Raw genomic sequence first — 56,301 nt, 5'->3', positions numbered from 1 at the left:
AAGGAACGGACGCTTCCTTTGTACTCACCCTCTCGGGCTTTCCTCCGGGCTTTCCCTTCGGTCTTGCGTTTCCGACTCTATCAGACTCTTTCGTGCCTGATTCCCGGTCAGCGGGTTTCGTCTTCCCGGCCGTTGGGCCGTTCCGACGTCCCAAACTTTAGCGGATTTTCCCGGCCATTCATAATCGAACCTTCGAAATGAATTCCGGCATGCCGAAATCATCCCGGACGGGACATCGCGCAGAGTTTGATTGCCGCATTCGCGGCGAGATCGGCTGCCGCAGAACCGTTCCGGCCCCGTGACAACTCGAAGGACCTTACGGGTCGGGTAGGGGCGTGTCAACTCCGCCAGGTCAAGCCGTTTTCCGGCGTGTCCTCTGCCCTGCGTGTCCCCGTCGGGTGCGGGTCAGTCCAGGTCCGTGAGGCGGCCGCCGGCGTCCGGTTGGGTGTGCTCGACCCTGCGCAGGAGGCGGATCAGCATCTCGCCGAGGGCCCCGCGCTCCTCGCCCGAGAGGTCCTGGAGCAGGTCCTCCTCGAAGGCGGTTGCCATGCGCATCGCCTCCAGCCACTTCGTACGCCCCTCATCGGTCAGTTCGACGATGACGCGAACGCGGTTGCTCTCGTCCCTGTCCCGCGTGACCAGCCCCTCGTTCGCCATGCGGTCGATGCGGTGGGTCATCGCTGCCGGGGTGAGGCCGAGGCGCTTGGCCAGCTCCCCCGGGCCCAGCCGGTAAGGGGAGCCCGCCACAACGAGGGTCTTGAGGACCTCCCACTCGGCGTTGCTGATGCCGAGGTCGGCCAGCTGGCGTCCGTACCCGACGTTCATCCGGCGGTTCAGCCGGCCGAGGGCCGAGACGACCTGCTCGACCTGGGGATCCAGATCGCGGAACTCGCGCTGATAGGCAGCGATCTGTTCGTCGAGGCTCGGCTCCTGGAGGCCGGAGGGCTCGGTGGTGTCAGACATGGCGGGCAGTATGGCACGCCTTTCATTGGCGTCGAAGTCCTTCGGCCTGTATTGTTCAGGTTCTAACTTTACTGTTGAAGTCTTTGGACGTGAGTCCTTCGTGAGCTTGAGGTAGGTGAGTGTGACCAGGGAAATGGGCGCAGCGCTGCGGCGGATCCAGCTGGGGAGCGCGCTGAGCGCGTTCGGTTTGGGGTTCACCGTTCCGTATCTGTACGTCTATGTGGCACAGGTGCGGGATCTGGGCGCCGGCACGGCGGGAGTCGTGCTGGCCGTCTTCGCCATGGCAGCGCTGGCAGTCCTGCCGTTCACCGGGCGGGCCATCGACCGACGCGGTCCGATCCCGGTACTGATCGTCGCCGCCGTGGTGGCGTCTGTGGGCGCCGCGGCCCTCGGAATTTCGTCGAACGTGTCGACCGCTGTGCTGTCGGCCGCCGTCCTCGGTGCGGGCACGGCCGTCATGGCGCCGGCGCTCGCCACGATGCTCGTCCAGTGCTCCGGCGCCGCCACCCGTACGCGCGCCTTCGCGATGCAGTTCTTTCTGCAGAACCTGGGGCTCGGTATCGGTGGTCTGGTCGGCGGGCAGATCGTCGACACGAGCCGGCCGGAGACCTTCACGCTGCTGTTCCTGATCGAGGCGGCGATGTTCATCGTGCTCGGCGTCGTCGCGGCGACGGTGCGGATGCCTCGTTCCCCCGCGCTCACGGACGCCAGGCCCACCGACGGGTCCGCCGCGAAGGGCGGGTTGCGGGTGCTGCTCTCGCACCGGGCGATGGTGCAGCTGTGTGTGCTGGGCTTCGTGTTGTTCTTCGCCTGCTACGGACAGTTCGAGTCCGGTCTTGCGGCGTACGGCACCGAGGCTGCCGGGATCGAGCCGTCGACGCTGGGCATCGCGCTGGCCGCCAACACCGCGGTCATCGTCGCGGCGCAGTTCGTCGTGCTGCGGCTGGTGGAGCGCCGCAAGCGCAGCCGGGTCATTGCCGCGGTCGGGCTGATCTGGGCGCTCGCCTGGATCGTGGCGGGGTTCGCGGGGCTCGGGCACGGCAGCCAGACCATGGCGACGGCCGCGTTCATCTCCACGTACGCCCTGTTCGGACTCGGTGAGTCGATGCTGTCGCCGACGGTCGCGCCGCTGGTCGCCGATCTGGCGCCGGAGTCGATGGTCGGTCAGTACAACTCGGCCTTCGCCCTGGTCAAGCAGCTCGCGCTGGCGGTCGGTCCGGCCGTGGGCGGGCCGATGGGGGCCTCGCTGCACGGGCCGTACATCGTGACGTTCGTGCTGTTCTCACTGGGCATCACGGTGCTCGCACTGCGGCTGGGGCGCCGGCTCACCCCCGTACAGGATCAGCCTTCGCTCGCGGTGGTGCCGTCGCGGGTGGTGGCCGCGTCGGTGCCGGACGCCGAAGCGGCGGCCGGGCCGGCGACCGCCCCCGTTGCGGCCCCTGCGGTTTCAGCCGCGGCTTCTGCTGCCGCTCACTGAGGCAGCGCGAACTCGCACCAGACCGCTTTGCCGCCGCCGGGTGTGCGGCGGCTGCCCCAGGACGAGGCGATCGTCGCGACGATCGAGATGCCGCGGCCCGCTTCGTCCACCGGCTCGGCGCGGCGGCGGCGCGGCAGGTGATCGTCGCCGTCGGTCACCTCGATGATCAGGCGGCGGTCGGTGCGGCGCAGGCCCAGGCGCATCGGCGGGGTGCCGTGCTGGAGGGAGTTCGCCACCAGTTCGCTGGCGGCAAGGACGCCCAGGTCGCACAGTTCCACCGGGAACCGCCACGACGTCAGGACGCCGGTGGCGAAGGCGCGGGCGCGCGGGGCCGCTTCGATGCCGCCGAGGAGATCGAGCGAGGCGTTGTGGAACAGCTCCGCGTTCGCCCCGGTGCGGGCCGGGTGCTGGACCACCAGCACCGCCACGTCGTCGTCGTGTTCGGCGGTGACGCCGAGGGAGCGGATGAGACGGTCGCAGACCACCTGCGGTGATCCCTTGGCTCCGGAGAGGGCGCGCTCCAGGGCAGCGACCCCCTCGTCGATGTCCTCGCTGCGGCGTTCCACGAGACCGTCCGTGTAGAGGACGGCGGTGGAGCCGGGCGGCAGCGCGATCGTGCCCGACGTGTGGATCCAGCCCCCGGTGCCGAGCGGCGGTCCGGTCGGGTCCTCGGCGCGGCGCACCGAACCGTCCTCGTCGCGTACAAGGATCGGGAGATGGCCGGCGGAGGCGTAGACGAGCCGGCCCTCGTTCGGATCGTGGACCGCGTAGGCGCAGGTGGCGATCTGGCTGGCGTCGATCTCGGCGGCGAGACCGTCGAGCAGCTGCAGCACCTCGTGCGGCGGGAGGTCGAGGCGGGCGTAGGCGCGGACGGCGGTGCGGAGCTGGCCCATCACCGCGGCAGCACGCACCCCGCGGCCCATCACGTCCCCGATGACGAGCGCGGTACGGCCCGCGCCGAGGGTGATGACGTCGTACCAGTCGCCGCCGACCGCCGCGTCCGTGCCGCCCGGCTGGTACGTGGCGGCGATCCGCAGGTCGTCGGGGTGCTCCAGCTCCTGCGGGAGGAGGGAGCGCTGGAGGGTGACGGCTGTCTCGCGGTGGCGGCGCTCGCTGGTGCGGAGGCGCTCGGCCGCTTCGGCGTGGTCGGTGACGTCGGCCGCGTAGACGAGAACACCGCCCTCGCTTCCCTTGCCGCTTGTGCTGCCGTCCTTCTTGCCGTGGGCGGCGGGCGTGGCGACCGGGGTGCAGGTCACGGTGTACGAGCTGCCGTTGCGGACCTTGCGGGACTTGACCGTACGGGGCGTGCCGCTGCGCAGGACCTGGTCCATGAGGGGCAGCAGGCTGAGCTCGTCGAGCTCCGGCATCGCGTCGGCCGCCGTGGCGCCAATGGGGCGGGGGCCGAAGGCTGTGGCGTAGGCGTCATTGACGTACGCGATGCGGTGATCGGGGCCGTACACCAGGGCGACCGGGGCGGGCAGCCGGCCGAGGAGCTCGCGGGCGGAGAGGTCCTCCAGCGCGGGTCCGGGGGCCGGTTCGGAGACCTCTCCGAAGGCCTTGGGGGTGTTTCCGTCCGGTGCGGCGGACCCTGGCCCGGCCCCGGCGTACTCGCCGCGGGCCGCGGGCACCGAACTGCGGGCCTCCCGGGCGGCGGCGCGACGCTGCGTTCCTGGTAGGCAAACGCTCCAACGCGTGAAGTTCACGGAAATTCTGGCCTCGTGTGTCGGTCTGGTCCGCGCGGGCGGGCCGCTTCCTCTGCCGGTTCTGCTACCGGCTCGCTTCCACCGGGGTCGGGGGCACGGGGGGCCGGACCCCCGGTGTGGTGAGGCGCTGCCGGGCCTCGTCGTACTGGTCACTGCTGGTCACGGTCGGCCGGGTCACTCTGTACAGGTGTGGACCAACCTATGGTCACACGTCCAGTGTGACGGACCGTACTGACAGTCAGCCATCCTGCTTGGGCGGACCGTCGTCCCCGGTGCATCTGCCCCCGGCGGCGAGTTCGAATTCGGCGCGCGGGTGTTCCAGCGAACCGAGTGAGACGATCTCGCGTTTGAAGAGTCCGGCGAGGGTCCATTCAGCAAGGACGCGGGCCTTCCGGTTGACGGTCGGGACCCTGCTCAGGTGGTACGTACGGTGCATCAGCCAGGCCGGGCGGCCCTTGAGTTTGCGTCCGTAGACATGGGCGACGCCCTTGTGGAGGCCGAGCGAGGCGACGGAGCCCGCGTAGCTGTGCCGGTACTCCTTGAGCGGTTCGCCGCTGATCGCCGCGAGGATGTTCTCGGCGAGGACTTTGGCCTGGCGCACCGCGTGCTGGGCGTTGGGCGCGGTCTCCTTGCCCGCTTCACCGGCCGTCAGATCGGGAACGGCCGCGGCGTCCCCGGCGGCCCAGGCGTGTTCGGCCCCCTCGACAGCGAGCTGCGCGGTGCAGCGAAGCCTGCCGCGTTCGGTGAGGGGCAGATCGGTGGCGGCGAGGATCGGGGCGGGCTTGACGCCTGCGGTCCACACGAGCGTGCGGGTCGGGAAGCGCGAGCCGTCGCTGAGGACGGCGACCCGGTCCTCGCAGGAGTCCAGCCGGGTGCCGAGGCGTACGTCGATATTGCGGCCGCGCAGCTCCCGTACGGCGTACTTGCCCATCACGTCGCCGACCTCCGGCAGGATCCGGTCGGACGCCTCGACGAGGATCCATTTCAGGTCTTCGGCCTTGATGTTGTGGTAGTACCGCGAGGTGTAGCGGGCCATGTCCTCGAGTTCGGCGAGCGCTTCCACGCCCGCGTAGCCGCCGCCGACGAAGACGAACGTGAGGGCGGCGTCGCGGATGGCCGGGTCGCGGGTGGCGGAGGCGATGTCCATCTGCTCGATGACGTGGTTGCGCAGGCCGATGGCCTCCTCGATGGTCTTGAAGCCGATGCCGTGGTCGGCGAGGCCGGGGATCGGGAGGGTGCGCGAGACGGAGCCGGGGGCGATGACGATCTCGTCGTACGGGATCTCCAGGGCGCCGGTGCCGTCCTCGCCGGTGGCGAGCGTGGTGACGGTCGCGGTGCGCTTGGCGTGGTCGATGCGCTGCGCCTCACCGATGACGATCGTGCACTGCGCCAGCACGCGGCGGAGCGGTACGACGACATGGCGCGGCGAGATCGAGCCTGCGGCCGCCTCGGGCAGGAACGGCTGATACGTCATGTAGGGCTCGGGCGTGACGACGACGATCTCGGCCTCGCCGGACTTGAGTTTCTGCTTCAGCTTCCGCTGGAGACGCAGCGCTGTGTACATCCCGACGTAGCCGCCGCCGATGACGAGGATGCGCACACCCGGCGGCGGGCCGGGGGGTGTCCCCCGGGAATCTGAAGCCATCACCTCCCCATGACGCAACGTGCTCAGGTATTTGTCCACAGCCCCGGCAGACTGTGTGACCGGAGGTTCTGGATGGGCTGCTGGGGACGGCCATCGGGGCAATACGGAAGCTGCGCAGGTCAGACGTTGCAGTGGGGATGGCGGAGAGGGGCAAAATCAGGAATCAACCGGTCCTTGCTCCGATCGGGGGGCCTACCGTGCGGAACTGCCCTCTTCTGAATTGACCCGGGCTCAACTATGTTCGTATGTCGTCGGGGTGTCGGGCTGGGATGTTGATCCACTCCCCGACCGACACGGCGGGAAGTCTCCGGGGGGAGACGTCATAACCGGGGGAAAGTTATGCACATTCAGGATTCGCATTGGCCGACTGCTGCTGTCTCGTCCGACGGAAACGGACACATCGGCACAGTCGGTACGGTGAGCACGGTGGGAGCGACGGTCGGCTCCAGCTCCACCGCCGGTCGCTCGGCGCCGCTGCGCGTGGACGCGCAGCGGAATCTGGAGCATGTACTGCGAGCCGCACGCGAGGTGTTCGGCGAGCTGGGGTACGGGGCTCCGATGGAGGACGTGGCACGCCGCGCCCGGGTCGGGGTCGGCACGGTGTACCGGCGTTTCCCGAGCAAGGACGTGCTGGTGCGCCGGATAGCCGAGGAGGAGACCGCTCGGCTGACCGACCAGGCGCGGGCCGCGCTGGGGCAGGAGGACGAGCCGTGGTCGGCGCTCTCGCGCTTCCTGCGGACCTCCGTGGCCTCGGGCGCGGGGCGGCTGCTGCCGCCGCAGGTGCTGCGGGTCGGAGTCGATGCCGACGACTCGACAGTGGTCGGGGACACGGGAGTTGCGCAGGACGTGGGCGCGGCCTCGGCTGCGGGCACCGGTGATGTCCGGGATGTCCTGGATGAGGCGCGGGTTCCTCATCAGCGACAAGGGGCTGGGCAAGCCGACCTCCGGGGCGTCGGACGGCACCCGGCCGCCGGCGACGGGCTCTCGGACGAGGGCGCGGGCACGGCCGAGCTGCTGGAGGTCGTGGGTCGGCTGGTCGACCGTGCGCGGGCGGCGGGCGAGCTGCGGCGTGATGTGACGGTGGCCGACGTGCTGCTGGTCATCGCGACGGCGGCGCCCGTCCTGCCGGATGCGGCTCAACAGGCTGCCGCTTCGACCCGACTGCTGGACATCCTGCTGGAGGGGCTGCGCTCGCGCCTTGCGTGAGCGGGACCGCAGGAGCGGGACCGCAGGAGCGGGAATGCATGACGGGTGGGCTCGGGTGTGCGTGTGCCCGGGCCTGGCGGGTGGGCTCGGGCTTGCGGGCAGCTCGGCGGACCTTCGGCCGGCAGGGCCGTGGCCGGACCGGCCGTGGCTGGATCCGCCGGGAGAGCCGCCTGGCGGCGCGGGTCGGCCAGGCGGCGTCGGGCTTGTGCGCGGGGACACCGGGTCCGTGACGGTGGCGTGAGGGGTTGGCGTGGTCCTCGTACAGCGGGGGCACGTTCGGCAACTCGGCTGCGCCGAAGGCTCGTTGATTCTTCCCCATTCGAGTGCCCGCCGGTGACCACTTTCCGGAAAACGCCCCGGATGAGTGGTTGCCGGGATTGAACGTTCACCGTGATTGCGCCGTGTGGCACTCTGGCCCGGTGTTCGGGTCCGAAAGCGCATACGGGGGCTTCCGCGATGAGCGGTGACGGGCAGCAGGAAGAACCGCCCGACGGCGTCTCGGTCGTGGGTGAGGGCGCGGAGGCCGGTGAGCCGGCCTCGCGGCGGGTCCCGGGCCAGGCCGGCCCCGGGCGGTCGGGCGGTGACACCGAGGGCGGAACCGTGCTGCCCGGCCCATGGCCGTCCGCGCCGGCGGGCCGCGATGCCGGCGTCGGCGCCGACTCCCCGGTCGGGGCCGAGGTCGCCGTACCGATGCAGCGGGACGGCGGAAGCAGTGCCGCACCCGCCGGACTCGTTTTCTCCGACGCACAGTTGATCCAGCGCATGCGGTCCGGGGACGATCTCGCGTACGGGGAGTTGTTCCGGCGGCACTCGGGCAGTGTGCGGCGCTACGCCCGGAGCTGCTGCCGGGACGCCCACACCGCTGACGACCTGACGGCCGAGGTCTTCGCCCGCACTCTGCAGGCGGTACGGGGTGGCAAGGGACCGGAGGAGGCCGTGCGGGCGTACCTCATGACGGCCGTACGGCATGTCGCCGCCACCTGGACGAAAACGGCTAAGCGGGAGCAACTGGTCGATGACTTCGCGGTGTTCGCCGTGCAGGCGTCCCGCTCCTTCGGGGTACCGGACGCGGGCGGGCTGGATCTGGGCGCGGACGTCATGGCGATGCACGAGGCCGAACAGTCGATGGCCATGCGGGCGTTCCGCAGTCTGCCGGAGCGCTGGCAGGCGGTGCTGTGGCACACCACCGTCGAGGAGGAGTCGCCGAGCGAGATCGCGCCGCTGTTCGGGCTGACCGCCAACGCCACGGCGGTGCTGGCCGGCCGGGCCCGTGAGGGGCTCAAGCAGGCGTATCTGCAGGCGCATGTGAGCCAGTCGCTCACCTCGGGCGGCGACTGTGCGCGCTATGCCGACCGGCTCGGCGCCTACGCCCGGGGCGGCCTGCGGATGCGGGCCGAACGCGGGCTCCGCAAGCATCTGGACGAGTGCGCGAAGTGCCGGGTCGCCGCGGGCGAGCTGGCGCATGTCAACGCCGGGATTCCGGCGCTGCTCCCGGTCGCGGTCGTCGGATGGTTCGCCGCCGGGTACGCACTCAAGGCCGCCGGGATCGTGGCGGGCGGTGCGGCGGGTGCGGGTGCCGCCGCGGCGACGGGCGGGAGTTCGTCCGGCGGTACAACCGGTAACACCATGGCCTCGGAGGGGCTGGGCGCTCCGGTCAAGGCCGGTATCGCGGCGGCGGTGGCCGTCGCTGCCGCGGCCGGTCTGGTCTGGGCGCTGGTCGGTGACGAGCAGCCGAAGCCGGAGGCCGAGCCGATGGCCAAACCGCCGGTGGTGGCGCCCGCGGTGCCGTCGCCACCACCCCCGAGGCCGGCACCGGAGCCCGAACCTCCGAGCGCGCCCGCACCACCCGGCGCCCAGACCGGACCGCCCGCGCCCGCGCCGACTCCGCCGCCGAAGGCGAAACCGACACCCACACCCACACCCACGCCCACGCCCACACCTGCACCCAAGCCACCGGCCCCTGCACCGCCGAAGCCCACGCCGACACCGGCGCCCACACCTCCGCCACCCGCACCGCCGACCGTCGTCTACCAGGTCAGCAAGTTGCGCTACTCCTTCCTCGGCGACCACACGGAGCCGGAGCTGTCGATGGATGAGAGCAGCTGGGTCTGGCGGCGCTCAGGTCTGTCGATCGGCGGCACGCGATACGCGCACGGGGTGACCGTGCACGGCCATTCGTCGGTCACCATCCAGCTGAACCGGGCATGCACCCGCTACGAGGCGATGGTCGGGGTCGACGATCTGACGGCGGGGATCGGCTCGGTGCGCTTCTCCGTGTTCACCGGTGCCGGGGTGCAACTGTGGCAGTCCCCGTTGATGAACGGCACCGATCCGGCCATACCCATGGGAATCAGCATCGCGGGGCAGCAGCGGATCCGGCTCGTCGTGGAACCGGCGGCCCCGTTCGGCAGGGTGGCGCTGGCCGACTGGGCGGAGTCGCGGATCAGCTGCCGCTGATCCGCGGTCCAGGGCCGTTCCCGTCGGAACCGATGCGGCGATCCGAGCCGCTCCCCTCAGCGCCGGGGAGCTCCGCAGTGATGCGGGTCAGGAGTTCGAGGACGTCGTCGACGGTCAGCGGGGTGCCCGCGGCGAGCTCGGACTCGTACAGCTGCCGGCCCAGTTCTTCGCACGCCTGACGTCGGAGCTCCTCCGCTTCCGCCCGTTCCCTCCAGGTCAGGGAGCCGGGGAGCCGCCACGTCCCGGCGGCGGCCAGGACGCGTACGCCGGCGGCAGTGAAGCCGACCGCCGGGAGCAGGAGCGCCGCGCTCTGCGCCAGGAACCCGGTGACGCCCTCGGCGCACTGGGCGTCCCACGCCATGCGGAGGGCGCCGGTCAGTCCGCGTACGCCGACGGCCGGGCCTCCGCCCCTGGACTCCGGCTCGCGTGCGGCGATCCGGGCGGACAGTCCGTCGATCACCGCCAGGAAGTGCACGGGAGGGTTGCCGCGGCCGACCGAGCGCTGCGCCTCGGTGACCTGCCGTCGGGCCTCCGGGATCTCGCCGCGGTCCAGGGCGATGATGCCGCGCAGGCACTGGACGTAGGCGCGGGCGTCGTGCACCTGGTAGCGCTCCGCCTCCGCCGCGGACTCGTCCAGGCCGCGCTCGGCGGCTGCCGTGTCACCGGTCCGGTAGGCGAGATCGGCGAGGCGGGCCAGCAGGAACGGTGCCTCGGCGTGGGCCCCGACCTCGCGGGCGAGCAGCAGCGCCTCCTCGTAGGCCGCGCGCGCCTCCTCGTACCGTCCGCGCATCATGCCCGCCTCCGCGGCGGCGCTGGCGGACTGGGCGCGCATCCATCGGTCGCCGTTGCTGCGGGCCAGCACCCGCAGTTCGGCGAGGTCTTCGTCGACTCCGGGCATGCCGCCGGGCATGTCGACGATCAGGTGGGTGCGGAACATCAGCATGACGCCGTACTCCCAGGCGCCTCCATGCAGCCGGGTGTTGGCGAGCGCCGCATCGAACATGTTCCGGATGTCGCCCGGTTCACGGCTCAGATACGAGGTCATGGGCCAGAGCAGCCCGGGAAAGCGGGCGGAATGCGGGCCTGGCGCGCTGAACGCGTCCCGCACCGTGCGGACAAGCTCCTGGAAGCGGTCGTCGTCAGAGACGTCGTCGGGCGCCCGGCTCTCCACGGCGAGGAAGAACTGCAGCATGCGCAGCTCCATCCGGGGCCAGTAGCGGGGATCGGTGGGGTCGGTGGGGTCGTTGCCGAGCGAGAGGGCCCGTTCGGTCCAGGCGAGGCCCTCGCTGCGAAGATTGCGCAGCCACCAGAACCAGCCTGTGCGGAGCACCAGACGTGTCGCGTCCGCTTCGCAGACGTGGGCGACGGTGGTGCGGGTGAGGGCGGCGCGGATGTTGTCGAGGTCCGTCTCCATGCGCTGGATCCAGGGGAGCTGTTCGCCGGAGCGCAGCCGGGGTTCGGCCTCCTCGACGAGCGCGGTGACGTATGCGGTGTGCGCGCTCTCGGCGGCAGCCAGGGTCTCGGGGGTCTCGGCGGCGCGCTCGGTGGCGTACTCGTGGATGGTTTCCAGGAGGCGGTAGCGCATCTCGCCGGTGGGGGTCGGGGCGGCCACGACGAGGGACTTGTCGACGAGGGCGCCGATGAGGTCGGCGACGGTGGCCTCGAGGCTCGCGGTGATGACGGCTTCGGCCGCGGTCAGGTCCCATCCGCCCGCGAAGACGGAGACCTGACGCAGAGCGGTTCGTTCTGCGTCGTCGAGGAGGTCCCAGGACCAGTCGACGACCGCGCGGAGGGTCTGCTGGCGAGGCAGCACGGTTCGGCTGCCGCCCGTCAGCAGGCGGAAACGGTCGTCGAGGCGGTCCGCGATCTGGCGCGGGCCGAGCATCCGGAGTCGGGCCGCGGCGAGTTCGATGGCCAGCGGCAGTCCGTCGAGGCGGCGGCAGATCTCGGCGACGGCGTCCCGTTGGCTGCCGGGCTCGGGGTCGAAGTCGGGGCGTACGGCGCGGGCGCGCTCGGCGAAGAGGCGGTGGGCGCGGTCCGCCGGGAGCGGGCCGACGGGGCGAACCGATTCGCCGGGGACGCCCAGGGGTTCGCGGCTGGTGGCGAGGATGCGCAGGTGCGGGCAGCGGGTGAGCAGGGTCTCGGCGAGGGCGGCGGCCGCGTCGATGACGTGCTCGCAGTTGTCGAGGATGAGCAGGAAGGGGCGGGAGCCGGGGCGGGTCCGGTGCGCGAGGTACTCGACGAGGAGCTCGGTCGGGTCGGAGCGCAGGGGCTGGCCGTCGCGGCCGCTGTCCAGGAGGAGGTTCGTCTCGCGGAGGCCGAGAGCGGTGAGTACGGCTCCCGGGACACCGGCGGGGTCCTCGACGGGGGCGAGTTCGGCGATCCAGGCGTCGGTGCCGGGGACGGGCACGGTGGCGCGCACAGCGTGGGCGGACTCCTCCGCCAGGCGGGTCTTGCCCGAACCACCGGGGCCGGTGAGGGTCACCAGCCGGGAGCCCGCCAGATCGGCCCGGATGGCCCGGAGTTCGGGTTCGCGGCCGACGAACGAGGTGAGGCGGGGGCGGAGGTTGCCGCGCGGCGGCGCGGGCTCCGGGGGATGCGGATGACCGTTGGCGGGGGCGCCCACGACACCCCGAACCGCAGCCGCCGTCGGCTCAGTTGCTGCCAGCAGCTCCTGGTGGAGTGCCCGCAGCTCGCTCCCCGGGTCCGCGCCCAGGCCGTCCGCCAGCGCCCGGCGCGCCTCCTCGTACGCGGTCAGCGCGTCCGCCTGACGGCCCTCCGCGCAAAGGGCCCGGATCAGCTGCGCACGGAAGCGTTCGTCGTACGGATGGGCGGTGGTGAGCTCCGTGAGTTCCGGCACGAGGGCGACGGGGGTGAGGGCTCCTCCGCGCCGCAGGTCGGCCTCGATGCGGCGTTCGAGGGTGGTCAGGCGGTGGGCCTCCGGGCGTCTGCCGTGGTCGCGTTCGGGCAGGTCGGCCAGGGCGGGTCCGCGCCAGAGGGCGAGTGCCGTACGGAGCGTCGCGGCGGCCGCCTCGGGGTCCCCGGACTCCAGTTCGGCCGCTCCCCGCTGGGACAGCTGCTCGAACACATGCAAGTCGATGTCGTCGGGGGCGGCTGCCAGGCGGTAGCCGCCGGGAGTGCTGGTGACGGCGCCCCGGTCCAGGGCGCGGCGCAGCCGGCCGACCAGCGCCTGGAGTGCGGCGGACGCGTCGTACGGAGGATCGCCCGCCCATACGTCGTCGACCAGATCGGCGACCGGGACCGGGCGGCCCTTGCGCAGGGCGAGCGCGGCAAGGAGGGCGCGCAGCCGTGTGCCCCCGACGGGCAGCATGCCGCCGTGCTCGTCTCGCGCCTCGGTGACGCCCAGGATCAGGTACCGCACCCGGTCATTGTGGCCTGCGGCACCGGCCGCGTGCGCCGGGATTCCGGCGGCCGGGAGCGGCGTCGGGTATCGGGTTGCGGTCAGCGCTGCAGGGTGCGGCGGGCCGGGACCACTCCGCCCGCCACCGCGCGCCGGCGGGGCGCCGCCGTGCCCGTCCAGCAGGTGCCGCGGCGGGAGACGAGACGGCGGAGCCAGAGCTCCGTGGCGGCCAGGTCGGCGAGGCCGTCCAGGGGCAGCGGTTCGCCCTCGGATGCCGCGCGCAGGGCCTTCCGCACGACCCGGGCCTCGATCAGGCCCGCGTCGGCGAGCAGCGGTGCGTCGAAGAGGGCGATCAGGTCGGGGAGCGCGGTGCGCAGACCGGTGCGGCTGACCGCGGTCGAGGTCGCCTGGGAGGGGGTACCCCAGCCCGCCGGCAGTTCGTGGATGCCCGCGCCCGCGAGAACGCGGCGCAGGACGGCGGCGCGGGCGCCCGGCTGGACGCGGAGCGATTCGGGCAGGGCGCGAGCGGCGCGTACCACCTGGTTGTCGAGGAACGGGGCGTGCAGCCGCTGGTTGCGGATCTCGGCGGCCTGCTCCAGGATCCGGTGGTCGGCGGCGTGCCGGGCGAGCGCGGCGCGGGCCCGGGCCTCGCCGGGACGCTGGACCGACGTGGGGCGGATCGCCGCCTCCTGGAGGCGCACCGACACTTCCGCGAGCGCCTCCCCGGTCAGCCAGCGGGCGGCGGGCCCCGGCCGCGACCAGGTGAGCGCGGCGAGCGAGGCGTCGGCGGGGGTGTCGAGGTCGGGCGTGCGGCGGTTGGCGTCCGGGAGCCGGTCGGCTGCCGTCTCGAGACCCGTCCGGTAGGACGTACGGGCCAGCCGGCGGGCCGCGCGGTAGACGGCCAGCGGCACGAACAGCGAGTGCGCGGACGGTCCTTCGGCTCTGGCGAGGGCGGCGACCGGGCGCAGCAGGTGCCGGCGGCGGCGGTCCATCAGGAGGTCGGCGAGGCGGGCCGGGTGGGCGTCGAGGACCTGCCGGGCGCCGTCGCCGACGAAGTGGTCGGCGCTGCCCGCCACGAGGCGTCTGCGGTGGCGTTCGGCGACGACGAGGGACGGTGCCGGTTCGTCGGTGAGCGGGCCGCTGCCCAGGTCGGCGTAGGGCAGCGCCTCCTCGCCCGCGGCGACGACGACGTGATGCAGCCGCGGGTTGGCGGCGATGTCCGCGGCGCGTTCGAGTTCGTCCTCGTGGTCGCGGGTGGTGAGGTCGTTGAAGGTGACGGCGAGCAGCCGCTCGCCCGCGCCGGTGCCGTGGCCGAGGAGGGTGCCGGGCAGTCCGGGCAGGCCCGCGGCGAGCAGGGCGAGGGTGGCGGAGGCGCTGCCTCCGGAGAGGTCGGCTCCGATGCCGGGAACGGGCGCGCCGCGGGCGGCGCGGCGTTCGGCGGGCCCCATGCCGGGGACCGGTCCGGGGTCGGGCGGCAGGGTCTCGGGCGCGTGGCGGGGGGCCATGAGCCTGGCGCGTACCGCTTCGAGCAGCGCGTCGCGCACCCCGTCCACTGCGCTCACCGGGTCGAGCTGGGGGGCGGCGACGGCGAGGGAGGCGACCGGCTCGTACCCGGTGATCTCGCGGGAGCCCTCGCGGAGGATGAGCGCGTGCCCCGGCGGGATGCGCTTCACACCCACGTACGGAGTGCCGTCGCGCAGCGCCTCCGGCGTCTCGGGGCAGGCGAGCAGCGCGGCCAGGTGGCCGATGTCCAGCTGCGCCTCGATGAGGTCGGCGAGCGGGAGTGCGGCGGTCGCGTACGCCGTACCGCTCGCCCAGGGCGTGTAGAAGACCGGGCGGGCTCCGGCGAGGTCCCCGACGACGGTGATCCTCCGGCCGATCCGGACGACGGCCGTGTAGCTGCCCGGCCAGGCGGTGAGATGGCGCAGGGCGCCGCCGCGGGCGGCGAGGAGGCCGCGCCGGAGCTGCTCGTCGGTGGCGCCGCAGCAGCCGAGGACCGCGAGGCGGGCGGTGGGTGCGCCTTCGGCGGTCTCGACCGAGGCGATCCGGATCTCGTCGGGGCGCCAGTCTCCGACCGCCCAGAGCGGATCGGGATCGCCCCACAGGAGTTGGGAGCCCACAGGGTGCACCGTGCGCCCCTCGCCGGCTGCGCCGACCGCGCCGACCGTGCCGAAGCTCGCGGCGATACTGCTCCACCCCACCAACCAACGCATCGCCGCCTCCACAGGCTGTGGACAAAACGGCGCACCCGGTTCGTACCGGGAGAACTGCGAGAACACGCAGCGCCGTTGCGGAACATGCTGCCACGACAACGGCGCGCAGGAGTGGCTACGGAGGGCGCACGTCGCAAGCGCATGCGCCCCTGGCAAAAGCCGGAGGGCGGGCCGGGGTACCCGATCCCCGCACACTGCGGGACGCCACAACGGACTTAAAGATTCCGCTTGTTGCCTTCCCCGTCACCCCGGGGCATACCGGCCGAAATCCGGCCGCCTCCCGAACCGCCCGTCGACCGCGGGCCGGCAGTCCGCCGGTGTCCGCGAATCACCCCGCCCCACCACCGCCGACCGACGTCATCCGGCCATTCTCGAAAAGCACGGCGAGCACCGGAACCGATTCCTGTGCGCAGGATTTCCCGTTCCGTCCCGCTTTGCCACGAGGTCGCCCGACCGGCTCCGCGACGCCCCTGACGCTCCCGCACCGGCCCCTCTCACGCCGGCCCCGGTCCGCTCCGGCGGCCCGCCGAACGCACAGTCCGGGAGACGTGGTTCGCCTCCCGGACCGGTCCGCCGCCTGCGGGGAATGAGGCGGCAGTGTCCCCCAGCCCACTGAGTCCAGTGCAGTGGGCCGACCCACGCAGCACCCATGCAAGCGCTGCCCCCGCCGGCCGGGCCAGAGCGCACAGCCGGGCGCACGGCCACACGACAGGAGCACGTGGAGGGCCCGCCCGGCGGGGCCGGGCGGCGTCCGGGCAGGGTCCGGCCGGGCGACCGGATCGCCGCGGCGGTACCGCCCCGATCGTCCGCCCGCCGTCCGTACGGACAACAATCCCGCCATACGGACGTCTGCCCCTTAACGGTAGGGATGCGACGAACTACGCTGGGTTTACTGAGGTTCTCGCCAGGAGGCATATTCCTCGGGGCTCGGCCACATGCGTGTGCGGCTGGAGTGCCGGGGCCCGTCCCTGGGGAGAACACGGTACGAATGCCGCGCGCCTCCCCGGTGACGCGGCTGCCGTCTGTGTGTCGAGGGGTGGCGCATGTCCAGGGAGCAACGCGGGCCGAACGAGAAGCTCGGAACCGTTCTCGCCCTCGCGGGAATCAGCAACGCCGGGCTCGCCCGGCGGGTCAACGACCTCGGGGCGCAGCGCGGGCTGACACTTCGCTACGACAAGACCTCGGTGGCGAGATGGGTCTCGAAGGGCATGGTGCCGCAGGGTTCCGCGCCCCATCTCATCGCCGCGGCGATCGGCGCCAAGCTCGGCCGGCCGGTCCCGCTGCACGAGATCGGGCTCGCGGACGCGGATCCGGCGCCCGAGGTGGGTCTGGCCTTCCCGCGCGACGTGGGCGAGGCGGTGCGTTCGGCGACCGAGCTCTACCGGCTGGATCTGGCCGGGCGGCGGGCAGGCAGCGGTGGGATCTGGCAGTCGCTGGCGGGCTCGTTCTCGGTGAGCGCGTACGCGACGCCCGCGTCGCGCTGGCTGATAACCCCCGCCGACCCGTCGGTGGCACGCGACTCGTCGGCGGCCGAGGCGGCGATCCTCGGCATGCAGGGCGCGCACGGTGCACAGCCATCGCCGGGTGCGCCGGGCGGCGCGCCGGGCATTCCCGTACAGCCGGGACCGGACTCCGTGAACGACATCTCGCCGCTGCGCGTCGGCCACAGCGATGTGACCAAACTCCGCGAGGCGGCCCAGGACGCGCGCCGCTGGGACTCCAAGTACGGCGGCGGCGACTGGCGCTCCTCCATGGTCCCGGAGTGTTTACGGGTGGACGCGGCGCCGCTGCTCCTCGGCTCGTACAGCGACGAGGTGGGCCGGGCGCTCTTCGGTGCCGCCTCCGAGCTGACCAGACTCGCCGGGTGGATGGCGTTCGACACCGGGCAGCAGGAGGCCGCCCAGCGCTACTACATCCAGGCGCTGCGGCTCGCGCGGGCGGCGGCCGACGTGCCGCTCGGCGGCTATGTCCTCGCGTCGATGTCGCTTCAGGCGACCTACCGCGGCTTCGCCGACGAGGGGGTCGACCTCGCGCAGGCGGCCGTCGAACGCAACCGCGGGCTCGCCACCGCCCGCACCATGAGTTTCTTCCGGCTGGTGGAGGCGCGGGCCCATGCGAAGGCGGGCGACGCCGCGGCTGCGGGGGCCGCGCTGAAGGCCGCCGAGAGCTGGCTGGAGCGTTCCCGGGACGGCGACGCGGACCCGTCGTGGCTGGGCTTCTACTCGTACGACAGGTTCGCCGCCGACGCCGCCGAGTGCTACCGCGATCTGAAGGCCCCGCGGCAGGTGCGGCGCTTCACCGAACAGGCGCTGTCCCGGCCGACTGAGGAGTTCGTGCGCTCGCACGGGCTGCGGCTGGTGGTCTCGGCCGTCGCCGAGCTGGAGTCCGGCAACCTGGACGCGGCCTGCGCGGCGGGCACCCGGGCGGTCGAGGTGGCCGGCCGCATCTCGTCGGCACGGACCACGGAGTACGTACGGGACCTGCTGCACCGCCTCGAACCGTACGGGGACGAGCCACGCGTCGCCGAGCTGCGCGAGCGGGCACGGCCGCTGCTGGTGGCGCCGGTCTAGGGTGTTCCGAAAGTCCCGCCTGCCTGGCGACGCCTGGCACGCCCTACGGGCGGACGACGCTCCTTTCGAAACACGCCCTGATGCTGTGAGCGGCAGGCTTTGCCGGTCACAGCACCAGCGGCCTCCCCGGGGACGCCCGCACCTCCCGGATGCCCGCGCGGAGTCCTCCGGGCGACGCGCAGGCATCCGGAGGCGGAATTCCGCGCGCCACGCTGGCCTCCGCTGGTTTGAGTGCGATGTCAGTGGGTCAGTGCACTATCGGGGTGGGAGGTGGCGCAATGATGACTCACGCGGCGTACGACTGCGATGTGCTGGTGATCGGCGGCGGGATCGTCGGCCTGTCGACGGCGTATGCCCTCACGCGGACCGCTCCGGGCACGCGGGTGACCGTGCTGGAGAAGGAGTGGGGCCCGGCGCGCCACCAGACGGGGCGCAACAGCGGGGTGATCCACAGTGGCATCTACTACCGCCCCGGTTCGCTCAAGGCCCGCTATGCGGTGCGCGGCGCCGCCGAAATGGTCGACTTCTGCGCGGAGCACGGCATTCCGCACGCGGTGACCGGCAAGCTGATCGTCGCGACCGGGCGGTCAGAGCTTCCCCGGCTGCACGCCCTGGTGCAGCGCGGCCGGCAGCACGGGCTGCCGGTGCGGGAGCTGGGGCCCGCGGGGATCGCGGAGTACGAGCCGCAGGTGCGCGGGCTCGCGGCGATCCGGGTCGGGACGACCGGTGTGTGCGACTTCAAGGCGGTTGCCGAGCGGTTCGCGGCCGAGGTGCGCGGCGCGGGCGGGCTGATCAGGTTCGGGGCGGAGGTCACGGCGATCGACCGCCGCCCGTGGGGTGTGGCGGTGCGGACGGCGGACGGCCGCGTCGTACGGGCCCGGGTCCTGGTCAACTGCGCGGGGCTGCACTGCGACCGGGTGGCCCGGCTCGCGGGCGACGAGCCGGGCATGCGGATCGTGCCCTTCCGTGGGGAGTACTACGAGCTGGCCAGGCCGGAGCTGGTGCGCGGGCTGGTCTACCCGGTGCCGGACCCGGCATTCCCGTTCCTCGGGGTGCACCTGACCCGGGGCCATGACGGCAGCGTCCACGTCGGGCCGAACGCGGTGCCCGCGCTGGCCCGCGAGGGATACGGCTGGCCGGTCGTACGCCCGCGTGAGCTCGCGGACACGCTGGCCTGGCCGGGCTCCTGGCAGATCGCACGCAGACACTGGCGGTACGGGGCGGGCGAGGTGCACCGTTCGCTGTCGAGGAACGCCTTCACCGCGGCCGTCCGGCGGCTGCTGCCCGAGGTCACGGAGGACGACCTGCGCCCCGCCCCGTCCGGTGTCCGGGCCCAGGCGGTATTGCGCGACGGCACGCTGGTGGACGACTTCCTGATCCGCGAGGCCCCCCACACCGTGCACGTGCTGAACGCCCCGTCGCCCGCCGCGACGGCCTCGCTGCCCATCGGGCGGGAGGTGGCACGCAGGGCGCTGCTCCGGGCACAGGGAACGGGGTGGAAGCCGCCCGCCGTAGAATCGGGGCACTGTGTCTGAGTCCTTGAACCCCGCCCCCGAGTACGACGAGGCCCACGATCTGCGCGCCGCAGCCTTCGAGCGGCAGCGCAGGCTGCGTCAGGAACCGCGCTTCCCCGGCGGACCCGCCGCCGACCCGGCCGGGTCGCACCACGAGCGCCGGATCCGCAGCTTCCAGCCGCGCCGCAGCCGTGTCACGCCCGGCCAGGAGGACGCGCTGCAGCGGCTCTGGCCGAAGTGGGGCCTGGACATCGACGGGCAGTCGGTCCTCGACCTGCCCGAGCTGTTCGACGGGCTTCCGGTCGTGCTGGAGATCGGCTTCGGGATGGGCGAGGCCACCGCGCAGATGGCGGCCGACGACCCGGGCACCGGCATACTCGCCGTCGATGTGCACACCCCCGGCCAGGGCAACCTGCTCGGTCTCGCGGACCGGAACGGACTGTCCAACATCCGGGTGGCCAACGGTGACGCGATCATCCTGCTGCGCGAGATGCTGCCGCCGGCCGCACTCGACGGGCTGCGGGTGTACTTCCCCGACCCGTGGCCCAAGAAGCGCCACCACAAGCGGCGGCTGATCCAGCCGGAGTTCCTCGACCTGGCGGCGCAGCGGCTGAAGCCGGGCGCCGTGCTCCACTGCGCCACCGACTGGGAGCCGTACGCCGAGCAGATGCTCGAGGTGCTCACCGCGCACCCCCTGTTCGAGAACACGGCGGCGGACGGCGGCTACGCACCGCGGCCCGCGTTCCGTCCGCTGACCCGGTTCGAGGGGCAGGGCCTGGACAAGGGCCATGTCGTGCACGACCTGCTCTTCGCCCGCAGCTGACCTTTCCACCGCGACTGGGTCCTCGCCCGTGGCTTAGAGTGCCCGGCAGTGGGCTTCGCGGCGTCGCGGGGCCGGCGCACGCACCTCGCGGCGTTGTCGTCAATCACCAACGCTCCGCGTTGGCTCAATCCTCCGCCTTGCGAGGCACGCACCCCAGCCCCGCTCCTTCACCCGCGCTGCCTACTGCCGGGCACTCTTAGCTGCAGATTTCCTGACGGGGCGGTGCACGCACCGCACTGCCCCATGGTCAGCTGTCAGTTCCCCTCGTTAGGGTCATGGGGTGTCCGACGGGTCTGTCCAGCAGCAACAGCCGCAGCCGGCCGTCCCGCTCCTCGAGGAGCAGCGGGTCGGCGAGATCCTGGCGGCCGTGCCGGAGCGGGGCCAGTGGCGCTACCGTCCGCGCCGTGTCGGCATGATCTGGCGGAGCAAGACGTTCCGTATCGCTGCTGTCTTCACGGTGCTCGCGCTGTGCGGACTGGTGATCCTGGCCCTGGTCCGCGCCCAGACCGGCACCGAAGGGTTCCTGGTCGGGCTGGGTCTGGCCGTGCTGCCCGTCCCGCTCCTGATGACGGCGTTCCGCTGGCTGGACCGGGTCGAACCCGAACCCTGGCGGAATCTGCTGTTCGCCTTCGCCTGGGGTGCATGCGCCGCCGCCCTGGTCGCGATCATCGCCAATTCGTTCGCGACCCGCTGGATCGCGACGGCCACCGCGGACCCGGCGGGCGCGGACACTCTCGGGGCCACGGTCATAGCGCCGGTGGTCGAGGAGAGCGCGAAGGCGGCGGCCGTCCTGCTGATCTTCCTGTTCCGGCGACGGGACTTCGGCGGTGTCGTCGCCGGCGTCGTCGTCGCCGGCTTCACCGCGACGGGCTTCGCCTTCACCGAGAACATCCTCTACCTGGGCAACGCGTTCGGCGAGGACCAGCAGATCGGCAACTCGGGCCTGGCGTCGGTGACGGCCGCGACCTTCTTCGTACGAGGGGTGATGACGCCGTTCGCGCATCCCCTCTTCACCGTGCTGACCGGCCTGGGCTTCGGCTTCGCGGCGCTCAGCGCACGCCGCCACCGCATCCGCCGCATCGCGCTGCCGCTGCTCGGACTGATCCTCGCCATGAGCATGCACGCCCTGTGGAACGGTTCGGGGACGTTCGGCCCGTACGGCTTCTATGTCGTGTACGGAGTGTTCATGGTCCCGGTCTTCGGACTGGTCACCTGGCTGGCGGTCTGGTCGCGCCAGCGGGAGCTGCGCACCCTGGCGACCGAACTGCCCGCGTACGCGGCCGCCGGCTGGCTGACCCCGGCCGAGCCGCTCGCGCTCTCCTCGATGCGGGCCCGCGGCCTGGCCCGGGACCTGGCGCGCCAGCAGCACGCGCAAGCGGAGTACGGAGCCCCGGGTTACGGATACGCCTCTGCCTACGGCCCCGCCCACGGCACTCACAGCCGGATCGCGGCTCAGGTACGGAGCCACGCCAAGGCGGAGGCCAAGGCGCGCGGCAAGGCGGCGGCGCGGGCGGTCACCGAGTACGAGTCGTTCGCCACGTCCCTGGCGTTCCTGCGCCGCCGGGCCGGCCGCGGGGCGGCGGAACCGGACTTCACCGCACGTGAACTGGAACTGCTGCACCATCTCTGGCAGCGCCGGGACGTGGCCGCCCCCGCCCTGGCGTACGCGGCGCAGGCAACGGGCCGTCTGCGCCCGCACTACATGGCCCCGGCGCCGGTTCCGCAGCAGTACCAGCCGTACGGCGGCCACAACCCGTACCTGTCGCCCTGAGGACGGCGAACGACTGCGTCTCCTCGGCGGTCCAGCCGAAGACGTTGCCGCCGAGGGCGAGCGGGAAGACCTGAAGGCCGGAAGAGCCCAGTCTGCGGAGAGCGGCCATAAGCGGATCAGCAGATTCCGGCGGTGCTGCTATTCCATGCATGGCGCACGCGAAAGCCGTGGCCAAACGAACCGGCAGCCCTGACGTCGGGGGGTGAGCGTCAGGACTGCCGGGGATCGGTGGCGGGCCGGTGGGACCGGCCCGCGTTCATCGCGTCAGACCGTGAGGCCCTTGTCGCGCAGCCAGGTCATCGGGTCGATGCCCGTGCCGCCCGGGGTGTGGACCTCCAGGTGGAGGTGGGGACCCGTCACATTTCCGGTGGCACCGACGCGGCCGATGGTGTCACCGGTGGTGACCTTCTGGCCGGCGCTGACGTCGATCGACGATTGGTGACAGAACCACAGCTCCGTACCGTCCTCGAGCTCCAGGACCGTGCGGTAGCCGTAGGAGCCGGACCAGCCCGCCGACTTGATGGTGCCGGTGTGGACGGCCTTGATCGGGGTGCCGGTCGGCGCCGCGAAGTCGAGACCGGTGTGGTAGCCGGAGGACCACATCGAACCGGCTACGCCGAAGGTCGAGGTGATCGTGTACGAGGAAGTGGGAATGGCATAGGCGGCGGCCAGTTTGGCGAGCCGCTCGGCCTCGGCCTTCGCCTTCGCCTCTTCCTCCGCCTTCTTCTTCGCGGCCTCGGCCTTGGCCTCGGCGACGTCCTGCTTCTGCTTCGCCTCGGCTGCCGCCTTCTCCGCGGCGGCCTTCTCCTCGGCCGCCTTGGCCTCCGCGTCGGCGGCGCTCTGCTGCTGCTCTGCCTGCTGGAGGATGCGGGCGCGGAGCGCCTCGCCGGCGTCGGTGGCGCCCTGCTCGGCCTCGGCGGTGGTGATGCCCGCGCTGGTCAGCGGTGCGGCGGCGGTCTGGGCCTGGTCGGTGGCGGACTCCTCGGAGAACAGCGCGCCCACGCCGGGGAGGGAGTTGGCGTCGGGGAGCTTTTCCGCGAGGGAATCGGGAAGAGAGATGGAGACCGGCGGCTTGCTCTGCGCGGTGGCCATGCCGCCCGCGCCGACGGCCGCGATGACGCCGACGCCGAGAACCGTGGAGCTACGGGCGAGCCCGTTGCGCTGCTTGGCGACGCGGTGCCTGCCGCGTACGGGGCGGACGGACTCCTCGGTGGGGTTCCATTCCTCCCAGGCCCGGTCGGTCTCTCCGAGGCCTTCGGTCCCGAACTCGGCGGTGAGCCCGGTGCCGGACTCGGTGCCCGTCGCGGCTGCGTACTCAGTGGTGAAGTCGGAGCCGAACCGGGAAGGGGCTTCGGGGGCAGGCTTGTTGGACGCCACGGAGGCGCACTCCTTTCCTTCCTTCTCGCCTACCGGGTTAGCTGACGGGTTCGGAGCAGGAAGGTCTCCTACGGATTCCTCTGCCTCTCACGAGACACAGGTGTCCGATTCACCCCATGGAGGTGGTTCCCCGGTTCCCTTGCGGAATTCGGCGCTCGCGCACGGTGCCGCCACTGACGACGGCTGGGACGACCGCGCTGCGTTATCGAACGTTAATAGACGCACAGGCCTGATTCCAAGCTGTTCCTACTGATCGTCCACGATCTTGGCCTGGACTTTACTGGACACAACCGGTCGGAATCGGGCGAGTTGACCCGGCCTCAGTCACTACTGTCTTTCTGACGTTGCGTCAAACGTTATGCAGAGCGGCACTCCTCGATTACGCACGGTTGCATCGCCCTCGTGCGCTCACCGCAGCCGCGCCTCATTCCTGCCCGCGCCTCACGATCTTCACGGTCCTGCGCCGCTCCGGCTGCCCCTCCGCGGGCCGTACGACCGCGACCAGCGCCATGTCGTCGGTGGACTTGCCGCCCGTGTGCAGCCGTACGTCATCGGTCAGCGCGGACAGCAGCTCTTCGGGCCCGGGGAAGATCCGCCCACGCAGCCGGGCCGCCGGGTCGTAGAACACCCCATGCTTGTCACGCGCCTCGGAGAGACCGTCGGTGTAGACGAGCAGCGTCGTCCCGGCGGCCAGACCCCAGGCGTCGGCCAGGTCCGGCCACACCCCCAGCCCCATGCCGAGCGGCAGCGCGGGCACGCTCGGCACCAGCACCTCCACCCTTCCGTCGGGGTGGAGCAGCAGCGGCTCGGGGTGGCCGCGGTTGACGATCCGTACCTCGGCACCACCGTGCGGGATCTCGGCGAGCACGGCGGTGACGAACCCCTCGACCGGATCGATCCCGCCGCGTCGCTCCCCCTCCCGCGCCAGCGCCCGCTCCAGCCGATGCGCCACCTCCTCCAGCGAAGCCTCGTGCTCGGCGACCTCCCGGAACGCACCAATGATCACCGCCACCGCCTCGACCGCGTCGAGCCCCTTGCCCCGCACGTCCCCGACCACCAGCCGCACGCCGTGCGGGGTGTCCACCACGGCGAACAGGTCGCCGCCGACGAACTCGTCCGCCTGTGCCGCCTCGTACCGCGCGGCGACCCGCAGCCCGCCGATCCAGTCGTTCGGCTCCGGCAGCACGGCCCGCATGGCGGTCTCCGCGATGACCCGCGCCGAAGCCAGCTGCTCATTGCCGCGCTCTACGACTCCGTTGATGAAGAGGGCAAGGATCGAGGCGGTGAGCACGGTGATGACCTCGAGGGACGGCACGACCTGCAGCACCGTGCCACTCTCGATCCGCAGGATGAGGATCGAGAGCAGCGAGGCGACGCCGATACGGACGGTGCTGGCCCGTGAGAAGAACGGTGCGGCGGCCAGCGGGGCCGCCACGAACAGCGGCACGGCGGTGAACGGCGGCGGGGTGAGGATGTCGAACACGAGCCCGGCGACGATCAACAACGACGGCAGTGCGCGGACGACCCGCCGGGAAGGGCTGCCGCCCCCGCCCCGCACCCCGCGCAGCTTCTCCGCCATCCCCACCTGTGCTCTCCTGCCCGGTACGCGCAGCGGCTCCTGCGGTCTCCTGCCCGATACGCCCCACGGTCTCCTGCCCAGTACGGGCCTGGCTGCGGACGGTGCCGCACTCCACTGTCCAGGCTTGCCGGAGCCCCGTCGCGCGGCGACTCCGCATCGGCCGAAGGGGGGACGGAAAACACGAATCAGGCCCGGCACGCGCTTTGCGTGCCGGGCCTGATTCTTCAGTAGCGGGGACAGGATTTGAACCTGCGACCTCTGGGTTATGAGCCCAGCGAGCTACCGAGCTGCTCCACCCCGCGTCGGTGAACACAACTCTACGCCATCCGGGACGGACGGTTGACCATGTGCTGATCCGCCCGCACCCGTCCGCTCCCAACCACTGCCCCGAGGAACCGAACCGGCCGGTCGGTCTCAGTTCGATTCGGTGATGTGCGGGGCCCGCTTCGCGTGGACCACCGGCTTCGCCGTGTTCGCACCGCGCTGGAGTGCGTGGAGGATCGCCAGCCCCTGGCTGACCACGCCCGCCGCCATCTCGTTGACACCGTTGGTGCCGTTGAGCACGGTGAGGTCGGCCCCCGACATCCCGCGGGCGGCCGCGTCGGCCAGGGCGGGCAGGTTCTCCACGATCCGGTTGGCCGCGATCAGCTCCTGATTGCCGTCCCGGAGCGAGGCGGCACGCGCGGTGTTGGCGTCGGCCTGCGCCTGGGCGACGGTCCGTTCGGCGTACGCAGTGCCGTCGGCCTGGAACTTCGCTTGGTCCCGGGCGGCCTCGGCGAGTGTGCGCTGCCGGTACGCCTCGGCGTCCGCCGGACGCCTGACCTCCGCCTCCAGCCGTTGCGCGGCCAGCGCCGCCTGCCGCTCGGCCAGGGCGGTCTGCTCCTCGATGACCTCGTGCGAGGCCCTGGCCTGGGCGAGCGGTCCGGCCTGGGCGGCGCGGGCGTTGTACTGCTCGGTCTCGGCGAGGAAGCCGGCCCGCTTGATCGCGGTGTCCCGTTCGTACTCGGCCTTGAGCGCCGCGGCCTGCTGCTCCCGCTCGGACGCCTCCTGGTCGGCCCTGGCCTCGGCGATCCGGGCCTGGCTGGCGACGGCGGCCGCGTGCGGGGCGGCGAGGTTGTTGATGTAGCCGGTGGAGTCCTCGATCTCCTGGATCTGGAGGGCGTCCACGACGATGCCGAGCTTCTCCATCTCGCCGTGGCTGCCCGCGATGACCTCCTGGGAGACCCGGTTCCGCTCCCGGATGATCTGCTCGACGGTCAGCCCGCCGACGATGGAGCGCAGGTGTCCGGCGAAGATCCGGCCGGCGAGCTCCTCCATCTGGTCCTGTTCGGACAGGAAGCGGCGGGCGGCGTTCGCGATGGAGACGGCATCGTCACCGACCTTGAAGACGGCGACGGCGCGGACGTTGAGACGGATGCCCTGCTGGGTGACGCAGTCCTCGGTGATCTCCGCCTCGCGCAGCGCCAGGGAGAGCATGCGCACCCTCTGCTTCACCGGCACGACGAAGCTGCCGTGACCGGTGACGATCCGGAACTGGGTGTCGTGCGTCTGCCGTTTCGATCCGGAGATGAGCATCGCCTCGTTGGGCGCGGGAACGTGCCAGAACAACATGAGCGGACTCCTGCCGTACGCCTCTTCTCGACGTGATGTCCCGGTGCGGCGCCGCCCGTCACCGTCCCCCGGCGTCGATCCCCGGCGTCGGTTCGCGGTTCAGGACGGCAGGCGTTCGACGATCACGCCGCGTGCCGAGACCGAGTCGACGACAACGACGCGTACGTCCCTGTCGATCGACGTCGCGGACCATGCGGTGTAGGCCTCCGACCCACCCCGTACGGCCACCAGTACTTCGCCGGGGCCGTTCGGCGGGATCGGCACGGTGACGCGGCCGATCGCCCCGATAGGGCTCCAGGCGGACCCATCTGCGGCGCTCATACGCCACACGCCTCCCTCGGTCATTCCACGGTACTCCGCGCCGCCTCCGCGGGAACGGCCCCGGAGGAACGGTGCGTACGACAGCGAGCGGTGGGTGAAATCCGGTGATATGACTGATTTGTTATTCAGTCGTTCAGGGCTGTGCCGCCGAGACGAAGCGACGAGTCGAACGACGCGACGACCAGGGAGCGGAACGTGGACGACTACCCCCTGCTCAACCTCTTCTGGACCATGCTCTGGTTCTTCCTCTGGATCATGTGGCTCTTCCTCCTCTTCAAGGTCATCACGGACATCTTCCGCAGCCACGACCTCGGCGGCTGGGGCAAGGCGGGCTGGCTGATCCTCTCCCTGGTCGTGCCGTACCTCGGCGTCCTGATCTACGTGATCGTGCGCGGTAAATCCATGGGGAAGCGTGACATCGAGGAAGCCAGGCAGCGGGAAGCCGCCTTCAAGGCGTACGTACGGGAAGCCGCCGCCACCGGCCCCGCGCCCGGCCCGGCGAAACCCAGCGGCGGCAGCGTCGAGGACCTGGCGAAACTCGCCGAGCTGAAGGACCGTGGCGCGATCACGGACGAGGAGTTCCAGCGGGCGAAGACAAAACTCCTCGTCTGAGCTCACCCCGGCACGCAGCGGACGGCGATCCGCTGGACCAGGTTGTTGCCGTAGCCGCCGCGGTTCCACGGCTGGGTGAGGGGCTGGACCCGGCCCCCGGCATCGGTGGCACGGGCGCTGAGGACATAGGTGCCGGGCACCGCCTTCCACGGCGCCTGCCACCGTTGCCAGGCCCAGGTGTGTCTGCCGTCCCCCTCCGGCGGGGCGACGTCGGCGTCGTACCAGGAGCGGCCGTCGTCCGTGCTCACCTCGACCCGGGTGACCGGCGGCTCCCCTGACCAGGCCCGGCCCCGGAGCAGGACCCGGCCGGGGCGTACGAAACGGGTCCGGGACATGAAGTCCGGGAACCCGGGCGGGATCATCAGCGCCCGGGGAGCGATCCGGGTGACGGGTTCACCCGGATCGTCGGGCTCCTGCCGGTAGCGGTAGGCGGTCGTCTGCTGGAAGCCGGTGAACGGGGTCTCGGTGAGCCGGATCTCCCGAAGCCATTTCACATGTGCCATGCCGTACCAGCCGGGCACCACCAGCCGCAGCGGATGGCCGTGCTGCGGCGGCAGCGGACCACCGTTCATCGCGTACGCCACCAGCACTTCCGGTGTATCGCCGGTGGCCACGTCCACCGGCAGGCTCCGCCGGTAGTCCTGCTCGACACCCTGCTCAATACCGTGGTCGGCCCCGCAGAACACCGCCTCGACGGCGTCCGGTTCCACCCCGGCCTCGGCGAGCAGCAGCCGCAGCGGCACCCCGGTCCACTCCGCCGTACCGACCGCCTCGACCAGCCACGGCTGGCCCACCGGCCGCGGTACGAGCCGGGCCCGGCCGTTGCCCGCGCACTCCATCGTGACGCGCAGTGTGACGGCCGGGAACGACCGCAGCGCCGCCTGGTCCAGTGCAAGCGGCGTCCGGACCCTGCCGTGCACGGTGAGCTGCGAGGAGCCGTCCGGCATCTCGGGGATGTCGTAGTGGACCAGCACGTAGTGCATTCCGGGCGGGGTGATGTCGTAGCGCAGCGCCTCCAGCGGCAGACCGTGGTTGCGGGCGGCGAGCGCGAGTTCCTCCGGGCTGATGCCCTCGCCGGGCTCGGCGAGGCGCCCTGGCGGGCTCACAGGGCTCACTCCCGCTCACTGCTCAGGAACGGTCGGTCCATGGATTCATGGTGCGCCCGTCCGGGCATCCCGACCACCGCTCCTCACCTGCCGGACACCGCATCCCGCTCTTTGCGCCGCGTCTGCCGATTGCACGGCCCTCCGACCGGCGGGAGCGTGGATACGGCAGCGGTCCGCACCCGCGGCAAGGAGACGGCCATGGACTCCACCACGCTCGACGCGATGAGGGCCGCGTTGCGCGGTCCGGTCATCAGCCCGCAGGACCCGGAGTACCGCGAGGCCCGCACGATCTACAACGGCATGATCGACCGGCGCCCGGCCGCCGTGGTGCGGTGCACGGACGCGGCGGACGTCATGGCCGCGGTGGACTTCGTCCGCGGCGAAGGTCTCGAACTCGCCGTGCGGGGCGGCGGACACAGCGGAGCCGGACTGTGCCTGGTGGACGACGGCGTCACCCTCGACCTGTCACCGATGCGCTGGGCGCACATCGATCCCGCCGCCCGGACCGGCCGGGTCGGCGGCGGCACCCTGCTCGGCGATCTGGACCACGCCGCCCACGCGTTCGGCCTGGCCACGCCCTCCGGAATCCTGTCGACGACCGGGGTCGGCGGCCTCACCCTCGGCGGCGGCCACGGCTATCTCACCCGCAGGTACGGCCTGACCGTGGACAACCTCCTCGCGGCAGACGTCGTCCTGGCCGACGGCAGCCACGTCACCGCGAACGGGTCCGAGAACACCGACCTCTTCTGGGCGCTGCGCGGCGGCGGCGGGAACTTCGGCATCGTCACCTCCTTCGACTTCCGGCTGCACCCCGTCGACACCGTGGGAGTCGCGATCACCGTGTGGCCGGTCGACCGGATCCGCGAAGTCCTGGAGTGGTACCGGGACTTCCTGCCGCAGGCGCCCGAGGATCTGAACGGCTTCTTCGCCGCGTTCACCGTGCCGCCCGGCCCGCCGTTCCCGGAGGAGATCCACCATCAGAAGATGTGCGGCGTCGTCTGGTGCTGGACCGGTGGCCCCGAGCTCCTCGAAGCCACCCTGAAGGTCGTGGCCGAACCGGGCCCGCCCGCCTTCCACTTCACCTCGCCGATGCCCTACCCGGCGCTCCAGACCATGTTCGACGCACTGCTCCCGAGCGGACTGCAGTGGTACTGGCGGGGCAACTTCTTCGACCGGATCACGGACGAAGCCATCGCCGTCCACGCCAAGTACGCGGAGAACCTCCCCACGGACCTGTCGCTGACGCATCTGTATCCGGTCGACGGGGCCGCCCACCGGATCGGGCCGGACGACACGGCCTGGGCGTACCGGGACGCCGTCTGGTCCGGCGTCATCGCGGGCGTCGACCCCGACCCGGACAACGCCGAGACGCTCAGGCAGTGGTGCGTGGACTACTGGGAGGAACTGCACCCGCAGTCGATGGGCGGGACGTACGTGAACTTCATGGGCACGGGCGAGTCCCAGGACCGGGTACGGGCCACCTACGGCGACCACTACGACCGGCTCGCGGCCGTCAAGCAGGCGTACGACCCCGACAATTTCTTCCACACCAACCAGAACATCAAGCCGGCCGGCCGGTGATGAGGTCACGCGTACAGCAGTGAGGCCACGTATCCGGGGCACACCGCTCGTGTCCTCGTGACCGGCTCTTCGTTACCCAGACCATGATCATCTCTTCCGCCGCCCGGTGTCTGGCCGCGGCCTCGCTGGCCGCCGCAACCCTGGCCACGCCCCTGCTCCTGACTCCCGCCGCGCACGCCGACGCCCAGGAGAGCAGCCTCTTCCTGACCGTCTCCGGCAGCGAGAACACCTGGATCCGCGGCATCGTCCTCCAGTGTCCGCCCACCTTCACGAGTCACCACCCGAAGGCGGCGGAGGCCTGCGCCGCCCTGAACGAGACCGGAGGCAACCTCGACGAGCTGCCCGGCAACCCGCACCCGTGCCTGCTGATCCACGACCCCGTCACGGTCACCGCGCAGGGGACGTACAGCGGCACCACGGTGGACTGGCGGCGCAGCTACCCGAACGCCTGCGTCATGGGGGCGAGCGCGGGGCCCGTCTTCGACTTCTGACCCGGCCCTGAACACACCCTGCCCGGCGTGTGGGCCGGGCAGGGACGTTCCGACATACGTATGGCGATGCTCACCCAGCCAGAACAATCTCAGCGGTCAGCGCGAACAGTAGAGTTTCGGCTGCGTCAAACCGTTCCTGAGCAGTGAGCAGGAGTGAGTCCGCACAGGGGCCCCGCACACGTGCACCGCACCCGGCGTGCCAGATCGCACGGCGACGTTACCCCGACCACCCCAGAGCACCGCAAGCCCACGACCCGACCATCACACGATCGAGCTAAACCGACCTTATGCACGCTCCCCCGCGACCAGTTACCAACCCCCGAACACCGAGGTACCGACCGTGATCCCCGCAGAGCCCCCAATACCCCCGCCCCCTGCGCCCACCGTCGTCGGGATCGGTGCCGACGGGTGGGCGGGACTGACCGGGACCTCCCGTACGGCACTGCTCCGCGCCGAGGTGCTGATCGGCGGTACACGGCAGTTGGAGCTGCTGCCGCCGCAGTGCGCGGGACAGCGGGTGCCCTGGCCCACGCCGCTGCGGCCCGCCGTACCCGGGCTGCTGGCCGCGCACCAGGGGCTCCGCATCGCCGTACTCGCCAGTGGCGACCCCATGTTCTACGGCATCGGCCGCGCCCTCTGCGAGGAGTTGGGCGTCGGGAACCTCCGCGTCCTGCCGCATCCGTCCTCCGTCTCCTACGCCTGTGCCCGGCTCGGCTGGCCGCTGGAGGACACCGAGGTCGTCACGCTGGTGGGCAGGCCCGCCGCCCGCCTGGCCGCCGCCCTGCACGAAGGCCGACGCCTGCTGGTGCTGAGCGCGGGTGCCACAACCCCCGCCGACGTGGCCGCGCTGCTGCGCGAACGCGGCTTCGGGCCCAGCCCGATGCACGTGCTGGAACAGCTCGGCGGCGAGGCCGAGGACTGCGTCACGGGCACGGCCGACGGGTGGGCGCATCCGGCGGGCGATCCGCTCAACGTCATCGCGGTCGAGTGCCGTCGTGCCCCGGACGCGCTGCGGCTCGGCGCCGTACCCGGGCTGCCGGACGACGCGTACGAGCACGACGGTCAGCTCACCAAGCGGCACGTCCGCGCCGCCACGCTCGGGGCACTGGCCCCGGCGCCCGGCGAGCTGCTGTGGGACATCGGCGGCGGGTCCGGGTCGATCGCCGTCGAGTGGATGCGCACCCACCCGTCCTGCCGTGCCGTCACCGTCGAACGCGACCCGGTGCGGGCCGGACGCATCACCCGTAACGCGGACCGGCTCGGCGTCCCCGCGCTGCGCGTGGTCACCGGCCGGGCACCGGAAGCACTGGCCGGACTGCCGGTGCCGGACGCCGTGTTCATCGGCGGCGGGCTGACCGTGCCGGGGCTGCTCGACGCCTGCTGGGACGCGCTGCCCCCCGGTGGACGGCTGGTCGCCAACACCGTCACGCTGGAGTCCGAGGCGCTGCTCGCCGAGCGGTACCGGCGCCACGGCGGCGAGCTGGTGCGGCTCGCGGTGGCGCACGCCGTGCCGGTCGGCGGCTTCACCGGCTGGCGCCAGGCCATGCCGGTCACCCAGTGGTCCGTGCGCAAGCCCGTCGGCACCCCCTCGATACCGTCCTCGTCAGGAGAGAACAGATGACCGTGTACTTCATCGGCGCCGGCCCCGGCGCCGCCGACCTGATCACAGTCCGCGGCGCCCGGACGCTCGCCGCCTGTCAGGTCTGTCTGTACGCGGGCAGCCTGGTCCCCCGCGAACTCCTCGCCGAATGCCCGCCGGACGCCCGTCTCGTCGACACCGCGCAGCTCAACCTCGACGAGATCACGGACGAGTTGGTGCGCGCCCACGAGAACGGGCAGGACGTGGCCCGGCTGCACTCCGGCGACCCGTCCGTCTTCAGCGCGGTCGCCGAGCAGATGCGGCGGCTCGACGCGGCAGGTGTGCCGTACGAAGTGGTGCCCGGTGTACCGGCGTTCGCGGCCGCTGCCGCGGCCCTCAAACGGGAGCTGACCGTGCCGACCGTCGGCCAGACCGTCATCCTCACCCGGATCGCCCACCGCGCCACCGCCATGCCGGACGGCGAGGACCTGGCCACGCTCGGCCGCAGCGGTGCGCTGATCGTGCTGCACCTGGCCGCCCGGTACGTCGACCGGGTCGTCGAGGAGCTGCTGCCGCACTACGGGGCCGACTGTCCGGCCGCCGTGGTGGCCATGGCGTCCCGCCCGGACGAGCTGATCCTGCGCGGTTCGCTGAGTGACATCGCCGGGCAGGTGAAGGCCGCGGGGGTGATTCGTACCGCTGTCATCATGGTCGGCCGCACGCTGGGCGCCGAGCAGTTCCGCGACAGCCACCTGTACTCGGCCGAGCGCGACCGGCACGTCTGCTGACGAGCGGCGCCGCCGGCGTCAGCGCACGTCGCTACGGCCGACGACCGTGCCCGCCCGGTCGATGCAGATGACGTCCACGGCCACCGGCGCCCCGCGCAGCACCGACAGCGCCTGGTCGCGGGCGGCCACCGCGACCAGGTCGCCCAGCGGGACCCCGGCCGCCGCGCACAGCTGAAGGGCGGCCAGACCCGTGTTGGCGTCCGCCACCTCGGCGGTCAGCGACGCGTCCGCGCCGCCCTGCCGGGCGAGTTCGGCGAGGAACGCCTTGTCGACCTGGGAGCGGGCGGAGTGCAGATCCAGATGGCCCGCCGCGAGCTTCGACAGCTTCGCGAAGCCGCCGCAGACCGTCAGCCGGTCCACCGGATGCCTGCGTACGTACTTGAGCACCGCCCCCGCGAAGTCGCCCATGTCGAGCAGGGCGATCTCCGGCAGACCGTACTCGGCGACGACGGTCTTCTCCGAGGTCGACCCCGTGCACCCCGCCACATGCGTGTGCCCCGCGGCGCGGGCCACGTCCACGCCCCGGCGGATCGAGTCGATCCACGCCGAACACGAGTAGGGGACGACGATCCCGGTCGTGCCGAGGATCGACAGACCGCCCAGGATGCCGAGGCGTGGATTCCACGTGGACCGGGCGATCTCCTCGCCGTGATCGACGGACACGGTGATCTCGACGTCGCCCGTGTCCCCGTGGTCCGCCGCCACCCGCGCGATGTGGTCGCGCATCATCTGCCGGGGCATCGGGTTGATCGCGGGCTCGCCGACGTCGAGCGGCAGACCGGGGCGGGTCACGGTGCCCACGCCCGGACCGGCCCGGAACACCACACCCGAACCCGGCGGCAGCCGGCGCACCGTGGCCCGTACCAGCGCGCCGTGCGTCACGTCCGGGTCGTCTCCCGCGTCCTTGACCACGCCGGCCGTCGCCCGGTCCCCGGCGAGTTCCTCCACCGCCAGCGCGAACGCCGGGCTCTGGCCCTTGGGCAGCACGATGGTCACCGGGTCGGGGAAGTCGCCGGTCAGCAGGGCGGTGTACGCGGCGGTCGTGGCCGCGGTCGCACAAGCCCCGGTCGTCCAGCCCGGCCGCAGACCGGTGTGTTTGAGTTGGGCGCTGCGCCCGCCCTTCGCCTCACTCATGTCTGGACCGATCCCATGCACGTACTCGTCCTCGGTGGCACCACGGAGGCACGCCGTCTCGCCGAGCACCTGGCCGGAGCGCTCCCGGCCGGGGCCCGGCTCACCAGTTCGCTGGCCGGCCGGGTGGCCAGTCCGAAGCTGCCGCCCGGCGAGGTGCGGGTGGGCGGCTTCGGCGGAGCCGAGGGGCTCGCCGCGTGGCTGCGTACGCACCGGGTCGACGCGCTCATCGATGCCACCCATCCTTTCGCCGGGACGATCAGCTTCCATGCGGCGTCGGCCGCCGCCGCCGCCCATGTTCCCCTGCTCGCTCTGCGCCGCCCCGGCTGGGTGCCCATGGACGGCGACCGCTGGCACCCGGTCGGCTCCCTGGCCGAGGCGGCGCAGGCGCTGCCCGGGCTCGGGCAGCGGATCTTCCTGACCACGGGCCGGATGGGGCTCGCCGCCTTCGCCGGTCTCGACTCGCAGTGGTTCCTGATGCGGTCGGTGGACGCCCCCGACGGACCGCACCCGGCGCGGATGGAGGTCCTGCTGGACCGGGGGCCGTTCACCCTCGACGGGGAGCGCGAACTGATCCGCCGTCACCGCATCGATGTCCTCGTCACCAAGGACAGCGGGGGTGACGCCACCGCCCCGAAGCTGACCGCGGCCCGGGAGGCCGGTGTTCCGGTGGTGGTGGTCCGCCGGCCGCCGGTCCCGGACGGCGTCCCCGTGGCCCCCACGCCGGAACTCGCCGTGGACTGGCTGTCCGGCCTGCTCGGCTGACGGCCTCCCCCGCGGCAGGGAGTGGCCGTGAGGCCGGACCTCAGGCCTCCGGGTAGCGCCGCGGCGTCCACACGATCTGCTGACCGTCCCCCCGCCGCACCGACCGCGTCTGCGAGGAACCGACCAGCAGGATCGTCCGCATGTCGACATCGGCCGGTTCCAGCTCCGCCAGGGTGACGATGCGTACGCTCTCCGAGGGCCCGCCCACGTCCCGGCCCACCACCACCGGCGTGTCCGGCGAACGGTGCTCCAGCAGCAGGTCACGGGCCTTGCCGACCTGCTCGGTGCGGGTGCGCGAACCCGGGTTGTACAGCGCCAGCACCAGGTCCGCCGCCGCGGCCGCGCGCAGCCGGGTGGCGATCACGTCCCACGGCTTGAGCCGGTCGGAGAGCGAGACCGTGGCGTAGTCGTGGCCGAGCGGCGCGCCCGCGCGGGCGGCGGCGGCGTTGGCCGCGGTCACCCCGGGCAGCACCCGCACGGGCACCTTCGCGTACGCGTCCTGCGAGGCGACCTCCAGCACGGCGGTCGCCATGGCGAAGATCCCCGGGTCGCCGCCCGAGACCACGGCCACGCGGCGTCCGCGCCGGGCCAGGTCGAGGGCGAACTCGGCACGCTCCGACTCCACCTTGTTGTCGGAGCCGTGGCGCGCCTGTCCCGGGCGGACCGGGACGCGGTCCAGGTACGTGGTGTAGCCGACGAGATCGTCGGCGGCGGCCAGCGCCCCGCGGGACTCCGGGGTCAGCCACAGCGGCCCGGCGGGACCGGTCCCGACGACCACGACCTCACCCACGCGCTCCGCGTCCTCGGCCGCCTCCGGCCGCGGCGCGTCGATCCGGCTGGGCAGCACCGCGACAGCGAAGTACGGAACGGAGTCCGGGTCGGTGTCCGCGAGATCGCCGGTGCGCTCCCCGGCCATCGTGGCGCGCTCCACGTAGTGCGCCTCGTCCAGCCGCCCGGAGGCCTCGAAGGCGCGCCGCACGGCGGGGAACGTGCGCCCCAGCTTCATCACCACGGCGGCGTCGGTGGCGGCCAGGCGGGCCGTCAGCTCCTCCTCCGGCAGCGTGCCGGGCAGGATCGTCAGCACCTCCTCGCCCTCGGCGAGCGGGGTGCCGAGCCGGGCGGCGGCGGCGCTGACCGACGTGACCCCGGGGATCACCTCGGTGGGATACCGGTCGGCGAGCCGCTTGTGCATGTGCATGTACGAGCCGTAGAACATCGGGTCGCCCTCGGCGAGCACCGCCACCGTCCGCCCGGCGTCCAGGTGCACGGCCAGCCGGGCCGCGGCCTCTGCGTAGAACTCCTCCATCGCACCCCGGTAGCCGCCCGGGTGGTCGGTGGTCTCCGTCGTGACCGGATAGACCAGCTTCTCCTCGATGTGGTCCGCGCGGATGTGCTCGGCGGCGATGGAGCGCGCGATGGACCGTCCGTGACGGGCGCTGTGATAGGCGATGACATCGGCCTCGGCGATGGTCTGCACGGCGCGTACGGTCAACAGTGCCGGATCGCCGGGACCGAGCCCCACCCCGTACAGCCGACCCGTGTTCTGCTCGCTCACTCTTACTCTTCCTCGCTGGCGATCGCGTTGAGCGCGGCCGCGGCTATGGCGCTGCCGCCGCGACGGCCCCGTACGACCAGGTGTTCCAGACCGGACGGATGGTCGGCCAGGGCGTCCTTGGACTCGGCGGCCCCGACGAAGCCGACGGGCACACCGATGACGGCGGCCGGGCGCGGAGCGCCTTCCTCGATCATCTCAAGCAGCCGGAACAGGGCGGTCGGTGCGTTGCCCACGGCCACCACCGCCCCCTCCATCCGGTCCCGCCACAGCTCCATCGCCGCGGCGCTGCGAGTCGTGCCCAGCTTCTTGGCGAGATCGGGGACCGTGGGGTCCGACAGGGTGCAGATGACCTCGTTGCCGGCAGGCAGCCGCTTGCGGGTGACCCCGCTGGCGACCATGGCCACGTCGCACAGGATCGGCGCACCGGAGCGCAGCGCCGCGCGGGCACCGGCCACGACCCCCGGGGTGAAGTCGATGTCGCGTACGAGGTCGACCATGCCGCAGGCGTGGATCATGCGGACCGCGACCTGGCTGACGTCGGCGGGCAGCCCCGCGAGATCCGCCTCGGCGCGGATGGTGGCGAAGGACTGGCGGTAGATCGCCGGTCCGTCCTTCTCGTACTGGAACACGGTGGTTTCGCTCTCTCCGGTCGGTGGTCGGGCTGCAGCGCCCTCGGGTCGGTGGTTCAGGTACGGGTGCGGCGGGCGGCGTTCACCGCGGCGGCCAGGTCGGACGGGCTGCCGTGAACCGTCACGGGGGCGCCCCGTTCACCGCCGCGGACCTGGGCCACCTGGTGCCCGCCCGGAACGGCGACGACGTCGGCCCAGGCGCCCTTGGGGTGACCGCAGCGGCGTTCGCAGCCGGACCAGTGGACGGGGAGCTGCCCGGCCACGGGCTCTCCGGCGGTCCGTACGAAGGCCTCCGCGTCGCCCCGCACATCCGCCAGGGACTTCGCACAGCCGGGCCGGCCGATGCACGCACCGATCCCCGTCCACGCGGAGCCGGGCCCGACGATCAGTCCGGCCGCATCCCACTCGCGCAGCCGCACCGCCGCGTCGCCGGGCGTCACGCCCGTCACGACGACGCTCCGCCACGGGGTCAGCCGCAGCTCGCGGCCCACGCGGGACAGGCTCGTCCACTGAGCACCGGTGAGCCGCCCGAGCGGCACCCCCACACAGACCGCGGTGCCCACGACGCCGTACGCGGGCTCCTGCGCCGCCGACGCCGGTGGTACGCGCTCCGCGGCACCGGCCACCCGCAGTGCCACCCGCACCGCCTCCAGCAACTCTTCGGCCGCAAAGGGCAGTTCGCTCATCCGCCAGGCGCCCGTCTCCTGCGCCGCCGCCAGAAACGTCTCGGCGGCGATGAGCGCCGCGCGCGGCGCATCGTCCCCGGAGACCCTCAGCACCGCCTCCGCGGCCCCGATCCGCAGGAGCGCGCTCCCGTCGCTCTGCCCCAGCAACGTCACATCCGCGCCCAGGGCATCGACGTCACCACGGCCGTCGTCCAGCGCGAAGAGAAAGCGGCCGGACAACCCGGCCGCTTTGTCACTTCCGCACAACAGCGCGTCCAGCGCGGTCAGCCACGGCCGGACATCCCGGTGGCCCCGGCCGTCGAGCCCGGAGAGCGGGGAGGCCACGACGTTGCGTATCCGCTCATGGCTCCGGGACGGCAGCAGCCCTGCCCCGCCCAGGAGTTCGGCGAGCCGTCCGCCGCACTCCGGGCCGAGGCCGCGCAACTGGACATTGCCCCGCGAAGTGAGATGCAGCTCACCGTCGCCCAACTCCCGTGCGGCACCGTGGAGCGCGTCCGCTTGTCGGGCAGTCAGCACGCCACCGGGGACCCGGACCCGCGCCAGCGCCCCGTCATCCGCCCGGTGGAGCCGCAGCGACCCCGGGCAGGCATCGCCGCGGTCACGGGAGACGGGCTCCCCCGGGGCCGATGGCGGGGTGTCGGAAGTGGACATGGCGGCGAGCATACCGACCATCATTCTGAGCTGTATGAATCCCATCCGATGTAAGGCCCTTACTATGCCTAGCAACGGGCCACCCGGCCCGGTATCGCCCAAGAGCCTGTCGGGCTCTTGGGCGACAGGGGAGGAAGCCCGGTGCGAGTCCGGCGCGGTCCCGCCACTGTGAGTCCGGCCCTGGGCCGGGCGAGTCAGGAACTCCCTTCCCCAAGGTCTCGACACCGCTCGAGCAGGGGAGACCCATTCCGACACCGCCCGGGGCGTGGACACCCCGAGGAAGGCCCGACGCCGCATGATCCTGCTCCTGTCGACGTCCGACACCGACCTGCTCAGCGCCCGCGCCGCGGACGGTCCGGTGACCTACCGCTACGCCAATCCCTCGCGCCTGCCGCTCGACGGCCTCCCCGTTCTCCTCGACGGCGCCGACCTCGTCGTCGTACGCCTCCTCGGCGGGGTCCGCGCCTGGCAGGAAGGGCTCGACCAGGTCCTCGCCACCGGCAGGCCGGTCGTCGTCCTCACCGGCGAACAGGCCCCCGACGCCCAGCTGATGGCCGCCTCCACCGTCCCGATCGGGCTCGCCGCCGAGGCGCACGCCTACTTGGCGCACGGCGGCCCGGCCAACCTGGACCAGCTGGCCCGGTTCCTCTCCGACACCGTGCTGCTGACCGGCCACGGCTTCGAGCCTCCGGCACCCGCACCGTCCTGGGGACCCCTGGAGCGCACCGCGCGCGCCTGTGACGGCCCGACCGTCGCGGTGCTCTACTACCGCGCCCACCACATGAGCGGGAACACCGCGTTCGTCGACGCGCTCTGCCGGTCGATCGAGGACGCGGGCGCCCGCGCCCTCCCCCTGTACGTCGCCTCCCTGCGTACCCCGGAACCCGCACTCATCGACGAACTGCGCGCCGCCGACGCCATCGTCACCACCGTCCTCGCCGCGGGCGGCACCCGGCCCGCCGAGGCATCGGCGGGCGGCGACGACGAGTCCTGGGACGCGGGTGCGCTCACCGGACTCGACGTACCGATCCTGCAGGCTCTCTGCCTGACCAGCTCGCGCAGCGACTGGGAGGACAACGACGAGGGTGTCTCCCCGCTCGACGCGGCCAGCCAGATCGCGGTCCCCGAGTTCGACGGCCGGCTGATCACCGTCCCGTTCTCCTTCAAGGAGATCGACGAGGACGGACTGCCCACGTACGTCGCCGACACCGAACGCGCCGCACGCGTCGCCGGAATCGCCGTACGCCACGCACGGCTTCGCCACATCCCGGCCGGGGACAAGCGCCTGGCACTCGTCCTCTCCGCCTACCCGACCAAGCACTCCCGTATCGGCAACGCCGTCGGGCTCGACACCCCCGCCAGTGCTGTCGCCCTGCTGCGCCGACTGCGCGCCGAGGGCTACGACTTCGGGCCCGAGGACGAACTCCCCGGCCTGGTCTCCGGCGACGGCGACGAGCTGATCTACGCCCTGATCGAGGCCGGCGGCCACGACCAGGAGTGGCTGACCGAGGAGCAGCTGGCCCGCAACCCGGTCCGTATCCCGGCCGCCGACTACCGGCGCTGGTACGCCACGCTCCCGGACGGACTCCGCGACGCCGTCGAGCGGCACTGGGGTCCGCCGCCCGGCGAGATGTTCGTGGACCGCTCCCGCAATCCGGAGGGCGACATCGTGCTCGCCGCCCTGCGCCGCGGGAACCTCCTCATTCTCATCCAGCCGCCCCGCGGCTTCGGCGAGAACCCGATCGCGATCTACCACGACCCCGATCTGCCGCCCTCGCACCACTACTTGGCCGCGTACCGCTGGATCGCGGCGGCGCGGGACGACGGCGGTTTCGGGGCCGACGCGATGATCCACCTCGGCAAGCACGGCAACCTGGAGTGGCTGCCCGGCAAGAACGCGGGCCTCTCCGCGGACTGCGGCCCGGACGCGGCACTGGGCGATCTCCCGCTCGTCTACCCGTTCCTGGTGAACGACCCGGGCGAGGGCACGCAGGCCAAGCGCCGCGTCCACGCCACCCTGATCGACCACCTCGTGCCGCCGATGGCCCGCGCGGACAGCTACGGCGACATCGCGCGCCTGGAGCAACTCCTCGACGAACACGCCCAGATCGCCGCGATGGACCCGGCGAAACTGCCCGCGATCCGCGCCCAGATCTGGACCCTGATCCAGGCCGCCAAGCTCGACCACGACCTCGGGCTCGACGACCGCCCGGACGACGAGGGTTTCGACGAGTTCATCATGCATCTGGACGGCTGGCTCTGCGAGATCAAGGACGCCCAGATCCGCGACGGCCTGCACGTCCTGGGCGGTGCCCCGGCCGGTGCGGACCGGGTCAACCTGGTCCTGGCGATCCTGCGCGCCCGCCAGATCTGGGGCGGTACGGCGTCGCTGCCCGGCCTGCGCGAGGCACTCGGGCTTGACGAGTCCGCTGCCACCCGCACCACCGCCGACGAGGCCGAGGAACAGGCACGCGCCCTGGTCCAGGCGATGGAGGACGCGGACTGGGACCCGGCGGCGGTCGCGACCGTAACGGCATCGCATCCCCGACCGGTCGCGGACATCCTCGACTTCGCCGCCCGCGAGGTGGTCCCCCGGCTGTCCGCCACCACCGCCGAACTCGAGCACACCGTCCACGCCCTGAACGGCGGCTTCGTCCCGGCGGGCCCCTCCGGATCCCCGCTGCGCGGCCTGGTCAACGTCCTGCCGACCGGCCGCAACTTCTACTCCGTCGACCCGAAGGCGGTCCCGTCCCGCCTCGCCTGGGAGACCGGTCAGGCCCTGGCCGACTCGCTCCTGGAGCGCTACCGCACCGACAACGGCGAGTGGCCCACCTCGGTCGGCCTCTCCCTGTGGGGCACCAGCGCGATGCGCACCTCCGGCGACGACGTCGCCGAGGCGCTGGCGCTGCTCGGCGTCCGCCCGGTCTGGGACGACGCCTCGCGCCGCGTCACCGGCCTGGAACCGATCGACCTCGCCGAGCTGGGCCGCCCGCGCATCGATGTGACGCTGCGCATCTCCGGCTTCTTCCGAGACGCGTTCCCGCACACCATCGGCCTGCTCGACGACGCGGTACGTCTCGCCGCTTCCCTCGACGAACCGGCCGAGCAGAACCACATCCGGGCGCACGCCCAGGCCGACCTCGCCGAACACGGCGACGAACGCCGGGCCACCACCCGCATCTTCGGTTCCCGCCCCGGTACCTACGGAGCGGGTCTCCTCCAGCTCATCGACAGCCGCGACTGGCGCACCGACGCCGACCTCGCCGAGGTCTACACCGTCTGGGGCGGTTACGCCTACGGCCGCGAACTCGATGGGCGCCCGGCCCGCGACGAGATGGAGACGGCGTACAAGCGCATCGCCGTGGCCGCCAAGAACACGGACACCCGAGAGCACGACATCGCGGACTCGGACGACTACTTCCAGTACCACGGCGGCATGGTGGCCACGGTCCGCGCCCTGCGCGGCACCGCCCCGGAGGCGTACATCGGCGACTCCACCCGCCCGGAGACGGTCCGCACCCGCACCCTCGTCGAGGAGACGTCCCGCGTCTTCCGCGCCCGCGTGGTCAACCCCAAGTGGATCGAGGCGATGCGCCGCCACGGCTACAAGGGCGCCTTCGAACTCGCCGCGACAGTCGACTACCTCTTCGGCTACGACGCGACGACGGGCGTGGTAGCCGACTGGATGTACGACAAGCTCACCGAGACGTACGTCCTGGACCCGACCAACCGCGAATTCCTGCAGCAGGCCAACCCCTGGGCCCTGCACGGCATCGCGGAACGCCTCCTGGAGGCCGAGTCCCGCGGCATGTGGGCCGAGCCGGACCCTGCGGTACTGGAGGCGCTGCGCCGGGCGTTCCTGGAGACGGAGGGGGACCTGGAGGGCGAGGACTGAGGGCCGGCAGGCGTACGTGGGTGTGGCGCTCCGTTCCGCACGGGGCGCCACACCCACCGCGCCGCCCTCTCGTCGGCTTCCCCGGCACCCGGTCCGACCGCACCACGGCCGGTCACGCGTGAGCCGCCCGACCGGCCGTCCCCCGAGGGGCGGTCGGCCGACCGACCGTCCGTGCAGGAACAGGCCGTACCGGACCCACGCCGGCCGCGGAGCAGACGGCCGACGAACAGGTGGGTGCGCCGGACGCTCGTGGACCGCCGGGAAGAATCGGCAGGACGTCTGGCGTGATCACTCGGCCGGGTGGTCCCGGCCGGGTGACCGCCCGTCGCGCGTTCAGCATCGGCGGAACTCGGGATCATGCGCAGGTGATCTCCGTGAACCGCCGCTCCGTGCGCCGCCCGCGTGGCCTCCTGGCCCCGATCGGTCTCGGCGCCCTCGCCGTCCTGTCCCTGCTGCCGGGCTCGCTGCCCGCCGCCGCGCAGCCGGTGGCCGCCACCCGGTCCCCCGCCGCCGTACCCCTGCCCCCGCCCACCCGTGGGGAGTCCCTGGCCTCCGCGCGGCTCGCCGCGATCCGGCACGATCCGGCCGCGCTGAAGGCCTTCTTCACGGCATTGCCGAAGGGAGGGGACCTGCACAACCACCTGTCCGGCGCCGTCTCGACCGAGTACCTGATCTCACTCGCCGCAGAAGACGGCCTGTGCATCGACGAGACGACGCTGACCGCGGTGCAGCCACCGTGCGGCCCCGGCCGGCGGCCGGCGTCGGACGCCCTGCCCGACGGCCCCTTCCGCCGCTCGGTGCTGCAGGCGTGGTCCATGCAGGACTTCCCGCCGGGGCAGTCGGGACACGACCACTTCTTCGACACCTTCGGGAAGTTCGGTGAGGTCACCTGGCGCCACCGGGGCAAGCTCCTCGCCGAAGTGGCCAACACCGTCGCGGGGCAGAACCAGTTCTATCTGGAGACGATGGTGACCCCCGCGTCGGACGGCGCGAGGGATCTCGCCGCCGAGGTCGGCTGGGACCCGGACCTGGCCAAGCTGCACGGCAAGCTGCTGGCCGGTGGCAAGCTCGACAAACTGGTCGCCGAGGCGAGCCGGGAGACGTTCGAGTCCGACGCGGAGTTCCGCACGGCAGCACAGTGCGGCACGCCCCGCGCAAAGGCCGGCTGCCGGCTGCCGGTGCGCTGGATCGCCCAGGTGTCGCGCGGCAGTTCGCCCGAGCGGGTCTTCACGCAGATGGCCCTGGGACTGCGCCTCGCCGAACGGGACAAGCGGTTCGTCGCCGTCAATCTGGTGCAACCGGAGGACTGGGACAGCTCCCTGCAGAACTACAGCCTCCAGATGCGGATGCTCGACTACCTGCACCGCGTGTACCCCAAGGCGCACATCACCCTGCACGCAGGCGAGTTGTGGCCCGGACTGGTCAAGCCCGAGGACCTGACCTTCCACATCGGTGAGGCCGTGAACATCGCACACGCCGAGCGCATCGGCCACGGTGTCGACCTGGTCCACGAGGACAACTGGCAGCAGCTCGCCCGAACCATGGCCGCCCGGCAGATCGCGGTCGAGGTCCCGTTCAGCAGCAACGCGCAGATCCTCGGGGTCAAGGGCGCCGACCACCCCTTCACCACCTACCGCTCCTACGGTGTGCCCGTCGTGCTGGCCACCGATGATCCCGGCGTCTCCCGGATCGACATCAGCCACGAGTACCAGTACGCGGCCACGACGTACCGCCTCGGCTACCGCGACCTGAAGGATCTCGCGCGGGCCTCCCTGGAGTACGCCTTCCTGCCGGGCACCAGCCTCTGGCAGGGCAACCCGCCCCGGGACGGCTACCGTCTCGCCGGCGCCTGCCGCCACGACATCCCCGGTACGCACAACCCCCGGCAGCAGTGCCGACGCCTCCTGGACGCCAGCACCAAGGCGCGGGTCCAGTGGCGCCAGGAAGCCGCGTTCGCGGCCTTCGAACGGCGGATCGCTGTCACCACGGCAGGCTGACGGACACGACGCACCCGCTCCGGACACCACGGGCGCCCTCCGGCACATGCGTGTGCCGGAGGGCGCCCGGCTGCGAGCCGGCCACGCTGCGCGCTGATCCGGCGGCGGAGCGAGCGGAAAGAGCGCGTCTCCGCCTGCTCGTCACCCCCGCGCCGTCGGCGGTACAGCCCCATGTCCCGTGAGCGCCACGATCGGGTGATGATCGGGTCCGGCAGTTCGTGTTCGGGGTGTTGTGGCTGAACGCGGGCTGGAGGCCGTTACGTTGAATGTCCCGGTTCCTGCGGCTATGTTCCCGACGGGTGCGCCGCGAGGGGTCGGTCTGGTGTACAGCTGACCGTTTGCCGGCTCGACGAAGCACCGTTCGGTCATGACGCAACGTCGCCGGCAGGACCGAGCCGTGCGCCGGCCTTCGCATGAAGGAGAATCTGTTATCTCGAACAGCAAGAGGATCGCGCGTTCCATCGCCGTGACGCTCACCGCAGCTGCCGCGCTCACCCTCAGCCTGCCGGGCGGCAATGCCTTCGCCATTGACCACGTCCAGTGCGTCGGCGGAGAGAACTTTCTGAAGATCTGGTCGCATCTCGACGGCCGTGACAGCGTCGACTGCTACGCGAACGCCGGGAAGACCGACTTCGGCGGATGGTGGGTCGACCGGATCTCCACGGGCAACAACGACCTGATCTACTACGACGCCAACGGCGACTCGGTGAAGATCGAGCGCTGGCACGACATCACCTTCCCGAACCACCCGCCGAGGGTCGTCGCCATCCAGATCCTGTGACACGTTGACATCCGGTCACACGCATGTGCCGGAGGGCGCCCGTGCACGCAGCGGGTACCCGTCAACGAGGGAGCGCCCCGCCCTGGTCAGAACCGGGCGGGGCGCTCCCTCACAGGTCACCGCTGGTCCGTGCGGCGGTACCTTCGCCGGCCCTGTCGCTGATGGTGCGTCAACTCCGGTCAGCACAAAGGGTGCCCGAAGCCTGTCTGTGCGTACCGACCGGGGCACCCTTCGCAGCTGACTATACGCGTCGGACAACCCTGCCGAAAGGGTCGTGGATCGGGTGCTACGGAGGCCCGGAACCGAGCAGTGTGAAGGCTCCGTACGCCCCCGACGCGAGCGCTGTCACGCTCACGACCGCCGCCGCGAGCGCCCTTCGCCGGGCGCCCGCCAGGGCCACCGCAGCCGGCAGCAGCAAGGGAAACGCGGGCATCATCAGCCGGGGCCTGGACCCGAAGTAGCCTGACCCGATCAACGAGATCACGACCACCATGACGCAGTAGACGATCACGGGCAACGGTTGGCGCGGCCGCTGCCGTACGCACGACCACACCACCCAGAAGAGGAAGGCGAAGGCGGCGCACAGTCCGAGCCCCGCGAAGACGTTGCGGCCGAACTGTTCCGCCACGAACACGGCCAGCGCCACCCCACCGTCGATCCGATTGTTCCAGTCTGCCTGGATATCGAAGTACGCGAACGGGTTCCCCTCCCGCACGGCCACGAACACGATGTACGACAGCCAGCCCAGCGGGGCCAGACAGACACCCACCACCATCCGCCGGCGCGTCCGGAGCGGTTCACCGCCGCGCCATGCGGTGACCAGCCGCCACATCGCCGTGACGCCGATCGCTGCGATCAGCGCGGCCGCGACCGGCCGGGTGAGCCCAGCGCCGGCACACAGCACACCCGCCGTGATCCACCTGTCGGTCAGCACGGCGTACAGCGCCCAGGCCGCCAGGGCCGTAAACAGTGTCTCGGTGTACGCCATGGACTGCACGAACGCCGTCGGGTACACCCCCCAGAGCACGGCCAGCAGTACGCCCGCCCGGCGCCCGTACATCCGCGCACCCACAGCGAAGATGCCACAGGCGGCGGCGAGCGAGGCGAGCCATGAGATCAACAGGCCCCCGCCGGCTGCGTCAAGGGGCGGGAACAGGACGGACAGGCCCCGTTCCAGCGCGGGCAGGAGCGGGAAGAAGGCCAGATCGGAGTGGAGGGTGCCGTCCGGGAGCCGGACCTCGTAGCCGTATCCGTGTTCGGCGATCCGCTGGTACCAGACCGAGTCCCAGCGGCCAGTCAGCCGGTGCATTCCGTCCTTGCCGGTGACGGAAGCAGTGAGCACGAGGATCGCAAGGCCGGTGAGCCGTACGGCAATGTAGCCCAGCAGCGCGGGCGCGGCGTAGCGGAGCGAAACCGTCAGCGAACGGCACACGGAACCTGGCCGCAGGTCGGTGGCCCGCGAGAGGGGGACGGCCTTGGTCTCGGGCATGCTGGAGCGTACCGGTTATCGGTGATCACCGCGCAGTATCGGCCTCGGTTTCGCCGGCCCGGCGCCGGCTCCAGACAGCCAGGGGGCCGAGTGTCGCAGGGGCCGGAGCACTGGCCCATGACGGTCCGTCCGAAGGCGTCCGGGCTCACAGGGGGCTGGTCTCGCGCGACGGCAGACCTCCAGGGTTGAACGACGCGGGGTCGGCGCGTTGAGCTGGATCTGGGTGCCTGTCAGTCTGCGCCGTCGAGGATCTGATACCGGAGTCGTACGCGGAGTTCGGCTTCATCGGGTGTGAGGGGTTCGCGGCTTTGGCCGCGGCGGCAACCGTTGACTTCGGTGTTCTGCTCCGCCTCAGAGCAGGCCCGATACAGCCAGGCACGTGGTGCATCTTTCCGGCTTACCAACGAGGACGTCCAGTGTGACGCGGGTCGCATTAAAGGGCTGTCACGTCCGGCGGGGGTTGCTTGTCCCATGGGCGTCACCGGCACAGAAGCCGGTGCCCGACCCTGGGAGATTGCGATGACCAACGGCCACCACATCGTCGTTCTCGGCGCCGGTTACACGGGTATGTTCAGCGCTATCCGGCTGGCCCACCGCACCCGCCGGACCGGCGTGAAGATCACCCTGGTCAACCCTTCGAGCCGGTTCGTCGAGCGTCTGCGGATGCACCAGATCGCCACCGGGCAACAGCTGGCCGACCACCGCATCCCCGACCTGCTCGCCGGTACCGGCGTCTCGTTCGTCCAGGGCACCGCCACCGCCATCGACCCCGACACCCGGCGCATCACCGTCGACGGCGCCACGCCCCTCGGTTACGACACGCTCGTCTACGCGCTGGGCAGCTCGACCGACACCGGGAAGATCCCCGGCGCCGACGTCCATGCGTTCACCCTCAACAGCCCGGAGATCGCCGCCCGGTTCGCCCCGCGGCTCACCGAGGTCGCCGCCGCCGGCGGCACGGTCACCGTCTGCGGCGGCGGCCTGACCGGCATCGAGGCGGCCACCGAGATCGCGGAGAGCCACCCCGGCCTGCGCGTCACGCTGATCAGCCCGGACGAGCCCGGCGGCATGATGGGCGCCAAGGCCCGCGCCCACCTCCACCGCGCGCTGGACCGCCTCGGCATCACCCGGGAGACCGGTGCTCGCGTCACCAAGGTGCTGCCCGAGGCGGTCGAGCTGACCGACGGCCGGATCATCCGCTCCGACGCCTGCCTGTGGACCGCCGGGGTCAAGGTCTCGCCGCTCGCGGCCGACGCGGGGATCGCCACCGACGATCGCGGTCTGATCCGGGTCGACGCCACGCTGCGGTCGGTGTCCCACCCGGAGATCCACGCCATCGGTGACGCCGCCGCCGTCCGCCTGGCCTGGGGACAGCTCCACGGCTCCTGCCAGAGCGGTCTGCCCACCGCTCAGTACACCGCCGACACCGTCGCGCGGCTGGTGCGCGGCAAGGCCGTCAAGCCGTTCCGCTTCGGCTACTACCACCAGCCGGTCAGCCTCGGCCGCCGCGACGCCGTCATCCAGTTCACCAGGACCGACTTCACTCCCCGCCGCCAGTGCCTTACCGGCCGCGGTGCCGTCGTGTACAAGGAGATGGTCAGCGGCAGCCCCCTCATGACGTACCGGTTCAGCAAGCGCATGAACGTCAGCACGATTGTCTCCAAGGGCGGCCGCGCCACCCGCAGGCCCGTGGCATGACCGGCACGCCCGTTCCCGGCGCCGTGATCCACGCCTTGCCGTCCGGTTCGCGGCGCTGGCAGCATGAGCCAGTGATCGACACCGGCGCCGGGCAGGACCCGTACCTCGCACACCGCAGGCTGCTGTTCGCCACCGCTTACCGGATGCTGGGCAGCGTCACCGACGCGGAGGACGTCCTGCAGGATGCCTGGCTGAAGTGGAGCACCACGGACCGCGACACGATCAGCCACCCCAAGGCCTACCTGGTGCGCACGGTCACCAACCTCTCCCTGAACCGCCTCACCTCCGCGCAGGCCACCCGCGAGACCTACGTCGGCCCATGGCTCCCCGAACCCCTTCTGACTTCCCCGGACATCGCCTCGGAGGCCGAATTGGCCGACTCCGTCTCCACTGCCATGCTGGTCGTGCTGGAAACCCTCAGCCCCGTGGAACGCGCCGTCTTCCTGCTCCGCGAGGTCTTCGGCTACTCGCACAGCGAGATCGCCGAGACCCTCGAACGCCCCGAGCCGACGGTCCGTCAAATCGCTCGCCGGGCCCGCGCGCATGTCCAGGCCCGCCGCCCCCGCTTCGACGCCGACCCCGACCGACGCCGGCAGATCACCGCCCAGTTCCTGGATGCCTGCGCGGGCGGCGACCTGAACGCCGTGATGGAACTGCTCGCCCCCGACGTGACCGCCTGGTCCGACGGCGGCGGCAAGGTCACCGCGGCCCGTCGCCCGCTCCACGGTATCGACCATGTCGCGCGCTGGCTCCTGGGCTTCCTGGCCAAGCCCGAACTGGCCGACCTGACCGTGGAGCCGGCCGTCATCAACGGCGAACTCGGCATCCTGGCCACCCTCGACGGGCACACCGTAGGCGCCCTCTCCTTCGACTTCGGTGACGGCCGTATCCACAAACTGCGCTTCCAGGTCAACCCCGACAAGCTCAGCGGCCTGACCCCTGACAACAGCTTGGCGTCCCCTGAAGCGTTCAAGCACGGAGCCATTCCGGCATCGCCCTGAGCCATGGCGAGTCATCCAGGGCCGCCGCAGTCCGTCGCTTGCGACGCCGAAGGCGCCCTCGACGGATCTGAGTAGCCCCGATGCCTTCACATATCTACGGATCCGAACCGACGGACTCAGCGCGTCCAAGCAGGGCCACCGACGTCGTCGTCTCAATCGGCTGCCTCACGAGCGGCCAACTCCCAGTCGAGCTCCCATACACGTATGCTTCCAGCCCCGCTTCCCGAGAGCACAAAGCGGCCGTCGGGTGTCATTGCCAGGCAGGTGAGGCCCGCCTCATGGTCATCCAGGGCACGCAGGCGACGCCCGGTGGTGACATCCCATACGACAGGAGAGGCCCTGAATCCGCCCGAGACCGCGACGTCACCCTTTGCGGTCATCCGGAGAAAACGGTTGGGATCTCCCTTCAAGCCCAGCGGATCGTCCGTGCTGAACGACCGAACGAGTTCCCCCGACGCCGTGTCCCACAGTCGGATCCCCTCGTCTTCGCCGGTCAGCGCGAGACGCCCGTCTGCGCTGAGGCACACCGCGCTCATCGTGTGCAGGAACTCGCCGCGCAGGATGCGTGTGGGCTCAGCACGTTGGAGGTCGTAGAGCTGCACCATGTCGCCCCGGGCAAACGCGGCAAGGCGACCGTCGGAAGCCGTCGCGATTTCATCGACACGGTGACGCCACGCTGATCGCACCTCGCGGCCTGTCCCCAGATCCCAGATCCGAACGTGGCCGCCGTTGTTGCCGACCACGGCCTGTTGCCCGTCGGCACTGAACCGAGCGGGTCCCGAGGCGGCGCGTGGCCCCAGAACCCATTGGCACTTGCCCGTTTCAAGGGACCACAAGCGCACGGTGCCCTCCCTGCTCCCTGACAAAACCAGCCGCCCGTCAGAACTCAAGCAGACTGACTCGACCCTGTCCTCGTGGCCCTCGAGAAGCCGTGTGCAGGTGCCCAAGTCGACCGCCCACACCCGGACTGTTCCGTCGTTACTGCCCGACACTGCGACCCGTCCGTCGCCGGAGACGTCAACCGCACCCACATAGTCGCCGTGCCCGACGAGGACCCTGGGCGACCACGCTGCTCGGAGCCCCGTCTTCCTGCAGTGACGACTCAGCGCCCACCAGGCGGACAGGACCTTCCGCTCGCGCTCATAGCCGGCGGTCTTCCGGGCCTCGGTGAGCAGGCCGAGAGCCGCCGGAAAGCGGCCCTGTGCCATCGCCTGTTCAGCCTCGGCGACCCGCGAGTTCACCAAGGTGCCCCGTCGGCTCAACTCAGTGTGCGGACGCGGCCGGGTCAGGCTCGGAACAGCGTCGTACGCCGTGGGCAGTCGCCATCGTCGCACCTTTCTGTCCTGACCGGCGGACAGCGCGAACCTGCCATCGGGGGCCAGGACGACGATGGCCGTCCCGTTCTCGTGCCCCGGAAAGGTCCTCAGGCATCGGCCGCGGTCGATGTCCCAGAACCGAATGGTGCCGTCGAACACGTCCCCGGAGAGCAAGAACTTCGCGTCGGGGCTCAGCGACAGCGTGTCGGCCGTATGTCCCGTCAGAACGCGGACACACCTGCCATCGGCCAGATCCCAGATCCTTATGGTCCGGTCATGACTCCCGGTGGCCACGAAACGTTCGTCGGCGCTCACGCAGATGGCGGTCACATACGACGTGTGCCCGGTGAGGACGTGCCGGCAAAGACCGGTGTCCAGATCCCACACCCCCACGGATTCCGACCGGCCGGCCCCCCAGGCACCGCTGCCGGCACTGGCCAGCAACCAGCGCCCCAGCGGGCTGGTCCGGACCAAACGCGCGCGCCCGATGTCCGGTGCACGACTCCGCCCTTGCTCCCCACTGCTGGTGTCCAGGAACCGGAAACCACCGTCCGCGCCCGGCCAGTACGCGACGAGGCCGTCCTGGCTCAGGCCGACCCGGGCAAGTTGCATACCGGAGCGGTCCGAGTCCAGGGAAGTGACCGGGTAATCACGCGAGGCGTGCTCGTCAGCCAGGTTCCAGAAGCAGACGGTTCCCTCTCTGTCCGCGGAAACCGCAAACCTCCCGTCCGGGGTGAGGTCGACGGACTGTATCGGCTTGCGATGGCCGTCGAAGACCTTCAGGCACCCTCCGGTGCCGACGTCCCAGAGCCGCACCTTGCCGTCCCAGGTCCCGGTTAACGCCAACCGCCCGTCGGGAGTGAGGGAGAGCGCGGCATCGTCGTGGAACGCCACGGGAGCAACCGCGAAATCCGATCCTGGAGGCGCCGAGAGTATGGCCTGTCGAGCGGATTCCAGCGCGTGGGGCTCCCTCAAGGCGGGCTCGCCGCGAGAGAGCGGCTGCCGACGCGGGTACGGTGGCCACGCGATCTCCCACTCGTCGACGCACCGAGCATCAGTGATCCCGCCGGACCGGGTGGCGCGCAGTGCGGCCTGGATGTCCGGCTCGTCGCTCCATTCCTGCGGCACACCCTCCAGAAGTGCGCAGGCCGAGGCGAGGTCCCCGCGTTCCATGTGCACCTGGGCGAGCAGATGACTCGCTTCCCAAGCCTCGCCTCTGTCTACCCGAAGCGCTTCCATCTCGGCGATGAGTCCCTGGTCGGTGACGGTGCCGGCTCGCCACCGTGCAAGGCCCGCGTTGTAACGGGCCGACATATTCTGCGGATCAGCCGCCAGCGCCTCCTTCAAAGCCCGCTCGGCCTCGTCCGGTCGGCCGAGGTCCAGCAGCGACAGCGACCGATTGTTGAACTCATCGGCACGCAGATCGGCCGCCACGGGAGCCTTACGCGGATACGGAACGCCCACAGCCTCCCGATGGACGTCGGCCAGGACGGTGACGACCTCGGCCATCGAATCCGGCCGCCGCGCCGGATCCTGGTGCAGGCATCTCGCCAGCAGGTCGGCCAGGCCGGACGGCATGGCCGGCAGCCCGGCCGCGCCGCCGCGGCAGCTGTCCAGCGCCGCACCTGCCTCCGGTCCGTCATCCCAGACGGGGCCGCCGGTGAACATCTCCAGTACCGACACCGCGAAGCTGTAGATATCGGTACGCCGTCCCAGCGGACGGTTCTCCGTCTGCTCGGGCGAGGCATACTGCCGTGTTCCGCCACCGCCGCCCGGTACGAGGACGCTGGCGCCGGGTGCGGCATCCGGATCGGCGGATGGGGCGTCCGGTTGGAGCCTGGCTGTCGCGTTTCGCGCCAAGGCCAGTCCGAAATCGGTGATCTTCGCGGTGCCGAAGCCATCCAGCAGCACGTTGTCCGGCTTCATGTCCTGGTGCACCAGACTCCGGCTGTGCGCGTAGTCGAGCCCCCATGCCATCTGGATGGCCACATCCAGTATGCGCGCCAACACCGCTTGTTGACCGCCCTGGTACAGCCGCCGGTCGTCGACCCACTCACGAAGGCTGCCGCCCGGCACGTACTCGGCGAACACCCGAGGGATGCCGCCCAGCGTGCGAACGTAGTGGCAGCCGCACACATGCGGGTGCAACCCCAGCGACACCCACGTCTCGGCTTCGGTGATGAACAACTGACGGGCGGCTTCAGTCTTGAACAGGGCCGGCCGTGGGCATTTCACCGCCAGGTCGACACCCCACATCAGGTGCCGCACACGGTAGACCACCCCCATCCCACCACGCCCGATCACGTCTGCCACCTCGTAGAGGCCATCGACTACGTCACCGACCCTCCACGTGGACAGCATCCCAACGTCCTCCTGCGGCACACTCATGTCGGCCTCCGTGTTGAGTGTGCGCGCCTAGGGCGTGTTTCGAAAGTAGCGTCGTCCGCCCGTAGGGCGGGCCTGGCGGCGTCTGGTGCGTGCGATCGCAAGGCGGAGGGTCACCCCGATACCGGTCGTATCGGGGTGAGCCCGACAACGCGGCGAGCGTGCGTGCCAGGCGTCGCCAGGCAGGCGGGACTTTCGAAACACGCCCTAGTCGACCTGAGCCACGTAGATCGGCGAGCCAAGCAGTACGGACATCCCGCCACGCGGATCGAAGTCCCCGCCGGGGCTGGTCCCGTGCAGCAGCCGCTTGGCAATGAACTCGACGTTCTGTGCGGGGGTCTCGAGACCGCGGACCGCCCGGTGCACGGTGGTGAGCGCTGCGCGATCGGCGCGGGCGAAGCCGTCATCGACCGCGTCGACGACCAGTTCGTCCTCCAGCTCGGACGCCGCACCCAACTGGCTGAGCATGATCGGCATCAAAGACGACGAGGCACGAGACTCCTCTACGCCTGGGACCGAGCCCAGCAGGTGCCGGGCGGACCCTCCGAGCCCCACCACGTTACGGTCGTCCCAGCCACCGAGAAACACCAACGATGGATCCGGGTCGCCGGGCATCGCTCCCCACCTCATCGGCAGCACACCCCCGAAGAACTGGCCCGGTTCATCGACCGATCCGAGATCGCCGTGATCCTGCAGGTGGCGCACGACCCGTTCAAGCCGCGAGAAACGGTCGGCCGCCGGTGGCTCGACAGTCCGCTTCGCCGCGACCATGTGCAGGTTCACACCTAACTCGGTCGTGCGCTTGGCCGCGAAGCCTGGGTCGATCTGTGACAGCAACATGTCCACCTTGCTGTCACTGATGTAGAGGTAGTACCGAACCGTCATAGCCACCCCGTCGCGGTTCTGGCCACGCACGGCCGCGTGGACGCCTTCACACCCCGAAAACCGAGTATGCCCGCCGCCCTGCTCGAATCGCAGCGATTCGATCAACAAGCCCCACAACCTCACGCATCGCTCACGCACGAGGCCGGAAAAGACGAAGCGCCCCGACCGGATGAAACCGATCGAGGCGCTAAGTAGCAGGTCAGAGGGGGTTTTCCCTCGCTGCTGGCGGTAGGCCGTGTGGGACTCGAACCCACAACCAACGGATTAAAAGTCCGCTGCTCTGCCAATTGAGCTAACGGCCCTCGGCGCATCACCCCTGAGCATAGCCCGCCGGAGCCCGGCCGCCGATCGGGTATCGGTTGCCGGGCCTGTCGAGCCGACTCCGGGGGGTCGTTCAATCGGCGGTGATGTCCGCGCTCGTGCGCTTGTGATCCGGTTTGAGGAACCAGTGGCGGGCTGACACGACCCACCATGTCGCCGCGAAACCCAGGACGGCCAGGACGGCAATCGGGGCGTAGTTGAACGTCTCCCAGGTGACGGGGGACAGCTGCGGCAGCATGAAGAGGACCGTGATGACCGCCACCCACACCACCGCGACGATCCCGATGGGCCGGGACCAGCGGCCCAGGTGCCAGGGGCCCGGGGTGAATTCGTCGCCGCGCACAAGGCGGAGCAGGGTGGGGATGACGTACGCGATGTAGAGGCCGATCACCGCGATCGAGGTCACTGCGGCGTACGCGGTGACGTTGATCAGGTACGGGAGGCCGAGGGCCAGCGCGCCGAGGGCGGCGAGCCATACCGCGGCAACGGGGGTGCGGGTGCGGGAGCTGACCGTGTGCCAGACGTGGGAGAACGGGAGTGCGCCGTCCCGGGAGAACGCGTAGATCATGCGGCTGTTCGCGGTCACCGACGCCATCCCGCAGAACAGCTGCGCGCCGATCACGACCAGCAGCAGGAGCTTGCCGGTGGTGGCACCGAGGGCGTCCAGGAGGATCTGGGCAGGCGGGGCGCCGGTCGGTGAGTTCAGGGCTCCGTCGTACGACTGGATGGCGAAGGTGAAGCCGAGCAGGAGGACGAAGCCGGCGATCCAGGAGGTCCAGATCGACCTGACGATGCCGCGCGGGCCCGCCGTCGCCGCGTCGTGGGTCTCCTCCGTCATATGGGCGGAGGCGTCGTAGCCGGTGAAGGTGTACTGGGCCATCAGCAGGCCGATCATCACGACGTAGAAGCCGCTGCCCCAACCGGTGTTGTTGACGAACTCGGTGAAGACGAACGACGCCGACTGGTGCGAGTCCGGTGCGAAGGTGAGGGCGCCGACGATGACGGCGACCCCGAGGACGTGCCACCACACGCTCACGCTGTTCAGGATCGCGACGATGCGGACCCCGAACGTGTTCAGCAGCCCGTGCAGCAGCAGGATCGCGGCGAACAGCAGGATCGTCCGGCCGGGCGTCACCTCGAAGTCGAACTGGAGGTTCAGATAGGCCCCCAGGAAGGACGCCGCACCGAAGTCGATCCCCGCTGTCACGGCGACCTGGCCGAGGACGTTGAACCAGCCCGTGAACCAGGCCCAGGCCGCCGCCGAGCGCGGCGGGGCCAGCCGGTGCGCCCAGAAGTAGAGGCCCGCGGAGGTCGGGTACGCCGAACAGATCTCCGCCATCGCCAGGCCGACGAACAGCGTCATCAGACCGACGCCGACCCAGCCCCAGGTGATGACGGCGGGTCCGCCGGTGTTCATGCCGAACAGATACAGCGTCAGGCAGCCGGAGAGCACCGAGATGATCGTGAACGAGACGGCGTAGTTGGCGAAGGCGGACATCCTGCGGGCCAGCGTCTGCGTGTATCCGAGCTGCGCGAGGCGCTCCTCGTCGGAGACGCCCGGCGGTGGCTTGCTTTCGACCTCGTCTGTTGTCATGACCCCAGCGATGCCCTCGGCCCGGTGCACACATGCGGTCGTCGTGGTTACGAATGGGAAAACATGCCTCGCAACAGGACAGGAAGGGCGCGGCCCGCAGACCGCGCCCTCGTGCTGAGGAGTCGCGTCCGAAGAGGTGCGTACGTCAAGAGAGCCTGGAGTGCATCTGCCAGCCGCTCCCGACCTGCACCACCCGTAAATCAAAAGCGGGCCCAACTCCTGAAGAGCGGGCCCGCTTTCGGTTCAGTTTTTCAGCTGTTCAGCGAGTTTCGCGTGAACGTCAGCCGTTGCGCTTCCAGCGCGGCTTGTCGTCGCGGCGGCCGAAGGAGCCGGTGTTGGTACCGGTGCCCGTGCCACCGCGGTGGTCGTCGCGGCGGCCGGTCGGGCGGTCGCTGCCACCGGAGCGGAAGCCACCCGAGGGGCGGTCGTCACGACGGTCGCGGTTGAACGGACGGTCGCTGCCACCGGAGCGGAAGCCACCGGACGGGCGGTCGTCACGACGGTCGCGGTTGAACGACGGACGGTCGTTGTCGCGGTTGAAGGACGGACGGTCGTTGTCGCGGCGGAAGCCACCCGACGGGCGGTCGTCACGACGCTGGAAACCACCACGGTCGTCACGACGGTCGCGGTTGAACGACGGACGGTCGTTGTCACGGCGGAAGCCACCCGACGAACGGTCGTCACGACGCTGGAAACCACCACGGTCGTCACGACGGTCGCGGTTGAACGACGGACGGTCGTTGTCACGGCGGAAGCCACCCGACGAACGGTCGT

Annotated in this window: 36 protein-coding genes, 2 tRNA genes, 2 pseudogenes and 2 riboswitches; of the genes and pseudogenes, 18 read left to right on the top strand and 22 right to left on the bottom strand. The window is 71.4% G+C overall.

What is annotated here, in order from left to right:
• Positions 1-405: 405 nt before the first annotated feature.
• Entirely contained in the window at positions 406-963 is a 558-nt protein-coding gene (locus ACIBB8_RS24885; protein ID WP_398955576.1) for a MarR family winged helix-turn-helix transcriptional regulator, read from the bottom strand.
• A 133-nt stretch (positions 964-1,096) separates the two neighbouring features.
• Here ACIBB8_RS24885 and ACIBB8_RS24880 point away from each other — a divergent pair, with 133 nt between their 5' ends.
• Positions 1,097-2,440 carry an MFS transporter gene (locus ACIBB8_RS24880; RefSeq protein ID WP_398955582.1) on the top strand — a complete coding sequence of 448 codons (1,344 nt, stop codon included), beginning with the start codon at positions 1,097-1,099 and terminating at the stop codon, positions 2,438-2,440.
• Here the strand turns inward: ACIBB8_RS24880 and ACIBB8_RS24875 are convergent.
• Positions 2,434-4,143, bottom strand: a complete 1,710-nt coding sequence (locus ACIBB8_RS24875) for a SpoIIE family protein phosphatase (protein WP_398955575.1) — start codon at positions 4,141-4,143, stop codon at positions 2,434-2,436. The genes ACIBB8_RS24880 and ACIBB8_RS24875 overlap by 7 nt on opposite strands.
• 238 nt (positions 4,144-4,381) lie before the next feature.
• Entirely contained in the window at positions 4,382-5,788 is a 1,407-nt protein-coding gene (locus ACIBB8_RS24870) for an NAD(P)/FAD-dependent oxidoreductase (RefSeq protein ID WP_398955573.1), read from the bottom strand.
• 339 nt (positions 5,789-6,127) lie between these two features.
• Between ACIBB8_RS24870 and ACIBB8_RS24865 the strand changes: the two genes are divergently transcribed.
• Positions 6,128-6,994, top strand: coding sequence for a TetR/AcrR family transcriptional regulator (locus tag ACIBB8_RS24865; protein ID WP_398955571.1), 867 nt, complete (start codon positions 6,128-6,130; stop codon positions 6,992-6,994).
• A gap of 456 nt (positions 6,995-7,450) precedes the next feature.
• Complete coding sequence (locus tag ACIBB8_RS24860) at positions 7,451-9,451, top strand: sigma-70 family RNA polymerase sigma factor (RefSeq protein WP_398955569.1); 2,001 nt, start codon at positions 7,451-7,453, stop codon at positions 9,449-9,451.
• Here ACIBB8_RS24860 and ACIBB8_RS24855 read toward each other — a convergent pair.
• Positions 9,438-12,833: a BTAD domain-containing putative transcriptional regulator gene (locus ACIBB8_RS24855; protein WP_398955566.1), complete on the bottom strand. Its 3,396-nt coding sequence runs from the start codon at positions 12,831-12,833 to the stop codon at positions 9,438-9,440. The two genes, ACIBB8_RS24860 and ACIBB8_RS24855, sit on opposite strands and share 14 nt — an antisense overlap.
• An 80-nt stretch (positions 12,834-12,913) precedes the next feature.
• Positions 12,914-15,025 carry an asparagine synthase-related protein gene (locus ACIBB8_RS24850; RefSeq protein ID WP_398955564.1) on the bottom strand — a complete coding sequence of 704 codons (2,112 nt, stop codon included), beginning with the start codon at positions 15,023-15,025 and terminating at the stop codon, positions 12,914-12,916.
• A 1,043-nt stretch (positions 15,026-16,068) separates the two neighbouring features.
• Here ACIBB8_RS24850 and ACIBB8_RS24845 point away from each other — a divergent pair.
• The 4 genes from ACIBB8_RS24845 to ACIBB8_RS24830 all read left to right on the top strand — a co-directional run bounded on the left by ACIBB8_RS24845 (position 16,069) and on the right by ACIBB8_RS24830 (position 21,703).
• Positions 16,069-17,595 (top strand): sporulation protein, encoded by a 1,527-nt coding sequence (locus ACIBB8_RS24845; RefSeq protein WP_398955562.1) that lies wholly within the window; start codon positions 16,069-16,071, stop codon positions 17,593-17,595.
• A 278-nt stretch (positions 17,596-17,873) separates the two neighbouring features.
• Positions 17,874-19,130, top strand: a complete 1,257-nt coding sequence (gene lhgO / locus ACIBB8_RS24840; RefSeq protein WP_398955560.1) for an L-2-hydroxyglutarate oxidase — start codon at positions 17,874-17,876, stop codon at positions 19,128-19,130.
• Complete coding sequence (gene trmB, locus ACIBB8_RS24835) at positions 19,123-19,932, top strand: tRNA (guanosine(46)-N7)-methyltransferase TrmB (protein ID WP_398955558.1); 810 nt, start codon at positions 19,123-19,125, stop codon at positions 19,930-19,932. The genes lhgO and trmB overlap by 8 nt, the downstream gene beginning before the upstream one ends.
• 280 nt (positions 19,933-20,212) lie before the next feature.
• A complete protein-coding gene (locus ACIBB8_RS24830; RefSeq protein ID WP_398955556.1) occupies positions 20,213-21,703 on the top strand; it encodes a PrsW family intramembrane metalloprotease in 1,491 nt (496 codons plus the stop codon).
• Here ACIBB8_RS24830 and ACIBB8_RS24825 read toward each other — a convergent pair.
• From ACIBB8_RS24825 to ACIBB8_RS24800, 6 genes and pseudogenes are all read right to left on the bottom strand, one after another.
• A pseudogene (locus ACIBB8_RS24825) lies at positions 21,695-21,812 on the bottom strand (aldo/keto reductase); the annotation flags it as partial. The gene ACIBB8_RS24830 and the pseudogene ACIBB8_RS24825 sit on opposite strands and share 9 nt — an antisense overlap.
• A 155-nt stretch (positions 21,813-21,967) precedes the next feature.
• The gene (locus ACIBB8_RS24820; protein ID WP_398955554.1) at positions 21,968-23,080 is read right to left on the bottom strand and encodes a M23 family metallopeptidase; all 1,113 of its coding nucleotides are present in this window, start codon (positions 23,078-23,080) and stop codon (positions 21,968-21,970) included.
• An 11-nt stretch (positions 23,081-23,091) separates the two neighbouring features.
• Positions 23,092-23,244, bottom strand: a riboswitch (cyclic di-AMP (ydaO/yuaA leader).
• Between the two features lie 260 nt (positions 23,245-23,504).
• Positions 23,505-24,659, bottom strand: a complete 1,155-nt coding sequence (locus tag ACIBB8_RS24815; protein WP_398955552.1) for a PP2C family protein-serine/threonine phosphatase — start codon at positions 24,657-24,659, stop codon at positions 23,505-23,507.
• Between the two features lie 228 nt (positions 24,660-24,887).
• Positions 24,888-24,961 (bottom strand) — tRNA-Met (locus tag ACIBB8_RS24810).
• A gap of 112 nt (positions 24,962-25,073) precedes the next feature.
• Positions 25,074-26,270 (bottom strand): SPFH domain-containing protein, encoded by a 1,197-nt coding sequence (locus tag ACIBB8_RS24805; RefSeq protein ID WP_398955550.1) that lies wholly within the window; start codon positions 26,268-26,270, stop codon positions 25,074-25,076.
• A gap of 99 nt (positions 26,271-26,369) precedes the next feature.
• On the bottom strand, positions 26,370-26,591 hold the full coding sequence (locus ACIBB8_RS24800) for a hypothetical protein (protein WP_358858281.1): 222 nt from the start codon (positions 26,589-26,591) through the stop codon (positions 26,370-26,372).
• Between the two features lie 195 nt (positions 26,592-26,786).
• Between ACIBB8_RS24800 and ACIBB8_RS24795 the strand changes: the two genes are divergently transcribed.
• Positions 26,787-27,203: an SHOCT domain-containing protein gene (locus ACIBB8_RS24795; protein ID WP_398955548.1), complete on the top strand. Its 417-nt coding sequence runs from the start codon at positions 26,787-26,789 to the stop codon at positions 27,201-27,203.
• A 2-nt stretch (positions 27,204-27,205) separates the two neighbouring features.
• Here the strand turns inward: ACIBB8_RS24795 and ACIBB8_RS24790 are convergent, their stop codons facing one another.
• Positions 27,206-28,309, bottom strand: coding sequence for a sulfite oxidase (locus ACIBB8_RS24790; protein WP_398955546.1), 1,104 nt, complete (start codon positions 28,307-28,309; stop codon positions 27,206-27,208).
• A gap of 198 nt (positions 28,310-28,507) precedes the next feature.
• On the opposite strand from ACIBB8_RS24790, the gene ACIBB8_RS24785 reads away from it, so the two are divergent.
• The 4 genes from ACIBB8_RS24785 to cobM all read left to right on the top strand — a co-directional run bounded on the left by ACIBB8_RS24785 (position 28,508) and on the right by cobM (position 32,748).
• On the top strand, positions 28,508-29,890 hold the full coding sequence (locus tag ACIBB8_RS24785) for an FAD-binding oxidoreductase (protein WP_398955544.1): 1,383 nt from the start codon (positions 28,508-28,510) through the stop codon (positions 29,888-29,890).
• Positions 29,891-29,973: 83 nt separating this feature from the next.
• Positions 29,974-30,381, top strand: coding sequence for an SSI family serine proteinase inhibitor (locus ACIBB8_RS24780; protein ID WP_398955542.1), 408 nt, complete (start codon positions 29,974-29,976; stop codon positions 30,379-30,381).
• A gap of 343 nt (positions 30,382-30,724) precedes the next feature.
• Positions 30,725-32,002, top strand: a complete 1,278-nt coding sequence (gene cbiE, locus ACIBB8_RS24775; protein WP_398955580.1) for a precorrin-6y C5,15-methyltransferase (decarboxylating) subunit CbiE — start codon at positions 30,725-30,727, stop codon at positions 32,000-32,002.
• Positions 31,999-32,748 (top strand): precorrin-4 C(11)-methyltransferase, encoded by a 750-nt coding sequence (cobM, locus tag ACIBB8_RS24770; protein WP_366134491.1) that lies wholly within the window; start codon positions 31,999-32,001, stop codon positions 32,746-32,748. The genes cbiE and cobM overlap by 4 nt, the downstream gene beginning before the upstream one ends.
• Before the next feature lie 18 nt (positions 32,749-32,766).
• Here the strand turns inward: cobM and ACIBB8_RS24765 are convergent, their stop codons facing one another.
• Entirely contained in the window at positions 32,767-33,882 is a 1,116-nt protein-coding gene (locus ACIBB8_RS24765; RefSeq protein ID WP_398955540.1) for a cobalt-precorrin-5B (C(1))-methyltransferase, read from the bottom strand.
• A gap of 15 nt (positions 33,883-33,897) precedes the next feature.
• On the opposite strand from ACIBB8_RS24765, the gene ACIBB8_RS24760 reads away from it, so the two are divergent.
• Positions 33,898-34,644 carry a cobalt-precorrin-6A reductase gene (locus ACIBB8_RS24760; RefSeq protein WP_398955537.1) on the top strand — a complete coding sequence of 249 codons (747 nt, stop codon included), beginning with the start codon at positions 33,898-33,900 and terminating at the stop codon, positions 34,642-34,644.
• Between the two features lie 40 nt (positions 34,645-34,684).
• Here ACIBB8_RS24760 and ACIBB8_RS24755 read toward each other — a convergent pair whose 3' ends face one another.
• The 3 genes from ACIBB8_RS24755 to cobG are packed head-to-tail and all read right to left on the bottom strand — an operon-like array spanning position 34,685 to position 38,177.
• Complete coding sequence (locus ACIBB8_RS24755; protein ID WP_398955535.1) at positions 34,685-36,199, bottom strand: precorrin-2 C(20)-methyltransferase; 1,515 nt, start codon at positions 36,197-36,199, stop codon at positions 34,685-34,687.
• Between the two features lie 2 nt (positions 36,200-36,201).
• The gene (locus ACIBB8_RS24750; RefSeq protein ID WP_398955533.1) at positions 36,202-36,828 is read right to left on the bottom strand and encodes a precorrin-8X methylmutase; all 627 of its coding nucleotides are present in this window, start codon (positions 36,826-36,828) and stop codon (positions 36,202-36,204) included.
• A 56-nt stretch (positions 36,829-36,884) separates the two neighbouring features.
• Complete coding sequence (gene cobG, locus ACIBB8_RS24745; RefSeq protein WP_398955578.1) at positions 36,885-38,177, bottom strand: precorrin-3B synthase; 1,293 nt, start codon at positions 38,175-38,177, stop codon at positions 36,885-36,887.
• Between the two features lie 81 nt (positions 38,178-38,258).
• Positions 38,259-38,390: riboswitch (cobalamin riboswitch) on the top strand.
• Between the two features lie 70 nt (positions 38,391-38,460).
• Here cobG and cobN point away from each other — a divergent pair.
• The 3 genes from cobN to ACIBB8_RS24730 all read left to right on the top strand — a co-directional run bounded on the left by cobN (position 38,461) and on the right by ACIBB8_RS24730 (position 44,838).
• Entirely contained in the window at positions 38,461-42,060 is a 3,600-nt protein-coding gene (cobN, locus tag ACIBB8_RS24740; RefSeq protein WP_398955531.1) for a cobaltochelatase subunit CobN, read from the top strand.
• Positions 42,061-42,425: 365 nt separating this feature from the next.
• Positions 42,426-44,057, top strand: coding sequence for an adenosine deaminase (locus ACIBB8_RS24735; RefSeq protein ID WP_398955529.1), 1,632 nt, complete (start codon positions 42,426-42,428; stop codon positions 44,055-44,057).
• Positions 44,058-44,523: 466 nt separating this feature from the next.
• The gene (locus ACIBB8_RS24730) at positions 44,524-44,838 is read left to right on the top strand and encodes a beta/gamma crystallin domain-containing protein (protein WP_398955527.1); all 315 of its coding nucleotides are present in this window, start codon (positions 44,524-44,526) and stop codon (positions 44,836-44,838) included.
• Between the two features lie 286 nt (positions 44,839-45,124).
• On the opposite strand, the gene ACIBB8_RS24725 is transcribed toward ACIBB8_RS24730, so the two are convergent.
• A complete protein-coding gene (locus ACIBB8_RS24725) occupies positions 45,125-46,327 on the bottom strand; it encodes a hypothetical protein (protein ID WP_398955525.1) in 1,203 nt (400 codons plus the stop codon).
• Positions 46,328-46,846: 519 nt separating this feature from the next.
• On the opposite strand from ACIBB8_RS24725, the gene ACIBB8_RS24720 reads away from it, so the two are divergent.
• Together ACIBB8_RS24720 and ACIBB8_RS24715 are read left to right on the top strand one after the other, a co-directional pair.
• Positions 46,847-48,025: an NAD(P)/FAD-dependent oxidoreductase gene (locus ACIBB8_RS24720; RefSeq protein WP_398955523.1), complete on the top strand. Its 1,179-nt coding sequence runs from the start codon at positions 46,847-46,849 to the stop codon at positions 48,023-48,025.
• Positions 48,022-49,026, top strand: coding sequence for an RNA polymerase sigma-70 factor (locus tag ACIBB8_RS24715; protein WP_398955521.1), 1,005 nt, complete (start codon positions 48,022-48,024; stop codon positions 49,024-49,026). Before ACIBB8_RS24720 ends, ACIBB8_RS24715 begins: the two co-directional genes overlap by 4 nt.
• 152 nt (positions 49,027-49,178) lie before the next feature.
• Here ACIBB8_RS24715 and ACIBB8_RS24710 read toward each other — a convergent pair whose 3' ends face one another.
• The 5 genes and pseudogenes from ACIBB8_RS24710 to ACIBB8_RS24690 form a co-directional block, all read right to left on the bottom strand.
• Complete coding sequence (locus ACIBB8_RS24710) at positions 49,179-52,730, bottom strand: protein kinase (protein WP_398955519.1); 3,552 nt, start codon at positions 52,728-52,730, stop codon at positions 49,179-49,181.
• Between the two features lie 204 nt (positions 52,731-52,934).
• Positions 52,935-53,720, bottom strand: a complete 786-nt coding sequence (locus ACIBB8_RS24705) for a DUF7019 family protein (RefSeq protein ID WP_398955517.1) — start codon at positions 53,718-53,720, stop codon at positions 52,935-52,937.
• Between the two features lie 121 nt (positions 53,721-53,841).
• Positions 53,842-53,914: transfer RNA gene (locus ACIBB8_RS24700), tRNA-Lys, on the bottom strand.
• A 92-nt stretch (positions 53,915-54,006) separates the two neighbouring features.
• Positions 54,007-55,527: an amino acid permease gene (locus ACIBB8_RS24695; protein ID WP_398955515.1), complete on the bottom strand. Its 1,521-nt coding sequence runs from the start codon at positions 55,525-55,527 to the stop codon at positions 54,007-54,009.
• Positions 55,528-55,807: 280 nt separating this feature from the next.
• Positions 55,808-56,301, bottom strand: a pseudogene (locus ACIBB8_RS24690) (RNA helicase); the annotation flags it as partial.

The sequence above is a fragment of the Streptomyces sp. NPDC051286 genome (assembly GCF_044455345.1).
In the GTDB taxonomy this organism is placed as follows: domain Bacteria; phylum Actinomycetota; class Actinomycetes; order Streptomycetales; family Streptomycetaceae; genus Streptomyces.
This window is presented reverse-complemented; position numbering and strand designations above follow the sequence as displayed.

Excerpts from the sequence above, each read along its gene's own strand:
- ACIBB8_RS24885 (WP_398955576.1), bottom strand. The coding sequence starts at position 963 with ATGTCTGACACCACCGAGCCCTCCGGCCTCCAGGAGCCGAGCCTCGAC.
- ACIBB8_RS24880 (WP_398955582.1), top strand. The coding sequence starts at position 1,097 with ATGGGCGCAGCGCTGCGGCGGATCCAGCTGGGGAGCGCGCTGAGCGCG.
- ACIBB8_RS24870 (WP_398955573.1), bottom strand. The coding sequence starts at position 5,788 with ATGGCTTCAGATTCCCGGGGGACACCCCCCGGCCCGCCGCCGGGTGTG.
- ACIBB8_RS24865 (WP_398955571.1), top strand. The coding sequence starts at position 6,128 with ATGCACATTCAGGATTCGCATTGGCCGACTGCTGCTGTCTCGTCCGAC.
- ACIBB8_RS24860 (WP_398955569.1), top strand. The coding sequence starts at position 7,451 with ATGAGCGGTGACGGGCAGCAGGAAGAACCGCCCGACGGCGTCTCGGTC.
- ACIBB8_RS24850 (WP_398955564.1), bottom strand. The coding sequence starts at position 15,025 with ATGCGTTGGTTGGTGGGGTGGAGCAGTATCGCCGCGAGCTTCGGCACG.
- ACIBB8_RS24845 (WP_398955562.1), top strand. The coding sequence starts at position 16,069 with ATGTCCAGGGAGCAACGCGGGCCGAACGAGAAGCTCGGAACCGTTCTC.
- lhgO (WP_398955560.1), top strand. The coding sequence starts at position 17,874 with ATGATGACTCACGCGGCGTACGACTGCGATGTGCTGGTGATCGGCGGC.
- ACIBB8_RS24815 (WP_398955552.1), bottom strand. The coding sequence starts at position 24,659 with ATGGCGGAGAAGCTGCGCGGGGTGCGGGGCGGGGGCGGCAGCCCTTCC.
- ACIBB8_RS24805 (WP_398955550.1), bottom strand. The coding sequence starts at position 26,270 with ATGTTGTTCTGGCACGTTCCCGCGCCCAACGAGGCGATGCTCATCTCC.
- ACIBB8_RS24800 (WP_358858281.1), bottom strand. The coding sequence starts at position 26,591 with ATGAGCGCCGCAGATGGGTCCGCCTGGAGCCCTATCGGGGCGATCGGC.
- ACIBB8_RS24785 (WP_398955544.1), top strand. The coding sequence starts at position 28,508 with ATGGACTCCACCACGCTCGACGCGATGAGGGCCGCGTTGCGCGGTCCG.
- ACIBB8_RS24780 (WP_398955542.1), top strand. The coding sequence starts at position 29,974 with ATGATCATCTCTTCCGCCGCCCGGTGTCTGGCCGCGGCCTCGCTGGCC.
- cobM (WP_366134491.1), top strand. The coding sequence starts at position 31,999 with ATGACCGTGTACTTCATCGGCGCCGGCCCCGGCGCCGCCGACCTGATC.
- ACIBB8_RS24765 (WP_398955540.1), bottom strand. The coding sequence starts at position 33,882 with ATGAGTGAGGCGAAGGGCGGGCGCAGCGCCCAACTCAAACACACCGGT.
- ACIBB8_RS24760 (WP_398955537.1), top strand. The coding sequence starts at position 33,898 with ATGCACGTACTCGTCCTCGGTGGCACCACGGAGGCACGCCGTCTCGCC.
- cobG (WP_398955578.1), bottom strand. The coding sequence starts at position 38,177 with ATGCTCGCCGCCATGTCCACTTCCGACACCCCGCCATCGGCCCCGGGG.
- cobN (WP_398955531.1), top strand. The coding sequence starts at position 38,461 with ATGATCCTGCTCCTGTCGACGTCCGACACCGACCTGCTCAGCGCCCGC.
- ACIBB8_RS24725 (WP_398955525.1), bottom strand. The coding sequence starts at position 46,327 with ATGCCCGAGACCAAGGCCGTCCCCCTCTCGCGGGCCACCGACCTGCGG.
- ACIBB8_RS24720 (WP_398955523.1), top strand. The coding sequence starts at position 46,847 with ATGACCAACGGCCACCACATCGTCGTTCTCGGCGCCGGTTACACGGGT.
- ACIBB8_RS24715 (WP_398955521.1), top strand. The coding sequence starts at position 48,022 with ATGACCGGCACGCCCGTTCCCGGCGCCGTGATCCACGCCTTGCCGTCC.
- ACIBB8_RS24710 (WP_398955519.1), bottom strand. The coding sequence starts at position 52,730 with ATGAGTGTGCCGCAGGAGGACGTTGGGATGCTGTCCACGTGGAGGGTC.
- ACIBB8_RS24695 (WP_398955515.1), bottom strand. The coding sequence starts at position 55,527 with ATGACAACAGACGAGGTCGAAAGCAAGCCACCGCCGGGCGTCTCCGAC.